Origin of the sequence: Saliphagus sp. GCM10025334 (assembly GCF_042663485.1) — an archaeon.
GTDB lineage: Archaea > Halobacteriota > Halobacteria > Halobacteriales > Natrialbaceae > Natronosalvus.
In genome coordinates, this window is record NZ_JBHTAF010000007.1 from 114,019 (window position 1) to 170,604 (window position 56,586).

At 56.5% G+C, this 56,586-nt stretch carries 52 protein-coding genes, 7 pseudogenes and 1 CRISPR repeat array (1 of these 60 only partly in view); of the genes and pseudogenes, 10 read left to right on the forward strand and 49 right to left on the reverse strand.

The window, feature by feature from the left end; all coding sequences use genetic code 11:
• The first annotated feature begins 894 nt into the window (after positions 1 to 894).
• Positions 895 to 2,265, forward strand: a pseudogene (locus ACFQO4_RS19625) (Cdc6/Cdc18 family protein).
• A 293-nt stretch (positions 2,266 to 2,558) separates the two neighbouring features.
• Here the strand turns inward: ACFQO4_RS19625 and ACFQO4_RS19630 are convergent.
• A complete protein-coding gene (locus tag ACFQO4_RS19630) occupies positions 2,559 to 2,882 on the reverse strand; it encodes a DUF6788 family protein (protein ID WP_312912728.1) in 324 nt (107 codons plus the stop codon).
• A 138-nt stretch (positions 2,883 to 3,020) separates the two neighbouring features.
• Here ACFQO4_RS19630 and ACFQO4_RS19635 point away from each other — a divergent pair, with 138 nt between their 5' ends.
• Both ACFQO4_RS19635 and ACFQO4_RS19640 read left to right on the forward strand, forming a co-directional pair.
• Entirely contained in the window at positions 3,021 to 3,947 is a 927-nt protein-coding gene (locus ACFQO4_RS19635; protein ID WP_312912727.1) for a helix-turn-helix transcriptional regulator, read from the forward strand.
• Positions 3,944 to 4,747, forward strand: coding sequence for a DUF6036 family nucleotidyltransferase (locus ACFQO4_RS19640; RefSeq protein ID WP_312912726.1), 804 nt, complete (start codon positions 3,944 to 3,946; stop codon positions 4,745 to 4,747). The genes ACFQO4_RS19635 and ACFQO4_RS19640 overlap by 4 nt, the downstream gene beginning before the upstream one ends.
• Positions 4,748 to 4,761: 14 nt before the next feature.
• Here the strand turns inward: ACFQO4_RS19640 and ACFQO4_RS19645 are convergent, their stop codons facing one another.
• The 3 genes from ACFQO4_RS19645 to ACFQO4_RS19655 form a co-directional block, all read right to left on the reverse strand.
• Positions 4,762 to 5,577: a hypothetical protein gene (locus ACFQO4_RS19645; RefSeq protein ID WP_312912725.1), complete on the reverse strand. Its 816-nt coding sequence runs from the start codon at positions 5,575 to 5,577 to the stop codon at positions 4,762 to 4,764.
• Between the two features lie 98 nt (positions 5,578 to 5,675).
• Positions 5,676 to 6,614 (reverse strand): ArdC-like ssDNA-binding domain-containing protein, encoded by a 939-nt coding sequence (locus ACFQO4_RS19650; RefSeq protein WP_312912724.1) that lies wholly within the window; start codon positions 6,612 to 6,614, stop codon positions 5,676 to 5,678.
• Positions 6,615 to 6,702: 88 nt separating this feature from the next.
• A complete protein-coding gene (locus ACFQO4_RS19655) occupies positions 6,703 to 7,050 on the reverse strand; it encodes a DUF8013 domain-containing protein (RefSeq protein WP_312912723.1) in 348 nt (115 codons plus the stop codon).
• Between the two features lie 453 nt (positions 7,051 to 7,503).
• On the opposite strand from ACFQO4_RS19655, the gene ACFQO4_RS19660 reads away from it, so the two are divergent.
• On the forward strand, positions 7,504 to 9,306 hold the full coding sequence (locus tag ACFQO4_RS19660) for a DEAD/DEAH box helicase (protein ID WP_312912722.1): 1,803 nt from the start codon (positions 7,504 to 7,506) through the stop codon (positions 9,304 to 9,306).
• A 165-nt stretch (positions 9,307 to 9,471) separates the two neighbouring features.
• Here the strand turns inward: ACFQO4_RS19660 and ACFQO4_RS19665 are convergent, their stop codons facing one another.
• The 8 genes and pseudogenes from ACFQO4_RS19665 to ACFQO4_RS19700 form a co-directional block, all read right to left on the reverse strand.
• On the reverse strand, positions 9,472 to 10,482 hold the full coding sequence (locus tag ACFQO4_RS19665; protein ID WP_312912721.1) for a DUF6610 family protein: 1,011 nt from the start codon (positions 10,480 to 10,482) through the stop codon (positions 9,472 to 9,474).
• A gap of 99 nt (positions 10,483 to 10,581) precedes the next feature.
• Positions 10,582 to 10,881, reverse strand: a complete 300-nt coding sequence (locus ACFQO4_RS19670) for a hypothetical protein (RefSeq protein ID WP_312912720.1) — start codon at positions 10,879 to 10,881, stop codon at positions 10,582 to 10,584.
• A 53-nt stretch (positions 10,882 to 10,934) separates the two neighbouring features.
• Complete coding sequence (locus ACFQO4_RS19675; protein WP_312912719.1) at positions 10,935 to 11,156, reverse strand: DUF8129 domain-containing protein; 222 nt, start codon at positions 11,154 to 11,156, stop codon at positions 10,935 to 10,937.
• A gap of 112 nt (positions 11,157 to 11,268) precedes the next feature.
• Complete coding sequence (locus ACFQO4_RS19680) at positions 11,269 to 11,517, reverse strand: HalOD1 output domain-containing protein (protein WP_312912718.1); 249 nt, start codon at positions 11,515 to 11,517, stop codon at positions 11,269 to 11,271.
• Between the two features lie 267 nt (positions 11,518 to 11,784).
• On the reverse strand, positions 11,785 to 12,057 hold the full coding sequence (locus tag ACFQO4_RS19685; protein WP_312912717.1) for a PadR family transcriptional regulator: 273 nt from the start codon (positions 12,055 to 12,057) through the stop codon (positions 11,785 to 11,787).
• 295 nt (positions 12,058 to 12,352) lie between these two features.
• Positions 12,353 to 12,610, reverse strand: a pseudogene (locus tag ACFQO4_RS19690) (SDR family NAD(P)-dependent oxidoreductase); the annotation flags it as partial.
• 302 nt (positions 12,611 to 12,912) lie between these two features.
• The gene (locus ACFQO4_RS19695) at positions 12,913 to 13,935 is read right to left on the reverse strand and encodes a DUF4352 domain-containing protein (protein WP_312912716.1); all 1,023 of its coding nucleotides are present in this window, start codon (positions 13,933 to 13,935) and stop codon (positions 12,913 to 12,915) included.
• A gap of 80 nt (positions 13,936 to 14,015) precedes the next feature.
• A complete protein-coding gene (locus ACFQO4_RS19700; RefSeq protein WP_312912715.1) occupies positions 14,016 to 15,647 on the reverse strand; it encodes a pectate lyase family protein in 1,632 nt (543 codons plus the stop codon).
• Positions 15,648 to 15,945: 298 nt separating this feature from the next.
• Here ACFQO4_RS19700 and ACFQO4_RS19705 point away from each other — a divergent pair, with 298 nt between their 5' ends.
• Positions 15,946 to 16,899, forward strand: a complete 954-nt coding sequence (locus ACFQO4_RS19705; RefSeq protein ID WP_312912714.1) for a mechanosensitive ion channel family protein — start codon at positions 15,946 to 15,948, stop codon at positions 16,897 to 16,899.
• Between the two features lie 355 nt (positions 16,900 to 17,254).
• On the opposite strand, the gene ACFQO4_RS19710 is transcribed toward ACFQO4_RS19705, so the two are convergent.
• The 12 genes and pseudogenes from ACFQO4_RS19710 to ACFQO4_RS19765 form a co-directional block, all read right to left on the reverse strand.
• Positions 17,255 to 18,670: an ATP-binding protein gene (locus ACFQO4_RS19710; RefSeq protein WP_312912713.1), complete on the reverse strand. Its 1,416-nt coding sequence runs from the start codon at positions 18,668 to 18,670 to the stop codon at positions 17,255 to 17,257.
• 150 nt (positions 18,671 to 18,820) lie between these two features.
• Positions 18,821 to 19,018 (reverse strand): DUF8129 domain-containing protein, encoded by a 198-nt coding sequence (locus ACFQO4_RS19715; protein WP_312912867.1) that lies wholly within the window; start codon positions 19,016 to 19,018, stop codon positions 18,821 to 18,823.
• 150 nt (positions 19,019 to 19,168) lie between these two features.
• Positions 19,169 to 19,638: pseudogene (locus tag ACFQO4_RS19720) on the reverse strand (PIN domain-containing protein).
• Entirely contained in the window at positions 19,635 to 19,886 is a 252-nt protein-coding gene (locus tag ACFQO4_RS19725) for a ribbon-helix-helix protein, CopG family (RefSeq protein WP_312912712.1), read from the reverse strand. The pseudogene ACFQO4_RS19720 and the gene ACFQO4_RS19725 overlap by 4 nt, the downstream one beginning before the upstream one ends.
• 60 nt (positions 19,887 to 19,946) lie before the next feature.
• Positions 19,947 to 20,606: a helix-turn-helix domain-containing protein gene (locus ACFQO4_RS19730; RefSeq protein WP_312912711.1), complete on the reverse strand. Its 660-nt coding sequence runs from the start codon at positions 20,604 to 20,606 to the stop codon at positions 19,947 to 19,949.
• Positions 20,607 to 20,646: 40 nt separating this feature from the next.
• Entirely contained in the window at positions 20,647 to 20,925 is a 279-nt protein-coding gene (locus ACFQO4_RS19735) for a DUF7389 domain-containing protein (RefSeq protein WP_312912710.1), read from the reverse strand.
• 17 nt (positions 20,926 to 20,942) lie between these two features.
• A pseudogene (locus ACFQO4_RS19740) lies at positions 20,943 to 21,348 on the reverse strand (DUF6166 domain-containing protein).
• Between the two features lie 503 nt (positions 21,349 to 21,851).
• Positions 21,852 to 22,115 carry a type II toxin-antitoxin system RelE family toxin gene (locus ACFQO4_RS19745; RefSeq protein ID WP_312912709.1) on the reverse strand — a complete coding sequence of 88 codons (264 nt, stop codon included), beginning with the start codon at positions 22,113 to 22,115 and terminating at the stop codon, positions 21,852 to 21,854.
• The gene (locus tag ACFQO4_RS19750) at positions 22,108 to 22,383 is read right to left on the reverse strand and encodes a ribbon-helix-helix domain-containing protein (protein ID WP_312912708.1); all 276 of its coding nucleotides are present in this window, start codon (positions 22,381 to 22,383) and stop codon (positions 22,108 to 22,110) included. The genes ACFQO4_RS19745 and ACFQO4_RS19750 overlap by 8 nt, the downstream gene beginning before the upstream one ends.
• A gap of 348 nt (positions 22,384 to 22,731) precedes the next feature.
• Positions 22,732 to 22,917: pseudogene (locus tag ACFQO4_RS19755) on the reverse strand (hypothetical protein); the annotation flags it as partial.
• Positions 22,914 to 23,864, reverse strand: a complete 951-nt coding sequence (locus ACFQO4_RS19760; RefSeq protein ID WP_500262486.1) for a MarR family transcriptional regulator — start codon at positions 23,862 to 23,864, stop codon at positions 22,914 to 22,916. The pseudogene ACFQO4_RS19755 and the gene ACFQO4_RS19760, both read right to left, overlap by 4 nt.
• Positions 23,865 to 24,105: 241 nt before the next feature.
• The gene (locus tag ACFQO4_RS19765) at positions 24,106 to 24,507 is read right to left on the reverse strand and encodes a hypothetical protein (RefSeq protein WP_312912706.1); all 402 of its coding nucleotides are present in this window, start codon (positions 24,505 to 24,507) and stop codon (positions 24,106 to 24,108) included.
• Positions 24,508 to 24,645: 138 nt separating this feature from the next.
• Between ACFQO4_RS19765 and sp36 the strand changes: the two genes are divergently transcribed.
• The 3 genes from sp36 (at position 24,646) to ACFQO4_RS19780 (ending at position 27,073) form a co-directional block, all read left to right on the forward strand.
• Positions 24,646 to 24,852 (forward strand): Sp36 family protein, encoded by a 207-nt coding sequence (gene sp36, locus ACFQO4_RS19770; RefSeq protein ID WP_312912705.1) that lies wholly within the window; start codon positions 24,646 to 24,648, stop codon positions 24,850 to 24,852.
• Positions 24,849 to 25,865, forward strand: coding sequence for a DUF7972 family membrane protein (locus ACFQO4_RS19775; protein ID WP_312912704.1), 1,017 nt, complete (start codon positions 24,849 to 24,851; stop codon positions 25,863 to 25,865). Before sp36 ends, ACFQO4_RS19775 begins: the two co-directional genes overlap by 4 nt.
• Before the next feature lie 692 nt (positions 25,866 to 26,557).
• Positions 26,558 to 27,073, forward strand: a complete 516-nt coding sequence (locus ACFQO4_RS19780; protein ID WP_312912703.1) for a hypothetical protein — start codon at positions 26,558 to 26,560, stop codon at positions 27,071 to 27,073.
• Positions 27,074 to 27,374: 301 nt separating this feature from the next.
• On the opposite strand, the gene ACFQO4_RS19785 is transcribed toward ACFQO4_RS19780, so the two are convergent.
• Positions 27,375 to 27,638, reverse strand: a complete 264-nt coding sequence (locus ACFQO4_RS19785) for a HalOD1 output domain-containing protein (protein WP_312912702.1) — start codon at positions 27,636 to 27,638, stop codon at positions 27,375 to 27,377.
• 506 nt (positions 27,639 to 28,144) lie between these two features.
• Between ACFQO4_RS19785 and ACFQO4_RS19790 the strand changes: the two genes are divergently transcribed.
• Together ACFQO4_RS19790 and ACFQO4_RS19795 are read left to right on the forward strand one after the other, a co-directional pair.
• Complete coding sequence (locus ACFQO4_RS19790) at positions 28,145 to 28,531, forward strand: hypothetical protein (protein ID WP_312912701.1); 387 nt, start codon at positions 28,145 to 28,147, stop codon at positions 28,529 to 28,531.
• Between the two features lie 113 nt (positions 28,532 to 28,644).
• Positions 28,645 to 29,853: a CBS domain-containing protein gene (locus tag ACFQO4_RS19795; protein WP_500262487.1), complete on the forward strand. Its 1,209-nt coding sequence runs from the start codon at positions 28,645 to 28,647 to the stop codon at positions 29,851 to 29,853.
• Positions 29,854 to 30,030: 177 nt separating this feature from the next.
• Here ACFQO4_RS19795 and ACFQO4_RS19800 read toward each other — a convergent pair whose 3' ends face one another.
• The 24 genes and pseudogenes from ACFQO4_RS19800 to ACFQO4_RS19915 all read right to left on the reverse strand — a co-directional run.
• Positions 30,031 to 30,255, reverse strand: coding sequence for a hypothetical protein (locus ACFQO4_RS19800; protein WP_312912699.1), 225 nt, complete (start codon positions 30,253 to 30,255; stop codon positions 30,031 to 30,033).
• A gap of 222 nt (positions 30,256 to 30,477) precedes the next feature.
• Complete coding sequence (locus ACFQO4_RS19805; protein ID WP_312912698.1) at positions 30,478 to 30,873, reverse strand: DUF7567 family protein; 396 nt, start codon at positions 30,871 to 30,873, stop codon at positions 30,478 to 30,480.
• Positions 30,854 to 31,024: pseudogene (locus tag ACFQO4_RS19810) on the reverse strand (DUF7568 family protein); the annotation flags it as partial. The gene ACFQO4_RS19805 and the pseudogene ACFQO4_RS19810, both read right to left, overlap by 20 nt.
• A gap of 41 nt (positions 31,025 to 31,065) precedes the next feature.
• Positions 31,066 to 37,022: a CRISPR direct-repeat array (repeat unit 30 nt; unit sequence GCTTCAACCCCACAAGGGTACGTCTGAATC).
• Positions 37,023 to 37,122: 100 nt separating this feature from the next.
• The gene (cas2, locus tag ACFQO4_RS19815; protein ID WP_312912697.1) at positions 37,123 to 37,383 is read right to left on the reverse strand and encodes a CRISPR-associated endonuclease Cas2; all 261 of its coding nucleotides are present in this window, start codon (positions 37,381 to 37,383) and stop codon (positions 37,123 to 37,125) included.
• Positions 37,384 to 38,376 (reverse strand): type I-B CRISPR-associated endonuclease Cas1b, encoded by a 993-nt coding sequence (gene cas1b / locus ACFQO4_RS19820; RefSeq protein ID WP_312912696.1) that lies wholly within the window; start codon positions 38,374 to 38,376, stop codon positions 37,384 to 37,386. It lies immediately after the preceding gene.
• Positions 38,377 to 38,378: 2 nt separating this feature from the next.
• On the reverse strand, positions 38,379 to 38,927 hold the full coding sequence (cas4, locus tag ACFQO4_RS19825) for a CRISPR-associated protein Cas4 (RefSeq protein WP_312912695.1): 549 nt from the start codon (positions 38,925 to 38,927) through the stop codon (positions 38,379 to 38,381).
• Positions 38,924 to 41,617, reverse strand: coding sequence for a CRISPR-associated endonuclease Cas3'' (locus tag ACFQO4_RS19830; protein ID WP_312912694.1), 2,694 nt, complete (start codon positions 41,615 to 41,617; stop codon positions 38,924 to 38,926). The genes cas4 and ACFQO4_RS19830 overlap by 4 nt, the downstream gene beginning before the upstream one ends.
• A 19-nt stretch (positions 41,618 to 41,636) precedes the next feature.
• Positions 41,637 to 42,428 (reverse strand): type I-B CRISPR-associated protein Cas5b, encoded by a 792-nt coding sequence (gene cas5b / locus ACFQO4_RS19835; protein WP_312912693.1) that lies wholly within the window; start codon positions 42,426 to 42,428, stop codon positions 41,637 to 41,639.
• Positions 42,428 to 43,549 carry a type I-B CRISPR-associated protein Cas7/Csh2 gene (gene cas7b / locus ACFQO4_RS19840; RefSeq protein ID WP_312912692.1) on the reverse strand — a complete coding sequence of 374 codons (1,122 nt, stop codon included), beginning with the start codon at positions 43,547 to 43,549 and terminating at the stop codon, positions 42,428 to 42,430. Before cas7b ends, cas5b begins: the two co-directional genes overlap by 1 nt.
• Positions 43,546 to 45,696, reverse strand: coding sequence for a type I-B CRISPR-associated protein Cas8b/Csh1 (gene cas8b / locus ACFQO4_RS19845; protein WP_312912691.1), 2,151 nt, complete (start codon positions 45,694 to 45,696; stop codon positions 43,546 to 43,548). Before cas8b ends, cas7b begins: the two co-directional genes overlap by 4 nt.
• Complete coding sequence (gene cas6 / locus ACFQO4_RS19850) at positions 45,693 to 46,499, reverse strand: CRISPR-associated endoribonuclease Cas6 (RefSeq protein WP_312912690.1); 807 nt, start codon at positions 46,497 to 46,499, stop codon at positions 45,693 to 45,695. Before cas6 ends, cas8b begins: the two co-directional genes overlap by 4 nt.
• Positions 46,500 to 46,930: 431 nt before the next feature.
• A complete protein-coding gene (locus ACFQO4_RS19855; RefSeq protein WP_500262488.1) occupies positions 46,931 to 47,815 on the reverse strand; it encodes a biosurfactant protein 1 in 885 nt (294 codons plus the stop codon).
• A 36-nt stretch (positions 47,816 to 47,851) separates the two neighbouring features.
• Positions 47,852 to 48,829 carry a transcription initiation factor IIB gene (locus tag ACFQO4_RS19860; RefSeq protein ID WP_312912688.1) on the reverse strand — a complete coding sequence of 326 codons (978 nt, stop codon included), beginning with the start codon at positions 48,827 to 48,829 and terminating at the stop codon, positions 47,852 to 47,854.
• 219 nt (positions 48,830 to 49,048) lie between these two features.
• Positions 49,049 to 49,156, reverse strand: a pseudogene (locus ACFQO4_RS19865) (DNA-binding protein); the annotation flags it as partial.
• A gap of 40 nt (positions 49,157 to 49,196) precedes the next feature.
• Entirely contained in the window at positions 49,197 to 49,868 is a 672-nt protein-coding gene (locus ACFQO4_RS19870; RefSeq protein ID WP_312912687.1) for a RidA family protein, read from the reverse strand.
• Positions 49,869 to 50,096: 228 nt separating this feature from the next.
• Positions 50,097 to 50,378: a helix-turn-helix transcriptional regulator gene (locus tag ACFQO4_RS19875; RefSeq protein ID WP_312912686.1), complete on the reverse strand. Its 282-nt coding sequence runs from the start codon at positions 50,376 to 50,378 to the stop codon at positions 50,097 to 50,099.
• Between the two features lie 184 nt (positions 50,379 to 50,562).
• Positions 50,563 to 51,459: a DNA-binding protein gene (locus tag ACFQO4_RS19880; RefSeq protein WP_312912685.1), complete on the reverse strand. Its 897-nt coding sequence runs from the start codon at positions 51,457 to 51,459 to the stop codon at positions 50,563 to 50,565.
• Between the two features lie 806 nt (positions 51,460 to 52,265).
• Positions 52,266 to 52,610, reverse strand: a complete 345-nt coding sequence (locus ACFQO4_RS19885) for a type II toxin-antitoxin system PemK/MazF family toxin (protein WP_312912684.1) — start codon at positions 52,608 to 52,610, stop codon at positions 52,266 to 52,268.
• Complete coding sequence (locus tag ACFQO4_RS19890) at positions 52,607 to 52,972, reverse strand: MarR family transcriptional regulator (protein ID WP_312912683.1); 366 nt, start codon at positions 52,970 to 52,972, stop codon at positions 52,607 to 52,609. The genes ACFQO4_RS19885 and ACFQO4_RS19890 overlap by 4 nt, the downstream gene beginning before the upstream one ends.
• Positions 52,973 to 53,064: 92 nt before the next feature.
• A complete protein-coding gene (locus ACFQO4_RS19895; RefSeq protein ID WP_312912682.1) occupies positions 53,065 to 53,391 on the reverse strand; it encodes a DUF7558 family protein in 327 nt (108 codons plus the stop codon).
• Positions 53,391 to 53,681, reverse strand: a complete 291-nt coding sequence (locus ACFQO4_RS19900) for a DUF8069 family protein (RefSeq protein ID WP_312912681.1) — start codon at positions 53,679 to 53,681, stop codon at positions 53,391 to 53,393. The genes ACFQO4_RS19895 and ACFQO4_RS19900 overlap by 1 nt, the downstream gene beginning before the upstream one ends.
• A 378-nt stretch (positions 53,682 to 54,059) precedes the next feature.
• Complete coding sequence (locus tag ACFQO4_RS19905; RefSeq protein WP_312912680.1) at positions 54,060 to 54,623, reverse strand: hypothetical protein; 564 nt, start codon at positions 54,621 to 54,623, stop codon at positions 54,060 to 54,062.
• A gap of 328 nt (positions 54,624 to 54,951) precedes the next feature.
• Complete coding sequence (locus ACFQO4_RS19910; protein WP_312912679.1) at positions 54,952 to 55,152, reverse strand: hypothetical protein; 201 nt, start codon at positions 55,150 to 55,152, stop codon at positions 54,952 to 54,954.
• Between the two features lie 1,044 nt (positions 55,153 to 56,196).
• Positions 56,197 to 56,586 carry the 3' portion of a DUF7342 family protein gene (locus ACFQO4_RS19915; RefSeq protein WP_312912678.1) on the reverse strand. It continues 138 nt past the right edge of the window, so 390 of the gene's 528 nt are visible here — the last part of the coding sequence; the start codon falls outside the window, past its right edge; its stop codon occupies positions 56,197 to 56,199.

The window sequence follows — 56,586 nt, forward strand, 5'->3', positions numbered from 1 at the left end:
CATTTACCAATACGAAAGTTTATGTAGTATATCTACTAACCATAACCCTACTAGATCATAGGAAAACGGATCATCTATCCAAGCTAAATGATTAAGCTCGTAGAGAGAACACGGACTCTTCAATCTCATTTGGGGTCTTTTCCTGTGTATCTTGATGTTTTAGAGCTTCTCCGCCCGTTTTCATTTTCGACTTTCATTCCTTTCCGTCTTGAGTGGTCTGTGCCCAAGCGACTTACAACTCGAAAAAGGGGGGAGGGGGTCGAACATTCGAGATCAACAAACTGATTCCATGATTATAGTGTTTGCAGATCAATATTACTGTCACTCGTGAACTGGTGCCGCAAGCGTTGTCCCTTCACAACAATCCTAGTTCTTACAACTCGAAAACGGGGGGTGTGAGACGAATCCTATCATCCAAAACATCCTTCACAAAATCCAAATCATGTAGATTTTGTCTTCATACTCGATTCGATTCACTTGCACTTACAACTCGAAAATGGGGAGGGTGGGAGAACTGTGCCAGATATGTTACCTCTTCTCAAATCGTTACAACTCGGAAACGGGGGAGGTAGTCACGATAGGATTCCGATGACGAAGATCCTCGAGGATCCGTTACAACTCGACAACGGAGGGTAATAGATTCCGAAGACGGTATCTGGTTCACTTCGAGAATGCACAACTGTAGTAGTTAGATCGTCTGATTTCGCCCAGTTACAACTCCACAAAGGTCCATATTTTTATACCCAGAGTTCGAGGGGATTCATAATGGGACGAGAGGGACGTAGAACAGAATCGGATCATCCGGAAGATGAAAAGGGTCATGAATCCTCCTCTGTTGATCCAGAAAATCTTGAATCGACGGGCCAGGATGCAGATTCCCCCGATACGTCACAAATGACGTTCGAGAAGAACTCGGATCCCACTGATTCGTCTCAAGAGGCTACGAACGGCGACAGTGGCGGCATCTCAATTCGAGATCGACTACAAACCGAGTCATCCGGTGGAGTCTTCGCGAATAAAGACCTCGTCCGGTCAGATACCATCATCGACGAGGATCGTATCGTCGGTCGTGATGACCAGCTAGGTCGCGTCGTCGACAATCTAAAACCGGTGCTCCAGAACGAAGGCATTCCAGATATGCTCCTGAGCGGCCCATCTGGGACTGGGAAGTCACTCATTATTCATGCGGTCTGCAAATAGATTGTTGAGCTGTGTGAATCACAAGGCAAGACCTTCGGGGTTCTCTCAATCAACTGTGAGGGGCCGAAGACTGCGGATCGGGCTGTTTATCGGCTAGTTAGAGCTGCTGCCGACGATCTCGGCGTTGATCCTGGTGTCCCCCAAACCGGCGTCTCAACGGATCAGAAGCTCGAGCGACTGTATGAACTGATGCGCGAGTACTACGACGGTGTCATCTTCATCCTCGATGAGATCGATATGCTTGAAGGACCGTATCAGGAGGCAGAGTACAATTCTCTTATCTACCAGCTTTCACGGGCTCGAAAACTCGCCGACTTTGATGGTCCGATCTCACTTACAACTATCACGAACTATGCCGATTTCATGAAGGATCTCAACAGCCGCGCACAGAGCTCATACAATCCAGATGATATTTTCTTCGACGATTACGATGCGATGCAGCTTCGTAGTATTCTCCAAAACCGGCGAGACGCCTTCAAGCCGGAATCTCTTGCAGAGGACGTCATTCCGCTTGTTGCCGCGTTCGGCTCCCAAACGCACGGAGATGCGCGGAAAGCGATTGATCTCCTCAGGTGGGCTGGCGAATTAGCCGAACGCCGTGGTGCTGGCACGGTTACCGAGACCGATGTCCGTGAAGCCCAGGAGAAATACACCGAAAATCGAAAACTCCGACACATTAGCGGGATCTCGACTCAAAAGAAACTCTCCATCTACGCTGTGGCGGCTACAGCCCATTACGCAAGAGAACATCCTGAGTGGATACCCGCTGGACCTACGTTCAAAACGTACCAATTCATCGCTGATACGATGGGTGCGGATCAGTACAGTCGAGAGACGTTCGTAAACCACGTCACAGAGCAGAGTACGTACGGTGTGTTGGACTACGAGCGCCGAGGCAAGGGTCGAGGCCGAGGAGTGCATATGTATTTCTCTCTCTCTGAAGATCCGGAAACGATCATGGAGACGATTCGTGAGGATTCGCGGTTCGAAGATCTAGCTCACGAAGATGCGACTATCAGTACGGTTGTCCGCGAGCGGCTGAAGCAGTTTCACAGCAAGAACTAATCTTGAACTTATTCTCCCCACACTTACAACTCGAAAACGGGGGGTGTTAGAGCTCTGGGGTGGGTTACAACTCGAAAATGGGGGGTGTCATTCACCGTAATCTCTCGTTACTACTCGAAAACGGGGGGTGGGGAACTCAGGATTCGACGTCCCTTTAGATATGATGTGCTATCCAACCGCATTATCCCATTTACAACTCGAAAACGGGGAGTGTGACCTCTGATTTTCTTGTTGTCAGTTCCATCGAGGAGAATGTTGTAGAGAAACGACGGGAAAGATCTCCCGAATCAAGTTCACTCATCTGGATTGACCGGCCCCTTGTACTTCGATTTTATTTTTTCGCCCTCCCGCCACTGCCAGTAGTAGTAGCGATTGTCGTTGATCTCTTTGATCGTGATCGTTGCCTTCGTTGGAACGTCATTTGGGAGGTCGTCTGGTCGATTTTCGATCTCGTCCTCTGTTGTCTCTTCCTCGAGACGAGCCTTGCGTTCCTTGTGTTCGGCTAGCTCTTCGGCGTACGTGGCAATGTCACGGAGGCGCTCCGGAGTGGACTCGTTGAGCGTATTGACCAAATCCGTCGGGAGGTTCGTCGATGGGGTCGGTGGTTCGTAGGACATCGGCTGTTGCCTCGTATTAACCAACAAGGGTCGACAACCCATAGTTTTGTTGGTTAAGTTAACAGCGTCGACCTGCACCCGCTTCTTGTAACATCACTCGCAACTTCTTTATATACATGTTTCGTACAATGTTACACCATGCTTCGGCGCATCGAACTCGAGGTTCTCGCTACCGTCGAACGCGGCGACACGATCTCCGAGATCGCGACGAAGCTCGACCATAGCGAGAGCTATCTCTCCCGGGCTGTCGCGGACCTCGTCGAGAAAGGCCTCGTCTACACGGAACGCGACGGTCGCCGAAAGCGAGTCGTTCCCTCTGATAGCCGGGCCGTCGAAGTCTACCAGGACCTCGTCCGCCAGCACTCGCACATCGACTTCCCTGAGCTGTTGACCGGCAAGGCCTTCGAGGTACTCTACTACCTCGATCAGCCGCGAACCGTCTCCGAAATCGCCGACCAAAGCAACAACTACCGCAACACGGTCAACCGAGTTTTGAAACGGCTGCGCGACCGTGGTCTCGTCGGCACGGACGACAGCCGATACGACTTCAACGCCGACTTCGACCGACTCAATGAATTCGCACGCGAATTGACGCACCATCTTCACCGACAGAGTCTCGAAGCGGTCGCCCCGAATGGCACGATTCTCTGGGAGGATCACGACGAATTTCTCGCGCAGACCGAGACGGAAGTCGACGCGGAGAACTTCCACGAAACCGGCCTCGCTCGATTCGCGGCGTTCGACCTCCAGTTTCTGTTGACCCGCCACCGCTACTACCTCTACTCCGAGGACGTAGCGGAAATCTCGCCGGCGGAACTCTGCTGTCACACGCTGCTGATTGACGATGACACCCGCCACCGCTCGTACTGTCTCCTGTTACTCACCCGCGTCGACATCGACGAGAATGATCCTCGAGAGCAAGCGGTGAAATACGGCCTGGAAGACGAAATGGACGCCCTGCTCCGGTACCTCGAGACGCAGGGAGCAGTCGACAGTGACCGCCTCCCCGAGTGGTCCAAGTTCCAGGAGCTGGCGGCTGACTACGAGGTGCCACTACCCAAATGAGACCAACATTCGGCCGCAAATACATCGAGAACGAGTTTCAGCGAATCTCAGATGGCCTGTCTGACCCGCTCACGGTTTACCTGATCGGTGGCGGCGCGATGTCGCTGCGCGACCTCAAGGGGGCGACAAAGGATATTGACCTCGTCGTCGCGGACGGCGACGCGTACAGCCAGCTGTGGGCCGTCCTAATGGACCTCGGATATTCGGAGGTGCAATCGCTGGAGGCCGATTACCGGGCGCTGGGTGCGACCAGCTGCGTCGAGAACGACGATGGCTGCCGCCTCGACATCTTCAACCAACAGGTCGCAAACAAACTCGTGCTGACCGACGGTATGCAAGAGCGCAGCGAGCCGTTCCTCGCGACGGATCGACTGACGGTTCGACTGGTCAGTAACGAAGATATCTTCCTGTTTAAGATGATCGCAGGTCGCGACGACGACATCGAGGACATGAATATGCTCGTGCAGGCTGGCCTCGAATACGACGTCGCCCGAGATGAACTCGAAGCGCAGATCGACCGGCTCGGTGACGATCAGTTTGCCACCTTCGCGAACGAGGCTCTGATCGAACTCGACGAGCGATACGGGGTGACTACACCGATCGAGGACCGCATCCAAGAGCTGACGAACCGATACTACCGCGGGCTCGAAGTCCTCCAGGCACTCGATGAACCGATGACCGTTGACGAACTGGCAGCCGATCTTGGAATAGACATCGATGAAGTCCGGGACAGGGTTGCGTATCTTGTAGAATTTGACCGAGTGCGCCAAGAAGGCGACACAGTCAGTCCGGTGGAGTAGTCGGGTCTCCACCTCTACTTAGAAGGAAGTCGACCATCTGGGCGGGGAACGCGTCCCCGTTTGATCTCGTGATCTACTCGACGCATATGCTTGCAGCCACCCTCGGGTGTTCGCTGCTGCCAGTCGGGACAGGTACATGACTCGCTGATGACGTCGACTTCGTACCAACGTCCAGACGCGGACTGCACCTCGTATCGACCACCTTTCGAAAGCAGTGAGACGTCCATCGCTTCATTGACGGCGCGCTGGGTCCGTGGCTCGAGGTCGTCCTGTGACTGTGGGTCATCGTCGACGACCAGGCGGTCGCGAACGTCGCCCGTTCGGCCACCGTCGGGAGCGACGGCTTCCGCAGGACCACGGAGCCGCTCGTAGAGCACTTCCTCCACTGGATGGCCTTCCGGCCACAGGTAGTGGACCTCGCGGCGCTCGCGATGGTCGTAGGAGCCGCACGCGGCTGCGCACCCAGTCCAGACGCGCCAGGCACCGAGCGTTGCCATCACGTCGACGATGTCGTGGGGAACCGTCTGGTGGTCGTCCGGGAAGAACACCCGGAAGCGGGTACACGCTTCTTGCGGCGGGACGGTCTCCCACCAGTCTTCGCTGGAGCCCCAGCTGTCGTACATCGCCTCATCGCTCCCGTAGCCGACAGTCACACCGTCGATCGGCGTCCAGTCCGTTGGCAGGTAGTCTGCCTCCCCTTCGAGCACTCGGAGGACGGCGTATCGAAGATACTCGTGGGCTTGGTTGTCCGCCGTTCGAGCGACCTGGTCGTGCTTTTCGGCAACGTGCTCGGCCTCCTCGAGGACCATCGTGAGATAGCGATCAGTCATGATTCGACGGAGGTCAGAATGCGCCTCCGCCCCTCCGCGGGCGCTGAAAAACTTAACAAACAGAGTGGTAGAGGCCTCTCCTACGTTGGTTAACTGAGTTAGGACGAGAGTTCGTTTTGGAGGACGTCGATGAGTTCTTCTGCCGTCCGACTGATCCGCCCGAGCCGCTCCCGAACGACCTCGGGATCGTCCGACTCCCACGCAGCCAGGTAGAACGCCGACCCACTGGTGTCGAGCCCACAGTAGCGCCCGACGACGTAGGCTACCGCCTCGGCCTCGACTTCACGTTTCGACCGTTCGGTGTCGTCGTCGATGTCGAAGTGGAGCAGGGCGTGCGCGTACTCGTGCATCAGCGTCCGGACGAGGTCGGCATCGTTCTCCCGGGCGCGAACCTCGACACGCGGCTGCATATCGACGAGACTGAGCTGTTTGCAGATGCCCTTCGCTTCACCGTGCGTCCACTCGTCTTCAGGAACGATCCGAACCGTCACACCGAGTTCATCCGCGATATCGGTCAGCCGGTTGACGAGGTCGCCGGCGTCACCGGTTGCTTCAGTCTCGAGTTCGGGGAGCGGTTCGCCCTCGGTCTGGGAGACGTCGAACACCGGGGCGGGCTTGAACCCGACCAGGCCCTTCGACCACTCCTCGGGGGGCGTCTCGTCGTACTCGCAGTCGATTTTCTCATGGTAGCTCGGTGAGTTTTCACACTTCGGGCACTGTTTCGTGATGATCGGTGCCCAGATCCAGATGGCCGACTCACCTTCCTTTACGTGACGCTCGAACTCCTCCTGCCAGGTTCGGTAGCCCGCCACGCGGGTCGCCTCGGGACACTGGTGCTTGATCAGGAGCGTGTTTCGATACGAGTAGTCATGGAAGCGACTCTGCACATCGAGCCACTCCTGGAACTCCGCGCTGGCTTGCGCGTCGTCGACGCCGTCGACGAGGTCGTCAATCCACTGTTCGATGGTACTGTTCATCTCGTCCGATCGCGTGTCGGTCTGATTGAAGGAGACCGACGAGTCACTGATTGTAGCCATTATGCTCACCAAATGGGGTTTTACTGCGACTGTGGCAGTTCAGAACGCGCCGCACGCCTTCGGCGCGTACAAAAAACCGTTCTCTCGGTTAACGGAGTTCGTGGATCTCGTCAGCGAAGCCGAGCGTGACCAGGTACTCGAGGAACTCGTCGAACCGTTTGACGTCACTAGGCGTCTCGGTCGCCAGATGACGCGTCCATTCGATGGCCCACCGGAAGGCGGGATCCGATCCGCCTTTGCCATGAATGTACCACCAGCGAGCCACCTTGAGAACGACCAGTGGGTTCGTTGGTGGCTGTTCGCTCGCTAGACCATGGGTAATCGACTCGATTTTCGCTGGCACTTCGGCTGGCTCGATTTCCCCGGATTGGGTGTGCGAGATATTGATTGGAATATCGTCGATCGACACATCGCCCGTTCGCTGTTGTTGACTCACGGAAATCACCTGACTGTGAGAGCTCTCAATGAAGCCCTCACCCTCTCAAGGGGGACAAAAAACACCACCGGTGGTCTGCCTGTCGGATCTCACCGGCCGATTGTACCTTGGCGCGTGATCAAGGCATCTGGGTTGATATTGAACGCGACGATCGTCGAGTCCTCAGTTGCAATGACGACCACGTCGATATCGTCAATCACAGGGGCACTCTCAGTGTGCCCCACGGATTCACCGCCGACGTCGACGGAACCCTCAAAGACATAGAGGTAAGTGTGCCAACCAGTCCGGGACGGGAGTGTGGTCGCACCCCCCGGCATTGAGCCGACAGTCGTAGAAGTCGACGTCGCTACGGACGAGCAGCGAGGCGTCGGTTTCCTTGGGACCGGAGAGCTGCCTGCTCTCACCAGAAAAAGCTGAAAGCTTTTACTCATTCAATAACTACCATAGTCTTGAATGGAAGGCCAGGTGCAACCTAAGGACACGACCAGCACCACAACCGAAGTTTTCGACCAACTCCGAGAAAAAGTCACACACGAAAGACAGATCGAACGCGAAAAGGCGATCCAGACGCTTACCGACCACTCTGCAAACGAACTAAAGTATTTGGAAGGAACCCCGTTCATTCCCGGAGTCGAGATTACCAGGTCAACACTCACACCTCCGGATGTCCTGTCAGTTGAAATCCCCGTACATCCACAGACAGGTGAAACAGCCAACGTACGAGATAAATACGGACTATACGAGGGTAATGAAGTACTTCTCCAGGGAGAATACGAGGGTGACGATGTGCAAGCCGCCGGTGTTATAAAAGAAATCAAACAGCACTCGATCGACGTCAAGGTTACTGGTGAGGCAGCCGGAGATCTGAGCCGACAAGGAGAAATCGCTAAATCCAGCAATTCATCGATCGGCGGAATACTCAATCCGGTAACATACAATAGGCAGCTGGACGCAGTAGAATACGCTCAGAACCATTCTATCGCATCCGTCCTTACAGGCAGTGAACCAGTTCAGTTCTCCCACCAGTTCGTTGCTAACACACGCGAACTCGACGAAGACCTTTATAAAAATAAACGTCAAAAAGAAGGAATTGAAAAAGCACTGAACGCTGAAATCCTTGCTTGTCTTCAGGGACCACCGGGTACTGGGAAAACACGTGTCATCGTCGAACTGGCTCGTCGTCTTGCCTTAGCCGATAAACGAGTGCTGATCGCAGCAGAGACAAATGCAGCTGTCGACAACATTTTGATCGGAAGTAGTGACGAATTTGAGGCTGACACGGATTCTTTGCTTCACCATCACCTGGAAAACGAAATCAATACTGCGCGAACAAATCTGGATGGGGAAGAGGTCCATCCACTTGCTAGGGAACACTTGGCCGATTATTCTCCAGAAGCTGCGGAGGTAGTAGCTTCTACGAACAGCAGCTCTGCTAAACTGGGTGTTGACTCCTTTGACTACGTGATTATCGATGAGGCTACTCAAGCTTCGATTCCATCCAGTTTGATCCCTATCGTCAGGGGAAGGACAACTATCCTTGTCGGTGACCATAAGCAGCTGCCACCGTTCTCCCAATTACAGAACAAGACCCAGGAATCACTCTTCGAACGCTTGTACGCGGAAAATGGTTTATACGGACCAGATATCGGCACCCGTTTCAACATCCAATATCGAATGAACGAGACAATAGCAGAGTTTCCATCACAGGAGTTCTACGGTGGAGATCTCAAGACAGCGGGAAGTGCAGGGAACATTCGAGGTCAACTCGATATGCTGCCTATGGGAATTTTCGAGGTGAACGGAGATTACGAAGAAGGAAGGATGTCGAAGTACAACCCGAAAGAGGCTGAACACGTGGAACGGGTGATCAAAATGCTTCGGAAGAAGGGACTGCAAGATAATGAGATCGGGGTTGCTGCTGCGCACCGGAAACAGGCAGAGCATATCAAAGACCGTTTGAATCAGGCAGGTATCGGTAATCTCCAAGAGTTGAAAGTCGATACGTTTGATTCTTTCCAGGGAAGCGAACGTGACGCGATGATTCTTTCCTTCACTCGATCGAATGAACGAGGTAACATCGGCTTCTTGGGTGATGAAATAGGAAGACGACGGCTCAACGTTGCCATGACCCGTGCTAAGGCCTTTTGTGCCTTGATCGGTGACTGGGATACGCTTAGAGAGGGTTCGGATCTGTACGAACGCCTCTATCAGTACGTTGACGCAGAAATCGCACCTGCGACGAAGGTCACTCTTTAGACGTACCGGGATTATTAAGTATGGATTCGGTTTGGATTTTCTAATAGTCAACGTGGGTACGGAATCCTTCGCTCGTTTTAGAAAGATAAACCAATTCTGATAGTTTAATTATGGGGTGGTGTTTTCGAGATTCCATGGTTGATATACCACTTAATCCGGCAGCGCTTATGCCGGTGGGAAGTAGACACTCTGCTCGCCGGCGATTTCCTCGAGGTTGTTTCGGTGGCGGTGAGTGAAGTAGCACTCGTAGCTACAGTATCCACAGACTGCCCCGGTATCGTATTCGGCGACATAGGGGCCACGACGGGTTCGCCAGACGTTCGTTCCGCACTCAGTGCAGGAGGCCTGCCCAAGATCAGCTGGTCTTGGCCCCTCGTATTCGACGTCCAATCCCTCATCTTCCGGTGTCGATTCAGGCCAGATACCGTGGGACTTCCAGAATTCACGGATTCGGGCGAGACTATGGCGTACCGTCTTCCGAACGGTGACGTGATCGGCGTCGCGACCGCTGTCGTTCCAGCCGTCGGCTGTCCAGAACTCGCCGAACTGCGCGCCACGATGCAGCCCGTTCCAGTCGAGGCCGACGATGTCGGCCGGCGGCTCCCCTGTCAGCGTTGGCTGAGTGAGCTGCTCCACGACCTCGAGTTGCTTGGGTGGGCTGCCACCGAGGATGTGGACGCGACGGCCCCGCCAGTCAACGGGATCAGAGAACTCGTGTGCAAGTGTGTCCGCATACCCTCGCGAGTAGCCGAGTACGATATCGTCGGGAATTGCCTCAATGGCGGCCCAGCATTTCGGGACAATGATGAACTCCGTCTCGGGTAGACTCTCCTGGAGCTCTCGAATTGTGTCGACGTACACCTGTGCTTCCGTAGCGTCGTAGGCGTCACCGATAACACCCACCTCGGGCTCGTACTCGAGCGTCCGATCGACGTACCGGTCGAGGTCGTGATTCCGAAAATCGTTATCGAGCATTCCGACTGGACACTCGAGAGTATCGAATTGCGACTGCTGATACGTACAATCCTCGCGAAACCCAGGGAGGAAGCCGAGGGTCAGCGCATCGATTGCAAACGGAACCCGATGGAGGAACGCCACGTACGCCGCCTGTCGGGCGTCAGTGTGTGTCTCAGTGGAGCTATTGCTAACTGGATTTGTGCTGTCGTGAATGGCCATGAGGAGTCTCCTGCGGGACTCCGTCGCCCCGCAGGGCTCCACGGGGCACGACAGACTCACTATTAACCAACAACAGTAGAGAAGGAGGGCGATTGTTGGTTAATCGTCAAACAGGCACTGCATCGCTGCTTCGTCACCTGTGAGCGTCTGCTGGTCGGCGTCCGTATCCGCAAAGAGCGTGGACTGATCTCCTGGTGAGGACTGCTCTACTTCCGGCCGATCATCGACGCCAAACTCACTGGCCTCGGGGCGATCGAGTCGTGAATCTCGGTCGCGATGATCGACGTCTGCGCCGAAGTCCTCGAGCGAAGTCTCGACGCTCGTCTCGGTTACTTCGAGTTGGCCATCGTCTCTGAACGCGGTCTGTCGCTGAATCTTGATCTCGGGCCGATTACTCATTCTATTGAGCCTCCACCCATGACGGCGCCGACAAACAGCCCGCGACCATCCATTCAGGTATCTTCTGAGCGAATCTCGTTAGCTCGATTTTCGAGCTGACGGAGAATCTGGACGCGCTGCTGGTTTGCGTTCTCGTAGGCGACGCACGCCCGCAGCGTCTTCATGTCGTGAATCGTCGCGATACTAGCGTTGATGAGTCGGGCGTTTGGCGGTTCGAGACGCTGCTCCGGCGTGAGACCACCTGATTCGATGGATGGATCTGACGAGTCGCTCACTTCTGTTCGCCTCCGCTCTCTGGAGGCGACGATAAACAGCGGCCAGGTTACTTCTTGTGCAGTTCGATTTCAGTGACGGCTACTATAGATGGCGTCGAAGCTTCACTTGCTCTCACTCAATTCTGACAACCGGCTCTTCCTCAAATTCCACAGTAATCGTATGCCCTGCGTATGGGAATTCTACTCGGCCAACTCGGGTAGTCCCACCAATGGTTGTAGAAAAGATCGACTCCAGTGCGTCAGGTTCGACGGCGTCATAGAGTGGAGGAAGCTCTAGCGGGTCCCTATCTTCAAGAGCTGCTACTTCGTCTATGATCTGTTCGTGTATCTCATTGCTCTCGTTCGTAAGAGACTGAGTCATTGATACTCTATGACACACTCCCCTGGTAATACTTTTCGATCATATTGTTACCAGCAGTCATTGGTCTTGGAGTGAATCCACTTTGGGTGGTATTGGAACGTGATCTTCGAAAGTGATCCGCTATCTTGATTTGTTCAGTTGTTGCTTTTTCCCACGATGGACGATAGTCTCATAATCTGCTGACGGTTCTGTCGATCATTCAGTCTCAGATGGACTCCAGGGATGTGATCTCGTGAAGTACACGAACTACTACGAGGTCTCCGTCAGCTAATCGACGTATTGTGATTCCCACTCTCGCCTTTCCTCAATTGCTTGCTCTCCGGATTCCGTGATCGCGTAGTAATTCGTCCTTCGGTCTAGCTGCCCCTTTTCGACTAACTCCTTGTTGACTATCGTATCGAGGTTGGGATACAGCCGTCCATGGTTGATGTCGATGCTGTAGTACTGCTCCACTTCTTCTTTGACATCCTGTCCAGACGGTTGATCGGCACCCGCAATGACGTATAGGAGGTCTCGTTGGAACCCTGTGAGGTCGTCCATCTCAAGGGACAGTCCAACACGTGGTATGTTTGTTATACCCGTCGTATGGGTTGTTAGGAAAACTAATCGCCTTTCTCAGTAAGTGTTTGGCGGGCTTAACCGTACATCTCTCTGAGAGACGTACCGAAACCCCCGAGTCACCGGCCTACACGCCATGACCTCCTCTAAGGGTTCGAGTATGGCTACTCTGGGAGCGAGAAAACAGCGTCAATCGATATTCAGAACGAATATGCGCTAACACATCTGTCGATAATAGCTCCAACTTTTGTTACATCACTCTGCTAATCCGAATGGGCGGGTGGCCTGTGTTGTTCACTACCGCGTCAATACGACCGTAGCGCTCGTCCGTCGTCTCAACGAGCGCTGCCAAGTCATCAGGGTTGGTCATCGAGCCTTTAAACCCGTCTCCTCCGAGCTCGTTCGCAACCTCAACAGCACCTCATAATCATGATAACAGAACTGGCGTGTATCCAGCTTCATTCACTCGCCGAGCACACGCCTCTCCGATACCGCTTCCCGCTGCTGTCACTACTGCGATTTTCTTATCGGCCATACGACTACTACCGTGGCCGCGTTCAGAAAAACTCTCAGCACGCACCGCTACGAGTTTCTCTCATCTTCGATCCAGCACGCTTCAGAAAAATTGCAAATTATTGATGGAACTGACAGTGTTACGTCCTCATCACACATAACGGATAGTTTGATCTTAGCAATGAAATTCGGAATTGGACCTGAGTAGTATCGTTTGCCAGGTTCTCTTTCAGGACCCATTAGCGATCATCCATCTGTAGGTTTCGTTCCATTGCGACCCCGACTCTAATCCGTCTCTTCTCACTACAATAATATTGCGTACTACTACCGTAGTTGCCAGAACGTTTTGTCGCCGTTAACCCACATATCGAACTCGAACACCCAGTACAGCGGACTCAAGTCCTCTTCAATCTGGTATGCGACCTTTCCACGACGGGTTTCACCATCTTCTATCGGACTCGATTCGTCGAATTCTTGGTCCAGTTCCGTAGCTGCAGTCCAATCCTCTTGATAGCTATAGCCCTTCTCGTCTTTTACCAACATCTGGAGTAGTGTCGAAACACGCTGCTCCTCCCCTGTTTCGTTTGTGATTGAAATATCGATTACAGCGTATTCGTTGCCCGGGTCAGGCTCAGCGAATCGACCAAGGCTGTCCTCGAATTCGACGCTGTTGACTGATACCTCCGTCCCTCCGTATTCGATCGTCTGGCCGATGTCGGAGATCTCGATCTGGAGATCTTGCTCAAGGGTGTGAACATTGGTCTCCGACTCGAGATCGACATGAACCTGGTTGCCACCACCGGAGACCGAGACATCAAAATCAAATTGGAGTTCAAGTCCGCTTGCGTCTACCGGAGCCTCGAAGACAATTACGCCACGTTCGACTTCTCCAGGGGCGAACGGACCATCGTTGAATGTCGGCTTTTCACCTCCAACAAAGGTCTTGTTGTACGAATAATCCTCACTGTCATGGAGACTGGTCTGTAGTAGGTTCGATATCTCGGGGAACTCATCAGAGACATTCTTCACTGCCAGTGAAACGACAACGAATTCGTTCCCTTCGTCAGCCTCGAAAAAACTGCCCAGTTCTGTTTGATGGGTTACGTCCTCAACGACTAGGTGTATCTGATCGCCATCGACCAGTGCACCAATCACCACCTCCACATCTTCCGCTTCGGTTTCCCCGGCTGTATCGCCGTTGTTATCGTCGTTCTCATTCTCATTACTATTTCCGGCATCATCGCCATCAACTGGGCTCGGTTCCTTCTCGTCTTCGTTTGAAGTACAACCTGCGAGGATCGTTCCATACGCTGTTACACCAATTGCCAGTAGTTTTCGTCGTTTCATAATATTGTCTAGAATAGTGTCGTATAAAGCAAATTAGAAAGAGCGAGAACCAGCTGCCCTATATGTGTCTCGATATGTGATTACGCGGTAGTGTTGTTCGACAGCGTGAGGCTCGAGGAGCCGAGGTCGCGCACGCCGTTGATCAGCCGACTGTTGCGCATGGAGATATTGCGACTCTGATCGTAGAGGCAGGCCGCTTCACGGCCGCTGTACGACTCGGCGTCGATGTCCAGGTAGGTCGACCCGGAACCGAGTTCGACGACGGGGAATTGGCTCGCGCGAAGGGTGCTCATCCAGACCGTCAGGTCGTTGGCGGACGACGTGATCGCGTTTCGCTTGGCACCGCTCCGTGCAGACTGGGTGACCTCGATCGCGTTGAACCGGCAGTTGTCCCGCTCGACGCGGATGCTGTCACGGAATCCGGAAGCGTCGCCTGCCTCGCCGGTGATCGTGAGGTATTCGGCGAGCACGCGGTCGGTCGCGTTCGTGTTGCGGATCCACAGCGGGTAGCCGCCGGCCGTCTCGTGGTTGATCTTCGTTTCGACGATGGTGATCTCGCCGGCGTTGGGTGAGACAACGATGCCGTGATTGACGTCGTTGCCCTGCATGTCAATGTGGATGCGCTCGATTCGAGCGCTCTCACAGCTGCCCATCGTCGAGATCGCGTGACTGGTCGGCATCGGTGAGGTGATGTTGACGGCCGCTCCTTTGATACGCAGGTTCTGGCCGTTCTCGATTCGAATCCCGCGCTGGGTCACGTCTTCCGGGCGGGTGTCGTCGACGGTGACCGTCGGCCAGTTGATCTCACTACCGTTGCCACCGACACGGATGTTCGCGCCGTTACTGTTCCGGTAGGTGCCGCCGCTGACGATGATCTTGCCCGTGCCGCCGGCGGCGTAGAGACCGTTGTCCGGGAAGGCGCCGAGCGTACAGTGTTTGAACTCGAGGGTGCCGGCGTTCTGGTTGGCCAGGATACCGGTCGGACCGCGCCAGCGCTCGCCGGCCGTCGGGGTGTTGTCGATCCACTCGCCGCCATCGGCTGCGCGGAAGCGCTCGACGATGCCGTAGCCGCTCGAACTGGTGACGTTGAACAGGCCTGGTCCCCACGTCCCGCTGTCGTGCTGGCCCTCGATGTTGATGTCGCGCACCTCGAGGCGATCGGAGACGTGCGCTTCGATGACGCGAATCCCGGTGTCGGGGGCCGTCTGGTCGACGTCGAATCCCTCGAAACGCAGGCGACGCCCTGGTCTGTAGCCGACGCCGAGACGGAAGAGCCGGTACTTCGGCCCCTCGAAGTTGTAGTGGTTCGCGGGGACGAGCGTCGCGTCGTTGCCGATGAAGGCGACGTTGTCGAAGCCGGTAAACCGGAGCTGGCTGTCCATCGCGTAGCGCCCAGGTGGGAAGTAAAACAGCGTATTGTCGTTCCGAATGTTCCTGAGAACGGGAGTGATCGATTTGTTTCCAGTGTTGTCGGCGCCGGCCTCGACGACGTTGACGACGTGGCGGTACTCGCCGTCGTACTTCGTGTACGAGCCCGAGGCCGCGGCGGTCGAAGAGAGACCGAGCGCAGAGATACCCGCAATGGCCGCGCCTTTCACGAACGTCCGCCTCGAGGACTGGCAGGAAGTACAGCTGCTCAGTTTCTCGTTGGCGTGTTCAGTGCTGGTAGAAGAGTTAGAATCGTTTTCAGTACCGTTCATTAGTTCATTCATGAATTATACAAATACCTACACACGGTATCGAAAAAGCCAGAATAGCTAGCCTTGGAGCAGTGCGATACGTTGCCAATGGCTAGAATAGCAAAACCGATCTGATGAGACTGATTCTGCTGTAAGACAAGTTCGCAAGAAGATTCGCTATCCAGCACGGGGTTAGTCTTTGTCAGGGGGTGAGATCATTCCATGGCAGTTGCAGTACTCCTCAGGCTCGAGTACGCGGAAAGACCGATATCATAGGAAATTGGTGATCTTGGACTCAGCCCTTTACTCCGACTATGTTGTATAGTGGCCTATGACCTTGATACTCGGTCAAACCAATCCAACCCAGCGGATGGATGAACTTGTGCAACTTCCGGGTGGCAACTGGCTCCTTGTAATAGGTGTACTTGTGGTCGCATGGTATGGTTCCAAACTCCTCACACGGTTTATCCGACCAAATGTCACTCGACACTTCCGACGACGAAGTGTCACAGATATCGTTCTTCGACTTCTTCGCGCGGGAGCGATGGTCGCTGCCGTTCTTTTCGCTTTGGGGATGCTCGGCGTCGAGGTTACTGGTCTCTTCCTCTCTGTCACTGTCCTCTCCGCCCTTCTGGCAGTCATTTTAGCGCCTATCGCCACTGATTTTGTCGCCGGATTTCTGATTTTGGTCAATCGACCTTACGAGATCAACGATATGATTGAGATTGTAGACGAGGAGAACCGAGGCTATGTCGAAGACATTACACTCCGATATACGAGAATCTTAACGTTAGATAATACGTTCCTAGTCATTCCAAATTCAACAATCTACGACCGTGATGTGAAAAATTACTCCGCAAGTGATGAGCGAACGCGGGTTTCGATTGAATTCACGGTGACATATGAAGGAGATCTCGAAGAAGCGCAGCGACTCCTGGAGCGAGCTACTGAACGCATAAACGGTGTGATTAGCGGAGGGCCTGCGATTCGACTCGGTGGAACGAGATATCCCGCTGAACCTAGGGCGTTCATTACCGAATTCGGTGATCATGGAGTGCATATTGATCTTCGATTCTGGGTTGAAAAGCCGTATCTCCCTATCGAGATGCGATCAAAGGTTCACGAGAGTGTCTGGGAAGAACTTGATGATGCTAATGTCGAGATGGCGTATCCACACACTCATCTGATGTTTGACGAAACGAGTGGACGTGCACGCATCGCTGTCGAGCGGTCACAGAATACCGAGGCTGGGTTGCCCTCATCAGAACAAGGCACAGCTGATTAAGTCGAAGAACTCTCTCGCAGGAGTTCATCGGCATTGTCTGCCCCTTCTCGAACGCTCTGCGATTCCTCTCGAATCGCATCATATACCTGTTCCAGAACGCGTCGAGCGGCGTACGAATCAGTCTCCGGCCAGCGTATCCGGCCCGATCACGGGTGAGTCTCGTACAGGTCGGTACCCGACACTCGGTACACCTAGTCATCTGGCGACCCCTCGCTTCAGGAGCCCTATCGTCTCAGCGTCTGACGACGCTGGTGCTACGTTGCTTGGTCGCATGGATTACTGCGTGAGCTTCAGTCGAACCCCCCGCACCCTTCCCGGGGGTCAAAAAACCATCCCCAGCTGTTACTCTCCGGCGTTAATGGTTGGCTCTACTCTCGAGAACGGCAACGATATCGGACAGATCGAAGAGACGGAGGTCATCACGCTCGTCTGCAGCTTCCTCGACGGAGCGTTTGAACCCAGAGCGGCTGAACAAGGCGAATTCATACGTCGGCTCACCACCTCCGGTGGGCGTCCAATCGATGTACTCCACGTCGTCTTCGAGGTCCGCGAGCACGCCATAGCCGAGGGGGGTGTTGGTGAATTTCGCTTCGCCAGCGATCAGCGTTGACTTGTCAGTTGGTGCGACAACATCTATCTCCCGGCCCTTGTACCACCACTGGCTTGGTACCTGTGTGAGCTGGTAGTCTGCATAGAGCGCCGACACCGCCTGGTGACAGAGCGATTCGAACGTTTCGCTGACGAAGTCGGGCAATTCTGGTTCGATGAGATCAGCGTAGGCGTTCTCGCCGTAGAGTTCGTACTGCCCCCCGCGGCCGTAGAGATACCGGAAGTAAAACCGGAATACGGGATCTCGAATCTGGTACCGAGTCCGCTTGCTGCGCGCCGGGTCGGCGAGTGCCGGATGGTGTTTCTCGATGATCTGGAGCGTTTCCAGCCGGTCGAAGTAGTATGACGTGTTGGTGCTCTCAATGCCGGCTCCCTGAGCGATCTCGTTTCGACTGCGGTTCCCGCTGGCCATCGACTCCAGAACCGAAAAATACGTGTTCACTTCGTTGAGTTCCATCTGGAGGACGGTTTCAGGCTCGTCATGGAGTGGGCCATCCGGATCGCACAGCAGCCGCGTGATGTTCTCTCCGAGGCTCTGTGATGGATCGAGAGGGCTGAGATATCGGGGTGTGCCGCCGAAGATGCCATAGACGAACACCCGTTCTTCGGGATCGTACGTCGGCACGAACTCTTGGATGGAGCGAAACGGCAGCTGGGTGAGTTCGAGGCGGCCATTCGGTGTCTGGGACACCCGACCGTAGAGTGGCGCACCGCCATTGAGGACGTGGGTATGAATCATGCCGATTGCAGAGCCTGTGAGTACGAGCGTTGCCTGGCTCTCGTCGACAGCTGTATCCCACAGGTGTTGAATGACCGACGGAAGCCCCTCGTTTGATTCGATAAGGTACGGGAATTCGTCGATGACGATGATGGCGTCTCTGTCGGTGAGGTACGTTAAGAGCGGTTCCCATTCCTCTTTGACGGCCGTGATGTCTGGATAGGTCGTCGCTGCTGCCTCGACGAATCGCCTGAGCTGTGTCGTCGCTGTTCCTTGGACTGCTTGATAGTACACGGCATCGTCTCGGTCGGCAATCGATTGGCGGACGAGTTCGCTCTTGCCAATCTGCCGGCGCCCATAGATGATTGCGAGTTCTGCAGCGTCACTCTCATAGAGGGTCTGCAACCGATCGAGTTCATCGATACGATTGACGAACTGGTCCATACCTCCAGTCGTTGTGGGAGGGACATATGTGCTCCGAAGTTAGGAACCAGACTATAATAGTCCAAACTATAATATCCTGGTCCCTAATACGGCGGGTCAACCATTCGATCCTTTACTACTAAGACTGTGATAGACATCCCGAATGTCCCGTCAGTCGTCCCGTGATCGGATTTTGCTGGCCCGCTGTTCAAGCCGGCGGAGGATCTGGACACGCTGCTGATTCGCGTTCTCGTAGGCGACGCACGCCCGCAGCGTCTCCATGTCGTGAATCGTCGCGATACCAGTGTTGATGAATCGAGTGTTTGGCGGTTCGAGACGCTGTTCCGGTGTGAGACTACCTGATTCGATGGATAGGTCTGACGAGTCACTCGCTTCTGTTCGCCTTCGCTCTCTGGAGGCGACGATAAACTGCTCTAATTACGAGCTCCTTCCTTGATTAGTTTCCACCGCTTCTACTCGTTGTAGATATTCAACTGAGAGGCGAGAATAGCCGCATAATTACTCGAATGGTTCATCGAGCAGTGCGATTCCCCGTTCAACCACGGCGTCAGTAATGAACAGGCTTGTCTCTGTCTGGAGTGCCCGCATCAGCTCAGCTGCTTTCGATTTGGTGAGTTCCCCACGAGTGTATGCGAGAACAATGACACCGATTGAGCCATGCACCTCGACATTGACATCCTCAGCGGCGTCTCTTGCAGCGAGGTCGTCAGTCAAAAGTACAGCCGAGTGCTTAGACGCGACTGCAAGAGCGGCAGTCTCGCCGGGGTCTAAATCATCGGTGCGTTCAGTTACCTCTGCCTCGACGAGTTCGTACTAATGGTACTGAGTGCCGCCGGAACTGTACCTACCTTGAGTTCGTCGTATACAGTTTGCGGGATGAGGAGCTTATCGACTACCGAGAGCAAGTCAAGGGCATCAATTTCGTCGAGATGGATGAGTGGGCCTGTATCAGCGACCGCAACAATCACGCACTTAGTCCCCACCGAACATCGTCTTCGACTGCCTGCAGTTCGCGTTCCGCACGCTTGACGCGGTCACGTCCAACGAGTTCGATCGCCGTTTCTCGATCGATCTCGTCGTTCACGTACTGTGAGAGGATGAGGTCTATCCAGAGGTCTTCGACGCCGCGTTCCAACGCCTGTTCGAGGATCTCCGACTTGGGGATGCCTCGCGCTTCGGCGATTTCTTGCACCCGTTCAGTGAGATCCACAGCCATGTCTACACAATTGCACTGCGATGACTTAAACATCTGTGGATGGTTTAAACGGAATCTTCGTCAATACGGGCGGTAGTTCGCGTCAGTATCGACCTCGTCGTACATACGGTCGAGCATGTCGAGTGCTGACTGGAAGTGCGCGTAGTGCTCGTTTGCGAACGCTACGGTTTCTTTGAGGGAGATGACGGACCGTCCGTCGACCATCTCGGCCTCGATCTGTGCTCGTGGCTTGAGGACCACCTGTATCGAACCATCGAGGTCGTCGGCTGGCTGGCGCTCTTTCGCAGCCGGGATTCCGAACCGATCGAAGAACGCCGTCCAGGCGTCAAGATCGGTCTCGTGGATTGCGATGAACAGCGGATAGTCCTCGGGGTCGCGAGCGACCTGGTAGCCACCGCGAGTCCAGACATAGACCGCGTCGATGGCGGTGAAGGCGTAGTCCATGCCGGCGAACTGTGGGAGGACGTACGCCTCCGAAATCGATGGTGGTGAGGTGTCGGCTGCTGCGATTAGGAACTCGAGACCGGCGTCTCGGATTGACTGATCGACAAGCTGGAGACCATCATTGTATACGACGTATCCCGCCTCCTCGAGACGATTCACGGCGCGCCGAAGCGTCTCCCGGTTCTCGTCGATCTTCCGCGCGACGTCGGATATGGAATCACTCGGTTCGAGCGCGAGGATGACCTTGAGTTCCTTCTCACCGCATACTTCGTACATCCTATGATTGCACAAATCTGTGTAACACTCAAATAAATTACTATTTATGCGGGTCTGCTGGCTGGATCTGGCGAGCGTCTTCGGCGAGGTCGTGGATGTACTCGCGGAGGATTTCCATGTCCTCACGGGTGTCTTCGAGCGTTTTCGCTTTCACCTTGGCCGTGATCTGGTCCTCATCCCTCGTTCCGGTTCCACGCTTGAGCTTCACGGTGAGGGAGACACCAACGTCGCTCCGTTCGATGTACTCCACTGGTGCCTGTCGATCACTGTTCTCCATCGATTCAGTTTTCGTGTGAGACTGCGGGTTGTGTTCTGACATGGATTGCTCTCTGGTTGTTAGTTGACGGACGGTGCGACTGGATTATCCGATGTTTCGCGAAGGACAGTGTCGATCTCACGTTCGGTGACTCGCCAGCAGCCGTCGGACCCTGTGCACTCCAGCTGGCTCACGACTTCGGTCTTGAAGGACATGTACTCCGGCCAGTGCCACCTCCTCATCGTCGGTGTAATCGAGCAGAAGGGCGAGTACGAGTTGGGCTGGACCACTGCCGGCGTATCCCCAGCTGAATCCGGAGGGGCTGTGGTTCATCACCCCGAGACTCCGCTCTGGCGTGAGCTGTTCTTGGCTGGGGCGTTTCTCGACGATGGCGCGGCCTCGACGACGGTAGCCAAGATAGACGACGTCGACGTCATCTGAGGCGTCTCTCTGTACGTGCGGATGTGAGTCGGTCATTCCACTCATCGGTCTGTTCGTGAGATGCGCGTTCGAGCACCCCCGCCCCCTCTCGGGGGCAATGAACACTACCGACTCGGAACCGTACTTGGATTTTAGCTGTGATTGAGGGCGCTAAGCCCCCTTCCTCAGCGAGCGAAGCGAGCAGGGAGGGGATACAGCGCCCGCACGTTTTATTTTCACTCCCAGCAGCATCCTTACTACCCATACGGTTGAAGGGGGTAGTAAGATGCTCACTACGCTTCCGGCGTTGTTCAAACGCGACAAGAAGCGTGCAACGGCGGTTGTGGCTGAGTGTCGAACCGGTAGGAGTGGGACACTCCGAACCGCCCGTAAAGGGAAGTCGCCTGCGGAGTCTGGAACCGCTGTGGGGCCTGTTCCTGCAAGTTCCGACACAGAAACAGGAAGTTCCGTCCTCAACAAGCGAGGACCGGGTAGGCCCGAGCGCAGTAGGGCGGAGTAGTTCACAGCGAGTCCATCATCGACCGAAGCATCCCCGTAGGCAGAATGGGTTACGGTGGGAGGTGACGGTCGTATATATTCCGCCGATGCCCGACTGCCTCGACGATGAGGACATCCTCTTCTCGGCCCCATGTGATGATCGCTCGGTAGTCGCCAGCGCGAAGGTTGTAGTATGGATACCCACTGAGCTTTTCGAGGCGGTGGGAGGTCCAGTCTTTTGCCTCGTCGAGTTTCTTCACTAGCCGCTCTTGGGCTTCGGTGTCGAGTCCTTCCAACAAATCGAGTGCTTTCGGTGTCCACTCAACCTCAGTCATCGATACCCAGCCGGTCCTTCACTTCGGCCTGCGACACCACCTCGCCCTGTTCGCGCTGCTTGCGGCTCTCAGCCAGATGCTCTAGCGCTTCCTCGGATAGCTGCGTTGGCGGGTTGACGGCATCCCGAAGTGCGTCGCGGATGAACTCGGATTTGTTTGCATACCCCCGCTCCTCCCAAACTTCGTCGACCTTTGCCAGCAGCGACTGTGGTACCCGGACGTTGATCTTTTCCATTTCACCGCCACCGGCGTCGCTGTCAGTGCTCATATGCTGTGATACGTCTGTATCACGTAAGTACCTTCGGTTGGATACGCGGACTGTGGTTGACGAGTTGGAGGCTGCGCTCGAGGGAGACCCGCCGATGATCCGAGAGGTTTAGGACGACGGTGTTGTCGTCAACACGAAAGCCGACGTATGCGACCGGCTCTCGGTAGTTTTGAGCGGGCTGTGCTGACTGTACTCCTTCCGAGGGTGTTGGTGGTGCGATCGTGTTCATCGATGGTTTGCGGGAGGGCTGATGACCCGTACCCCTTTCGGGGGTTCAAAAAACAGGACGGAGGATCCAGTCCGATGAAGTACCTCGGTGACAAGCCCCGAGGCACTCGCCCTGCTTTATCTGTAGACGTGCTCGAATTCGGCCACCACACCCAGCGCGAGATCGATATCCTCAGTCTGGTCTTTCAACCCCTGAACCGTCATCGCAGATCCACCGAGGAGATACACTGTCACGGACTCTGACAGCCAGCTATCGAACTCCTCGAGGAACTCTTTGATCGCCTCACCACCCTTGAATACCGTCATACTACACCGTACTGGTCTTTGAGCGCCAAAAATTCTGATTCACTTGGAAGGACGACAGGGATCTCGTCCGAGTCCTTGACCTCTCCCTGCAGCCCCTGGTACATCGCAGCGACCGTGAATTCCAGATCGTACCACATTGCAGTGTCTGTGAGCGTCTCTTGGTCGATGTCCAACGCCTCGATCAACAGCATCGCATAGCTAACCCGGCGGGAGCCGCTATCGAGGACGAGCGTGTGACACATCACTTCGCCCGGCGTGAGTTCCTCGTTGGGTGCATACCAGAACGCAGGCTCACCTGCAAGGAAGAACTGCAGCCCGTACTCCTCGAATCGACCGAGCCCGGTCACCTGCCAATCAGGTGCGTCTATGAGCGCGTCTGTATCCTCGGTGGTCTGCACGCGGACGAGTGTTCGTTTCGGGTCGCACCACTCGACCGTCGCACTCGGCGCGATCTCCCGGGCTCGCGACCGGTGCTCGTGGGTCGCGACGGCCTGAGCGAACGCCAGCAGCGGCGCGAGGTCCTCACTCACCGCGTACTCGGGGCCGGACGGGGACAGCATTGCTCGATGTTTGAGTGGCGACAACGCGTTATGGACGCCTTGCCGGCTCATTCCGAGCCGTTCTGCTATATTCGTGACGCGACGCGGTTCGTCGAGATACCAGCACACCCGAAGGGTGGCTGGCGAGAGAAGGTCAACCCAGTCCACATGGCCGAGTTCCGATCGCAGCGCTCGATACGCTTCAGTGACCGGATGGTCAGCGAGATGGACTCGCCGCTGGTTTTTCCGACCACGAGTCTCGACGAGGAGCCCTGCTGCGAGCAACTCATCGAGTACGTCGTAGAGATGGGTCTGTGAATATCCGGTTTCCATCGCGAGCACTTCCGGAGTTGCTTCTCGGCCGGTGCTGAGTGCGTCAATGACAGCAAGTCCGGCCTTCGTAATCATCTATGTAATTATAGAACCGGACTACATAAATATGTTTCTGGATTTTACTTGACTATCCGGTTTCGACAGCGACCTCTCCGAGTGCGTTCTTCAGAGACCCGTGGAATGCCACGTGGCTCGTTTGAAGGCTTCCTCAGTCGGTCCGTCCCATCGAGGGAGCCGTTGTGAGCGCTTACTTTGACGGCCCACTGGCTGGTCTAGCCGTCGTCATATCGTCAGAGCGCACTCCCGACGTCCGAGTCTAGAAGAATTTGTTCCCATCGGTAGCGACCGTCCGTCTTTCCACGACTGTCCCGTTAACCGCATTCACTGCGACGATCGTTGCGTTCTGATTCGTAGGGAGATACATTGTTACACTCGTCTGCCCACTATCTATCGTCGTCGAGTCGAACGTACTCCCGCTTTCGGCGATCACGACGAGTTGCGTGACGCCATTCGTCGTGGTTGCTGCCGGCGTCAACGTCACCGTCGTCTCGACACTCTTGCTGGCCCAGGGCTCGGTCACCGAGAGTTGCTCGAACACTGTCGACTCGGTCGTCTCTATCGTGACTGTGGGGCTGAGCGTCAGACAGCCGCTCCCAACAACCAGCCCAAGCAGGGCTATCGTCGCAACGACGCGGTGGCGTGAGGGAGTGTCAGTCATTACTTGTCCTCTTCGGTGCCCGAGTGCTTGAGCGTTGCATTGCTAAGCGTCCAAGCAGCCCGTCTTCTCGATCAGGAAATGTTCCCTCCATCCGGGGGTGGAGCGGGGTATAGAGGGCTGCAGTACCTACTAGTAGTGATGTCCGAATCAGAAGCGACCCACTGGGAGTACGAGACGCTTCGCCCGCCGCGCGGTGAGACCAAAAAAGAATCAGAGGATCCGAAAGCAGAGTTGAATCAACTCGGTGCAGAGGGCTGGGAGTTTATGGAGACGATCGACTATGAGGGAGGCGGCACCAAGTACCTCGTTTTCAAGCGACCTGCCCAATCGAGTGAGTCAGTATGACTGATGAGACCGACATCAGCACGGCCAACACGATGCGTGAGCGCTCGGGCGAGAGTCGGATAAAACTCTGGGTGCTGCTGCGCGCGAACCGCCTTCTCGTTTCCCTCGTCCTGACCAGTGCCGTATTTGTCGTATTCGTGATCGCCGTCGCTGTCCTCTATCCACCGTTTTCACGGCAAATCGAGTCCGGCGACATGATCGACACGATGTTCTCGACGATGATCACGGTCATCGTGACTGGGACGACACTCGTCGTCACGATCGGTCAGCTCGTCCTCTCCCAGGAGAACGGCCCGCTTGGCGATCAACGCGAGCGGATGGCCAGTTCAATGGATTTCCGGGATTTCACTGAAGAATTAATTGGGTCTCCGAGTCCTGCCGATCCATCCGAGTTCCTCCGACAGATCATCGGAGTCACGGCACAACGGACTACGGCTCTTCGAGATTCTATTGGCAAGAATGATGACGAGAACCTCCGAGAAGAGGTCGATGAATTTGCTGAAAGCGTCACTGGGAACGCTGACACGGTACGTGACCAACTTGAGGGTGCGCAGTTCGGCTCGTTCGACGTGTTATTTGCCGCACTGAATTTCAATTACAGCTGGAAAATCTTCCAAGTTGAACGTCTCGCGAACGAATACGAAGAGAGCCTCGGTGAGGAAGAACACAGCTTGCTTGACGATCTCAAAACAGCGCTGTCACTGTTTGGACCAGCACGCGAGCACATCAAGACGCTGTACTTCCAGTGGGCACTCATCAACTTGTCTCAGCTAATTCTCTATGCTGCAGTCCCGGCATTGGCTATTGCGGGTATCATGATCGCAATCGTTGATGCGGGGACGTTCCCGGGAAACACGCTCGGTTTCGATCACATCGTCCTTGTCGTCGGCGGTGCGTTTGCAGTGACGCTCGTTCCATTCATGCTGTTCGTCTCGTATGTCCTTCGTATCGTCACCATAGCGAAACGGACACTTGCTATCGAGCCGTTGATCCTCCGTGATTCACAACGCTAAGGCGGTACAGCTCCGCTTGGCGCCCGTCTGGGGTTTTTGATCTATTGTTACGTCCTAATTTCGAATACCAGAACCGACTCAACTGAGGATGAGCGGCCCCATTGGAGGGTCTGATTGGCGAGCGTCGCGAACCGCAAGATGGACGAATAAACCAGAGAATTGGTAGGTTTGAGGTGGCAAAGGCGGTACTGGCGACCCGAGGATAATCCCACCCTCGAGGAAGGTCGTCGCATCGACTGCCCTCTGCTGGGTCAATCCCTTCGACGGCTCGAGCGTTTCGTACTCCCACTGAGTGGAAATGGACTTCCGGATCAGTCGCTCCAGTTTAACCCTCACGCCCGGGAGTTGTGCGAACACGGTGCCGAGGAGGAGCTGATCGAATGGAACGGTAAAGGTAGCCCGCAGTCGCCATTACTCGAACGATGTTATACTGGCTGGGAAACCCTTCCATGGAGCTATGTGAAAGGGGGACGAACAATTCGGTTAACCCGTTTTTGAGAGATCTCGATCTGTTGACTACGCGCTTTGAGTGCAGCAGAGTAGTATGAACAACTCGAATTCTGTCAGGAATAGCGTGCGAGATCCAGCGGATGAGTTCAGCACGACGACTCTGGGTATTTCGCAGTCTCTAATCAGAACAGCTGTCAGAATCGGTGGAATCTTTATGTGTTTGCACTCCCTCTTGAGTCGGAGTGAATGACCTGATTACCGAATACGCCGACTACGACTCATTTGCTCGTGCGTGGCATTCAGATACCCTCACTGACTACGATATCTCTCTCGGAGAAGCCCGGGAACGGGGGCTTCTCAACGAACAGAAAACCCGGCAACTATGGCAATTGTTGGGGCTTCTTGGCACCGACGAGCTTTTTATTCAACTTCCAGATTGGTTGGCCGACGAGAAGGTTGGAGTCGCGGACAGAACCACACCCACGATGTTCGTTGGACGCATCTCCAGAGAGACCGAGGACGCAATTCTCTTCAAAGAGTCCGCAGCGGCTCGACCACTGATGGGACTCGCACACAGAATCCATTCACTCGAGAAGGGTATTGAAAATACAGAGGTCGATACTGACCGACATGAGCGGTCAGAGAATCGTCTTCGAGACCATTACCAACAGTTTGGCAACCGAGATGACCTTCCCACCCTCTCTGACGAGTGGCTTCCAAAAAGCCAACTCATAACGGCTGTTCAGCGGTGTGAGTGAACAAAACACCAGCCTTTATCAGCAGAATTGACGGTTGTAATCGCGACTTTTCAGAAATGACCGTACGTCACCAGACCGGTGTTGATCAGGCCGATATATCGCATTCCTCTGGGACTGTTGTGCGAGATATGCGCCCTGTATCTCGCAGAGTCACAACGAACTGCCGAAATGCTATCAGAAGTTGTGTGTGAGGTATAGAGGATAAGTTTAGCACAACGACTTTGTTTGTTTCACATCGAAGCCAACGATCCAGCCGTTCAGTAGATCTGCGAACTGGCTGCTGAGATCTCCAGTAGATCTCTTACTCGTAATAGACTTGCAACTTATCTTCGTCGATGTGCACCTCATACTCAGTGATCGTGAACGAAATCGATATGGCGTTCTCGTCGGTAACGAGTGCATCAAGCGCTTCCGGATCAACAAAATCACATAGAGTACCGCCTATTTCGTCTGAGAGGTTAACTGGCCGTACGTCTTCCAGGGATGCAAGCGCATCGATGACGGCTATGCTCGGCTCCATATTCGACCAATCATATCGCCGCTGAACCGACTCAGTCGATGTCATAGTATCCACGTCTCAGCGTAGGGTTGGACTCGGTTATACTTGGCGTGGGAGTCATCATGATGAATTTGCTCGTAGCCGCTATTAGCGACTTCTACACCGTTCCGGTATGCGCTTTGTAGGGCGTGTTGAGCGCTAGTGCTACCTCTGCCTTGGAGGTAGGCGGATCAATAGCCATTCTCTGGCCAGAATATGGACCACAACGAGGAAAGTAGCATGGCATGGTACACAACGGTTAGCGGAATAACGATCATCCAATCACCCGTACTGAGCGATCACCGGCTTCCGTAAATTAGTTCTCACCACACGTCACAGTCACGCCCGAGTTCAGCACACACTAGATGAACTACTCGACTCTTGTCAGAAACGAGATGACTGACTCCGAGGATGTGTCTCTCATGGAGAACTCGTTGATTCCGTCACGCTAGCGCTGAACTGACCGATAAGTAGGCGTGCGAATCTTTCAGGTAATGAAAAGTCACTTATCCATCACAATAGGAGTTTTGCGCATGAAACGACGTTCCCTCCTATCCACCGCTCTTGGGAGCAGTATTGTCATATCTGGTTGTCTCGGTGTCGGCGGGGAACAGAGTGGAGAAGGGACGATTGTCGAAATCATCCCGAGTAACAATACTGATCAACAAATTTCCCTCGAAATAGCCGTCTATGCGACGGATGACTCCCTGTTACTCGACCACTCGTACTCGTTGCCGGCAGGACATTCTGACGAATCACGGGGTGTCGAAGATCGCGTTGACCACCTTGTCGTCTCGCTAAATGGCGAAGACGAGATAAGACACGAGTATGACCCCGACGTAGACATTTGCTCACGCGATGGGGAAGACGTTCAAATAATAATCGAATCAGAAGGCATCACATTCCCTTACTCATGTTAACTCCAACTCTGTATCGAATATCAGGAAATTGTTACTTAGGCTGGCTCGGACAGAATGATTAGGGGGTGGAACAACCATAACCGTCCAGCAACCCTTCTACTAGGACATCACACATGGATATATCTGAGATCCTCTCCCCAAAATTCACGGAGTTCGACATCGGCACACCGCTCTCGAAGGTCGCCGGGGCGTTCGAGAATCAGGAACTTGATGCCGTCATCGTAACAGACGGCGACGAGTATCGCGGTGTCGTTAGCCGCCGACAGCTGGCATCGTCGTCCAACCAGCCGTCTGCGAAGGTTAGCTCACAGGCACAGCACGTCCCAACTGTCGAGCGCACCGAGGATGTCCGCGAGGTCGCGCGGCTCATGATCGGTAGCGGCGCCAAAACACTCCCCGTACTCGATGACGATCGTGTTGTCGGTGTGGTGACCGGCGATGCGGTCCTCGAGGCTGTCCGTCCGTTTCTCGCCGCAGTGACCGTCGACGATGCCTACACAACGGAGTTGATCAGTGCGGCCCCTGAAACCTCGATCGGAAAAGCGCTCAATATGCTTCGGGACGCTGGGATCGCCCATCTCCCAGTCGTCGACGGGGACGACCTCGTGGGACTGCTGAGCCTGTACGACGTCATCGAGTTCACGACGCGAGGCGGCAACAAGAGCCAAGGTGGTTCGTCGAGCGGCTTCGGTGGCCGCGGCGGTGGCGGGCAGAACCGTGGTGGATTCGGCGCACGCGAGGGCGACGCCGACCGGATGCTCGATCTCCCGGTACGGAACCTGATGTCCGACGCAGTCGTGACAGTAGAGCGGAACGCACCGCTCGACGGGGTGGTCGAGACGATGTTCGAGCGAGGAATCTCCTCACTCGTCGTCACGGCCGACGACACCGACGAGCCGATCGGTATCATCACGAAAACGGACGTCATCAAGGCGCTCACCTGGGAGCGCGATGACCGGAACGCCGTGCAGGTGTTCGGGCTCGACCTGCTGGAGGAGATGGACTACGACGACGTCTCCGCGCTGATCGAGCGCATGACCTCGAAGTACGGTGAGATGAGCGTGATCAAGGCCAGCATCGAACTGCAGGAGCACAAGGAACAGAGCCGGGGTGTGCCGCTAGTGCTGGCACGGATTCGACTGGTCACCGACCGCGGCTACTTCACTGCCGATGGGGAGGGGTACGGTGCTTCCCACGCCCTCCGTCTCGCAGCGAACGCTGTCGAACGTCAACTCCTCAAGGGGAAAACCTACGGCCAGTCGAAGAAGCATCCCGACACTGACGAGCAGGCACAGCTCTATGGCTGGTGGCTTGGCGGGTAATCGGATCGATGTCTCCAATGATGGTAGTCGGTTCCGAGTGGCGCTACCCACTCGTCTCTCGTCTCTTGTCCCTTGTGCAGACGGACGAACATTGGTCGAGTTCGTCCAGTTAGGACGACACGGCTAAACGCGTGCATCCAGCAGTCGTCAGGTCGCTCGTGACGGTGGTTTGCGACATCAGGCCTCGAATGTGTCGTCGTATCGTTCGTAGGTGATGGTCAGTCGTCCTGGCGTTTGAGGCTTCGCTGCGTCTCGAAGCGCCTGGAACTCTCGCAGGAGTTCATCGGCATTGTCTGCCCCTTCTCGAACGCTCTGCGATTCCTCTCGAATCGCATCATATACCCGTTCCAGAACGCGTCGAACGGCGTACGAATCAGTCTCCGGCCAGCGTATCCGGCCCACTCGGCGGGTTCGTCGAATGGATTCTGTGTTGGCAGTTCCACGACGTAGACTTGCATGATCCGATCACGGACGTTCGACTTGTCTGTTCTGGGATTCGGTTCGACTCGTTGGACGAATCGAGTTGACTCCGTGTTGACATCGATACTCCCCGGCGCGTGTGCGCCGGTGCCCCTTACTGGCGCAACAACAACGATCTCACAATCGCTGAGGAATCGAATTCCGCTACGCCAGATGCGACACCTCTTCTGGCTCATTGGCATCGTCGAACTCACCACGTTCGACCGCCTCCCATTCGTCACCCGGCTCCGGACTCCACCAATCGACCTCGTAGGCGTACGGCGAGCCGAGAATTTTCATCCGGGCGGATCCATCGGGAAGGTCGCGACGCAATTTCTCGACGATGTGGAGATTCCAGGCCGTGTCTGTATCGAAACAGGCGAGGACGGCATCTTCGTAGCCACGATCTTCCATGGGTTCCTGGAACTCGACCCGCGTGTTGCAATTCTTGCAGAACACTCCCTCGAAGGGAATGTGGCTGAATACCTCGTGCCCGCAGACTGGACACCAGAGGAATTCAAACAGTGCTTCGCTGTGGCGGTCAATGACTTCGATACTCATCTGTGAACCTGGCCCATATGACTCGGGCCACCCCTTCCTGCCTGAGAAAAAATACTATTCTGAACGTTCTGAGACCTCTCCGTTCAGCGCCGTAGACGATCCTCGAGCGGGCTTCATAGCCACAGTCGGGGTAATCGAACCCTCGCTGTACTTCGTCCCCAGTTAGAGGGGTCGTGGTAGGAGTCGTTCGTAGCTTCAACTCTACAAGGGTACGTCTGAACCACCTGGTGATCAGTTCCGCGAAGTCCGTAGACGGCGCTTCAACCCCACAAGGGTACGTCTGAATCTTCTCGGGGCAGAGTTCGCCGGCGGTGAGCTTGTGGCTTCAACCCCACAAGGGTACGTCTGAATCTCAGTCACTCGAGCGAGGGAAAACCTCCTACACGGCTTCAACCCCACAAGGGTACGTCTGAATCATGGCGAGGTCGACGCTGCAACCGTTAACGGGGGAGGCTTCAACCCCACAAGGGTACGTCTGAATCACGGCCTTGTACGTGTGGTTATCATGATCGGAGGCTCCAACCCCACAAAGGTACGTCTGAATCGCGTCCATCCGCCGGGTGCCCTCGAGCAAGAGTTCGCTTCAACCCCACAAGGGTACGTCTGAATCCACCGCTGGAGCTAACCCATTCGACTGTAGAACCGCTTCAACCCCACAAGGGTACGTCTGAATCCACGCGTTTTGTGCACTGTCGAGTAAACCCATTCAGCTTCAACCCCACAAGGGTACGTCTGAATCACGTCCTTAGTTGCAGCAACGGACGGCGGCGATTCGCTTCAACCCCACAAGGGTACGTCTGAATCACGGGATCGTCTCCGCCCTGGATCAGCGCGATCGCGCTTCAACCCCACAAGGGTACGTCTGAATCGTCGCCTTCTCGCCGTGGACCAGGCGATCCGACGGCTTCAACCCCACAAGGGTACGTCTGAATCTCAAATGTTCCTCTATCTCGACGACGATCTCTTCGCTTCAACCCCACAAGGGTACGTCTGAATCCCCCGAACGGGACCAACGAGGACCTGTACACGGGGCTTCAACCCCACAAGGGTACGTCTGAATCTCAGGCGGTCCATGGCATGATCTGTTACCTCGTCGTGCTTCAACCCCACAAGGGTACGTCTGAATCGATCGGCGCCGGCGTAGTCGCTCAACTCCGCGAGCCGCTTCAACCCCACAAGGGTACGTCTGAATCGTCGATCTAGAGCTGTGGAGACGGGTTTCTGCACGCGCTTCAACCCCACAAGGGTACGTCTGAATCGACTCAGGGGCGGTCTCACGGAGTCGGAATGACGCTTCAACCCCACAAGGGTACGTCTGAATCTAGGAGGCCCGGACGGCGTTCGCCGCGTCGATGACGCTTCAACCCCACAAGGGTACGTCTGAATCTCGGATTGGTGTGTTTCAGTTCGTGGGGTGGGACGCTTCAACCCCACAAGGGTACGTCTGAGTCTGGCCTTATCTCACCGCCCTAATGGGTTTCTCTGCGCTTCAACCCCACAAGGGTACGTCTGAATCTGGCCCTACATTGCCCTGAGCAAATCCGATATGGTAAGCTTCAACCCCACAAGGGTACGTCTGAATCCCGATTGACTACAGGTTATACTTAAACCTTTAAGATGCTTCAACCCCACAAGGGTACGTCTGAATCCACGATCTACGTCAGCCTTCAACAGACCCACCTGGCTTCAACCCCACAAGGGTACGTCTGAATCGACGCATGAGCGGAAGTTACAGCTCATCTATTCACGGCTTCAACCCCACAAGGGTACGTCTGAATCCTCATCCGGATCACCGTCTGGGGCCTCATTAAGGCTTCAACCCCACAAGGGTACGTCTGAATCCCGTTTCAACAATTTACAAGATTCTGGTGTGTGACGCTTCAACCCCACAAGGGTACGTCTGAATCCACGCTCCCGGAGGAGACGGGCTCGCTTCGAGAGCTTCAACCCCACAAGGGTACGTCTGAATCCCCGTGCGGGCACCCAGCGCAGTCCTTTCCGCAGGGCTTCAACCCCACAAGGGTACGTCTGAATCAGTACGCTCACGTTCACGCGCACCGGTTCGAGGAGCTTCAACCCCACAAGGGTACGTCTGAATCCCGTACTACCTGTCCAGTTCAATCAGCGAGGAATGCGCTTCAACCCCACAAGGGTACGTCTGAATCTGTCGGTGCTGGTGCGCCTCGATCTCGCTCGAGCCAGCTTCAACCCCACAAGGGTACGTCTGAATCACCCGTCCGACCTCGAGGTGACGATCACGGGTAACGAGCTTCAACCCCACAAGGGTACGTCTGAATCGAGTTTTCCGAGTTCCCCCGAGGGGAGACCGAGGAGCTTCAACCCCACAAGGGTACGTCTGAATCTCGCATGGCTGCGGGGGAAACTCTCTCGAGGGTGCTTCAACCCCACAAGGGTACGTCTGAATCGGTCCCGTTCCTTAGCGCGATGGATCGACTCGCAGCTTCAACCCCACAAGGGTACGTCTGAATCGCGCAAGACGTCGCTGAGCGGTTCGCTCCGTTCGTGCTTCAACCCCACAAGGGTACGTCTGAATCGCGGCGCCAATCGCGCTGTCAATCGTGATGCTGGGCTTCAACCCCACAAGGGTACGTCTGAATCTACGTCGGCGTGGTGGCGCTGGTGGCGTATCTGCGGCTTCAACCCCACAAGGGTACGTCTGAATCTCTACGTGGCCCGGCTCGCAAACCGGGCCTGGAGTAGCTTCAACCCCACAAGGGTACGTCTGAATCCCAGGCGGCTCGGCTGCTGGCCGCGTTCAATCACGCTTCAACCCCACAAGGGTACGTCTGAATCCGGACCGCTCGGGGGAGCGATGGCGACGGTCGACGCGCTTCAACCCCACAAGGGTACGTCTGAATCGCGGACATCCGCCTCGAGTCCGCCGGCTCCGAGCCGCTTCAACCCCACAAGGGTACGTCTGAATCTTGGTGATCAAGTTGCCCTCGTCGTCTCGTTCGAGGCTTCAACCCCACAAGGGTACGTCTGAATCCAGCATGAGCGACGATTGGGGCGGCATTGCAGACGCTTCAACCCCACAAGGGTACGTCTGAATCATTTCTGGAGTGTGGTGGACTTGCCGAACGCATAGCTTCAACCCCACAAGGGTACGTCTGAATCGATTGAGTTAGCAACTACCCTGTCGGACGAAGAGCTTCAACCCCACAAGGGTACGTCTGAATCTATCCGATTAGACCGGATTGGAGCGGCCCCGTACATGCTTCAACCCCACAAGGGTACGTCTGAATCAATCCTGCTATTCATGGATAACTGTCGGGATATACAGCTTCAACCCCACAAGGGTACGTCTGAATCTCGCATAGGAACACCTACGCAAGCAACACGTCCGAAGCTTCAACCCCACAAGGGTACGTCTGAATCTGCCAGAATTGCAGTCACCGATGGAATTACACGGGCTTCAACCCCACAAGGGTACGTCTGAATCACGAGTGAGACAAGCGGCAATTGGTCCGATGCAAGCGCTTCAACCCCACAAGGGTACGTCTGAATCGATCGTATGCCGCTCGGAACTGTCGACCTGTTCTCTCGGCTTCAACCCCACAAGGGTACGTCTGAATCAGCCGGATTCGATACGGGGACGACAAGAAGCCCGAAGCTTCAACCCCACAAGGGTACGTCTGAATCTGCGGGGACAAGTTCAAGACAACCGACGAGACGCGGCTTCAACCCCACAAGGGTACGTCTGAATCCCGAACGGACGTTACTGTCCTATCCCCGGATTATCGAACCGGACGCTTCAACCCCACAAGGGTACGTCTGAATCGATGCCCGCCAAGGGCGCCGCCAGCGACACGAGGAGCTTCAACCCCACAAGGGTACGTCTGAATCCAGATCGGCGCCCGAGACGCCCCGCTCTCGGGCGAGGCTTCAACCCCACAAGGGTACGTCTGAATCTGATCGTAGTCGGCCCCCTCGAGGGCGGGGTGATGCTTCAACCCCACAAGGGTACGTCTGAATCCTCGTCGCCTATCTCAAACGCGAACACGAGAAGTAGCTTCAACCCCACAAGGGTACGTCTGAATCCGGCCCCCTCGTACTCGGCGATGGTGTGCCATCCGCTTCAACCCCACAAGGGTACGTCTGAATCGACTATTGCAACTGCGAAAGCCAGTGCCAGTAATTGCTTCAACCCCACAAGGGTACGTCTGAATCCCGGTTGCCGCCATCGTACCCAGGCATCATCATGCTTCAACCCCACAAGGGTACGTCTGAATCCGATGCCCGCCAAGGGCGCCGCCAGCGACACGAGGAGCTTCAACCCCACAAGGGTACGTCTGAATCGCTTCGATCGCCTCGGCGTGGTGGACGTCATCGGGCTTCAACCCCACAAGGGTACGTCTGAATCGACGGTAAAAGGCGGTACACAGAGGGTCATTGAAGCGCTTCAACCCCACAAGGGTACGTCTGAATCGATCACGTGGCTCTCTTTGCCGCGCCGGTTGAGCGCGCTTCAACCCCACAAGGGTACGTCTGAATCAACGATGTTCGTTCCCGCGTCACCGACGGCCTGCGCTTCAACCCCACAAGGGTACGTCTGAATCCCAGATGTTCGCAAGCCAGCCTTTCATCTGGCAGCTTCAACCCCACAAGGGTACGTCTGAATCGGCCGGTGAACTCCTCGTCGCGATCGTTCATCCACAGCTTCAACCCCACAAGGGTACGTCTGAATCGGCCGTTTTGACTTACCGAACCCGACGCGCTCGTCGCTTCAACCCCACAAGGGTACGTCTGAATCCCGGCAGCGTTGCCCGACCCAGTTGGCCGAGTACGGCTTCAACCCCACAAGGGTACGTCTGAATCCCTTTTCGCCGAGGTCGACCATGTCCTGACGCTCGTCGCTTCAACCCCACAAGGGTACGTCTGAATCTCCCGGAGAGTTCCCAGTATTCGATTTTGTCGTTTGCTTCAACCCCACAAGGGTACGTCTGAATCTCGTGGTCGACGAGGCTCGCAACGAGTTTAACGCGCTTCAACCCCACAAGGGTACGTCTGAATCTCGCGCTGTTTGTCGTCTCGGAGCACCTTCGGTAGCTTCAACCCCACAAGGGTACGTCTGAATCATCGAGTCCAGCTTATTTGGGAGCGAGGTAACAGGCTTCAACCCCACAAGGGTACGTCTGAATCTTCATTAGACTCGCCCCAGTCGCGGTAGTCCAACCGCTTCAACCCCACAAGGGTACGTCTGAATCTTCGGGTTTCAGGTGGCAGCGCCACAATGTCAGGGGCTTCAACCCCACAAGGGTACGTCTGAATCCTGGTGTGGCCGGTGTGAGTAGCTATCTCTACGCCGCTTCAACCCCACAAGGGTACGTCTGAATCTCGACTCCGGCCCGAACTCTCCGATAAGCACAAGGCGCTTCAACCCCACAAGGGTACGTCTGAATCTCCCATCGTGGTGGCGATCCATCGGAACGCCAGGACGCTTCAACCCCACAAGGGTACGTCTGAATCGCCAGGACTTCTCGGATACGCGTCTCGTCGGTCGTGCTTCAACCCCACAAGGGTACGTCTGAATCTCGAACACGGGCTCGATGACAGCCCGACGTTCATCGTGCTTCAACCCCACAAGGGTACGTCTGAATCTGATAGATGAGCGGTGTTGAGCAGACCCGACTGGCGGCTTCAACCCCACAAGGGTACGTCTGAATCTCCTTGTGCTCGGCGTTCGAGGGTTTGAGGCCGGCGCTTCAACCCCACAAGGGTACGTCTGAATCCCGGGAGCTGGCCTCGAGGCTCAGGGTGGTGTGTGGGTGCTTCAACCCCACAAGGGTACGTCTGAATCTACCGTCGGTTCACGACCGACGAGACGCGTATCCGAGCTTCAACCCCACAAGGGTACGTCTGAATCTCGGCGATCTCGCCCTCGTGGGCTTCGTTCTGCTCGCTTCAACCCCACAAGGGTACGTCTGAATCACGGTAAAAGGCGGTACACAGAGGGTCATTGAAGCGCTTCAACCCCACAAGGGTACGTCTGAATCGCTGGTGAAGAAGTCGGTTACTATAGCTACGCCCTCGCTTCAACCCCACAAGGGTACGTCTGAATCGCAGGGGACGGCGATCGTTGACACAGACCTATAGGCGCTTCAACCCCACAAGGGTACGTCTGAATCCATGGTGAATTTGACCACCATATCCTCTCTATCCACGGAATTCACTTCACTATTTCTGTCGACCCGCAATCCTCCTGGATCCCCCGGGGGTCGACATCAGCTAGAGAAACCGACTGTCTTCGGTCGGGTCATCGCCGTACACCGAACGGTTCAATAGCTTATCTGAGGAGAGTTCGTAGATCACTACCGATTCTCCTTCTTGCAGTAGATCGTCTATCTTCCCTTTCATCGTCGTCAAATCGCCCTCCGAAATCTCACCTTCAAGCACTGAATTCTGGACGTGGATCAGGTACCGACGACATAGTTTCAGCATTAGGTGGGTGCGGTCGGCCTCCATATCGTAGACGACGATAACGTACATCTACCACCACCGCTTGAACGGCTCGTATGGCTCGCCAGTCAATAGGTGTTTTTTCAGCTTGTACGCCTCGAGCCGGAGCAGATACTGATAGCTTACCTTCCGGTTCAGTTCTGGGTGTTCAACTGTTCGCTCGAGCGTTTGTTCAAACTCCTTCAGGAACGTTGTCCGTCCAGCTTCGTTGAGGAGGCAGGAACCGACTTCATTCCGGAAATCATCACGGCTGATCTGTCTCCGGTTGACTAACCGGAATAGTAGCCGATCCGTCAACACCGGTTTGAACAGGTCAGCGATATCAAGTGAGAGGGAGTAGCGTCGCTCTCCGGGTTCGTGGAGATAGCTGATTGCGGGATCGAGCGCAGTAGCCCGGATCGCCGACACACAGTTAGCATATACCAGACTGTTCCCGAACGAGATGAGCGCATTCACGGGGTTCGGCGGTGGGTTGTACTCCCGGCTGTCAAATGAGAACGAGTCGGGGAGCACCGTATCGAACGTTCGGTAGTACGCCCGGCGGGCTGTCGCTTCGACGCCCATGAGTTCTGAGATATCCTTCGTGCTGTCAATGCGTGAAACCGCGTCATCCAGGTCCTCGAGGACTCTTCCGAGGTCGTAGTCCCGACTGTTGTAGTATGTGACGTTCGTCCGCATATTGTGGATACTGCCGCGGACGAACGAGGCGGCGATCGTCTGCCGTCGCTCGGGGTCGTCGTATGCCCGGACCTGTTCGACAACGGTTCGCCCGCTCGTTTGGCCGCGTTCAGGCATCAGCGACCCCGCGTAGCGATCGTTCCAGCCGAAGACGTGTACGGCGACACCATGGTCGTTGAGAAACGACATCAGCCGCGTATTGTAGTCGATCTGTCCGTGGAGGTAGATTGCTTCGGCATGCTCGACGGGAATGTGTTTTTTCTCACCGTCGATAGTCTCCAGTCGGACCGTGTCTTCGCTTCGTTCGATGCGTCCGTCTGAAAAAATGTGGTAGTTCCTGTCCATGATCAGACCCAACAGAAGTCGTAGTAGGCGCACGACTCACAGTATGGCTTCTCGGTGGCTTCCGGTGGACGCTCCGCGGTCACGATTGCGTGAATACTACGGATCGCCGACTCGACTTTCTCGCGTCGATCCTCGTCTAACGATACTTCCTCACGTCGGCGTTCGGTTGGATGCGCCAATACGCCTTCGCGCTGTACGTCCATCACTCGATCAAGGTACCAAAGGTAGTACGAGAGCTGCATGCGGGCCGGCTCAGTCAGTGCCGAGGAAGGCTTCACCTCGACCACCCGTCCGTCCTCGAGTAAGTCGGGGGAGATCATCCCCAACCGCAGATTCTCCTGTGTACGCTCGCCGTAGGAGGATTCGTCGACACGAGTTCCCCGGGCGACGCTCGCGTTTTCTCGGTCGATCTCGATGTTCCGACTCTCGAACCAGAGCTCGCGTTCACAGACGTAGTAGTACTGCATCATCACTCCGGTGACGCGGAACGGATCGTCGACGGCGTCGCCTCGAGCTGTCGCCAACAGCCGAGTGACGGGGCCGTCACTCACAACAATCGAGCCTCCACGCTGGTATCGGGGATGACGACGCCGTCGGTGGCGTCAAAGTAGCCGTTGTGCCGTCCCGGACGACCGTCCAGCACCAGCCGATCGGCACCCGAGAACAACGGCTCACACGCACTGAGTTTCTCTATCGTCTCGTTGTCGCCGGGGTAGACGGGAATGGAGACCTGCCAGTCGGCGGTCGACTCGACGAGGTCGTTGAGCTTGTCCCAGCGATACTCGGCGAACATCCGTCGGATCTCCTCTACCGTCTTCCGTTCTTCAGCGGTTCTCGTCACGATCACGTCGACGGCAGGACGCTGGTCGATCAGCGAGAGCTTGCTGAGCTGTTCGGCTTCTGCCCGCTCCAAGTAATCGACGTACTCGTCGGCGCCGACATCGCGCTGCTCGAGTAACTCGAAGTAGTGATCGACGGCGTCCCGAGTCACATCCGGTTCAGGTATCGGCTCGCCATCGTATACCGTCGCCAACGCTTGCCCCGTCAGCTTTGTCAGACTCTCTCCGCGACCATATACTGCGCTGGCCGGCGTCATCTCACGGTTCGGCGGTGGCGAAAGCTGCCAGACCGTCACGCGTCCGCGAGCACGATCGTACGATCGATTACACCGGCCCGCAGCCTGCACCAGGCTGTCCATCGGTGCGAAATCGCGGATCACCTCGTCGAAGCTCACGTCGACGCCGGCCTCGACGAGCTGAGTGGAGATGAACAGTACCGGCTCGCCTGCCTCGGCGAGATCGGTCGCGACGTCGATGAGGTGGCGTCGATCACATGGCCGGTGTCGTGTTGTGAGATGTATTAATAATGGTTCCCTCTCATGACGTTGACGAACCGCGTCGGCAAGCGTCTTCTCGGGGCGGACTGAATCGGTCCGGTGCTCCGTAGCGTCGAGTTGCTCAGCGTACATCTCATTGACGTTCAGTATCGCCGTTTGGTTGGCGACTGCCTCAGTAAGTTCCCTCGAGCTATCAATCGTGTTGCATATCGTCAGTACGGAGTCGCCGTCCTCGGCTCGTCTTGCTACGAGTTCGCCAGCTCGATCATACGAGAGGGATCCCTGCTCGGCACCCCCATCGGTGTCCGATTGTTCTCCATCCCAGCCGGGAAGCATTGCGACCGCGGACGGGTGGAGTGCGAAATCGAGTCTGTCGAGTTCCGCATAGTACGGATCGGGATCCGAAACGAGCGAGAATGGCTCCTGATCTCCAGCAGAAAGTAGTTTGGGCTGTGTAGCTGTCATGGTGATCACTGACGCGCCGTACTCCTCGGTCAACAGTTCCACTAATCGATCCACGAGCGGCCACCACTCCAGGGGCAGCGCCTGCGGCTCGTCAAGAACGACTACGCTCCCGTACAACGATGGGAGTTTCATCGAACGGGCGTTTGTCGGGCCGGTGAGGCTCTCGAATAGCTGGACGAACGTCGTTACGACCATCCCCGTGCGCCAGCTCTCTCCCAGCAAGGCGGCGACGTTCTCGACGGCATCGTCGGCGACTTCCTCGGCGGTTTCCGGCGGTGAAACCAGCGTTTCCGCGAGGTGGTGGTCAACTGTGATCCGCTCGTCCCCGTCGCTCTCCTCGAACAGCTCACGGCTCTCGTCTGCCACCTGATCGATGATCGATGTGTACGGCAGCGCATAGATGAGACGCCCCTCCTTTATGCCCGTGGTCGACGCAGTACCGGTCTCTTCGAGGACGGTCAGAGCGGCATCCAACCCAGTGAGCGTCTTCCCCATTCCTGTGGGGAGCGTTAGGGTCGCGACGCGTCGATCATCGGCAACGAACTCGGCTGCGCGGTCTCGGACCTTTTGCCGAGCCTCTTCGCGTCGCCCGTTCAGTCGTTCCGTGCGTGAACCGAGGTCCGAAGTGGCGTTCTCGGCTCGGATATCGGCGATGTGGTCGTCGATCGCCTGTCGTTCGGGTGACGTTGATCGGTAGGCATCCTTCCCTACCTCGACTCCTGTCGTCAGGCTCGCTGCGCTCGCCTTGTCGGCAAAAACGAGCGCGCTCCAGACTTGAAGCACCGACTCGTAGAAGCCAGATGGAAGTTTCTCCGGAGCGGGGCGGAGACGCCGGCCACTACAGGCTCCCTCTGCGAGCCATCCGAGTTCGGTGGCCGATTCGGGACGGGAGAGCCGTTCCAGGAACTCGTTCCAATTGCCGTTGCTGTTTGTCGCCCGTTCGACGAGCACACTCGCTAGCTTGGGGACGGTTTCGTCGATGTGCGCCGCCTGGCTGCGCACGTCCGACCGGTAGAGCGTCTGGATTCGGCCGGACTGTTCGATGCCCGCCCGATGAACGTAGTCGACCGCGTCGGGGAGGCGGCCGTGATGTCTCGCAACGGCGAGAAAGCCGAGGAGACAATCGGTTTCATCGAACTCTCGAGATTCCAGTACGTAGTATGCGAGCAGCGCTGAAATCGGTGCGTGGTGCTTCGGTCCGTCCGGTTTACCGTCACTGTCCGAGAGAAGATGGTCGCGAAACCACGCAGTCAGTTTCCCGAAGTCATGTATCAGTGCCACCGCCTCTACCAATTCGACGAGCGAATCCCCTGCAGGTGTCCTGGCGTCATCGGGGATGAGCCAGCCTACCCGCTCGCAAACATCGTAGAGATGTCTGTCGAGCGGGATTGGTTTTCCGTCAGGGTCTTCGTGCGACGGTCGTTCCGTGAACTCGACCATGGCTACGGCCTCCGACGGTTCACGAGAACATCACTCGGCGGCCGTCGACTTCGTGGGTCTCGACGTTCTGTACCAGAATCGGCTCCGTCCTGGTCGCGTATGCGATCGACTGGAACGCTGTCGTCGTCCGGCCATCTTCGTCGGCCGCCATGAACGCGGGCGACCGTTCGACTTTGATCTCGGTCTCTGGCGCCAGTTCGACGTTGTCGACCGCCTCGAGCACCGCGGAATCCACTTCGGTGGTTTCGCGCTCACGTGGAGTCACGTCGAACTCGCCCAGATACGTGATCTCTGCAAGATGCTCGGAGAGCCCGAGACTCGGTGGGTAGTAGGCAGTACCGTTACGGAGGTGGTCTCGAAAACGGGTACGAAGTTCGTCGTTTGCGAGTCGAAGATCAACCCGATAGGCGGGTTCGACTAACACTTCGTAGTTGTGCTGTTGTCGGAGTTTCGTCGGGTCGGGCATCGAGATGCGTGCGTGCCCGCGGCTGGGCATCGTCGTCATGTGTTCCTTAGCCGTCGAGAGCGTATTCTGTGGCAGGTTAATCGTCCGAAGCTCCTCGATTGCCTCCACTGCGATCGACGAGACTTCAGGGCCGAACGCTTCGTAGTAGCTATCCCGCTCTAGCCCGAGTACCGCGGCAACGAGGCCGGCGACGGTCGTCCGCGGGATAATCCGGTAGGTCTGTTTGACGATGTTCCCCTCGACGCGTCGGAAGTGGCCCCACTCTCCGCGGAGTTCGAAGGAGAGACACGTCTCCGGGAGGGTGTCATCCTCGTCGGCCCAGCCTTCGAGTGTTTCTTGGGACATCACTCTGGCATCGTGGCGGCGGCCTCGTCGTAGACGTTGACGACCTCGACTATATCGTCGCCCACCGCCCCACGTAGGACGTCGTAGAAGCCGTGTTCGCCGACCTCGTCGCCGGCCGTGTAGGTCTCATCGTCGACGGTCACGTCGAGTACGTCGCTCGCAACGACGCGAACGCGAGCGATGCGGTCGTCGTGGCGGTCCAGTCGGGAGACTAGCTCGGTCCCGTCGAGCGTGAACTCCCGAACATTCCGGAGTTCGTCGGTGGGTACCGAGCGATCTTCGTCGATGTCGAGATCCCGCGTTAGCCCACCGAGGTGGAAGCTCTCGTCCTTGTACTCCACGCGGAGATAGAGCCGGGGCTCTTGGCCGACTTTGCTCCGACTGATAGTCTGGTTCTTGATCGCGCGCCACGTCAGCGTGTCGAGACGCTCAACGTCTGCTGTGGAAAGCTTCGTATCGGCCGCTCCGTGTTCGTCGACCAGCCCGTGGAACGCGATGAAACCGTATTGAATACGATGGTCGTCGAGGTCGAACCCACCCTGTTCTTTGCCCTCTCCGGTCGCGATGACGCTGGTGAGGCTGTTGTACTCCTCGTTTTCGGTGACGGGGTGGAGCGTCTTCGCAGGTGAGAACTGGACGGGGCCGGTGAAGTGGTCCGGGAGGTGTTCAGCGAACGGTTCGTAGCTCCCTTTCATGTCGACGCTCATCGTCGCGCCAAAATACCGAACGTCGGCGCTGTTGTCGAGGAATGCTCCGAACACCTCCTCCCGGAGCTTGGCCTCGTCCTCGTCGTCGAGATCGTCGAAGTCCCAGTCCTCGGGCTCGAGACCCCGGAGGCGAGATTCGAGCAGGTCTTCACGTGACGACTGCTCACCAGCTTCGTTTTTCACATTCTGGACGTACACGCCGTGACCGTCGTCGTCGAGCTGGTCACGCAGATAGCGCTTCAGCCTGACGTCGGTCACGATCGCCTGCTGAGTCTCGGGGTCGATACGTGGGCGATTCGCCCCGCTCAGTGGGTTGCCGTTGGGGTTTGCGTCGACGGCATCGTAGCAGAAGACAATCTCGGAACGGTTCGTCACGGGCTCGTAGCTGTCGTCGGCGTATGCGTTGTCGCTCATGCTTCCTCCTGGGTGGCTGTGGGCTGGTCGTCGGCCTGTTCGTCGTCGCTGCTCGCCCAGTTGTTCATCCCGTAGGCGACCCCGAGCGAGTAGTAGAATCGGAGGTCGGTCGTGTCGAGTTCCCAGTCGCCGTCGATGTCGATCCGGGGTAGGGTCGTCACCAGACGGTCGACGACCTCACGGTACATCGTTCCGGCCATATTGTTCTCCCTGGAGTAGACGACGTTCTTGTTCAACACGTCGCTGGCGAGTCGCTTCAGCTTTGACTCGGTGACGGCTTTGATCGGATACTGATCGATCAGTGTGGTCGAGCGCCCCTCGCTCACCTGCTGGTAGCCAGTCACCTGGCCGACCAGCGCGCCGAGGAGGAAGCTGCCACGTCGTTCGGGCTGCTCCTCGTCGAGAGCCGGTGTCTGATCGAGGAACTGTTCGAGCTTTGTCTCCCGCGCCCCGGCGACGTTCCCGCCGTCGGCTCGGGCTGGTGTGTCTGAGTACATGTCGTTTGTTGGATGATCGTCTGTCAACTGCAGTGGTTCCGCGACTGGTTCGTACGCTTCACGCCCGGTCAGCAGGCCAGCGTCGGCGAGTGCACAGAGCTGCGTGTACTGTGCGGCCACACGAAAACTCGGGAACTCCTCACCTTCGTCCTCCAGGAGCCGGTCGACGTACTCGGTAAGTACAGCTTTGACGTCGAGTGGCTCACCTGAGAGCACGGCAACGAGTGCTCGGATTCGGTAATCATCGGCACTGGCGTCGTCATCGCCCGTAGCGAACGTCTGTTCGAAGTACCACCCCGTGGCGAGGGTACTGAGCAGTGTTGACTCCTCCGAGACGAAGATGTCCCAGTTGTCCGGTGTCGGGAACGCGGCCCGAAGCCGAGGATCGGGATGGTCGGCGTCGCCCTCCGCATCGTACAGCCACGACTGGAGCACCTGCTCGTGTTTTCGCGTGAGTTCGACAGGCGAGAACAGCGTCCCGTCCATGCTGTCGCCGAAGACGTCGAAGCGTTTGGTCTGGTGTTCCATCACCGCGGCGACGTAGAAGCGGAACCGCTTGCCCACTTCCTGGAGGCGCGGGGTATCTTGGTAGCTCCGGTAGGCGCTTTCGATCGGCGTCATATCCTCAGCGTGAACGAGCTCGTAGAGTACCTGATAGAGGTCCCGCGCGTCTTCCGGACCGAGCCGTCCGAAGAAGTACGGGAGGTAGTAGACGTTCGCACCCATCGTGTAGTAGTCGCAGGCGTCGACGAACGTGCTTGCGTTCATCAGCGTCACCGCGACGTCCTCCGATACTGGGTGGGTTCGCCACGCCTGGTCTGGGTCGAACCCTGGAAACTTCTCGAGTTGCTTGCCGAGGAAGTAGTTCAGCGGGTCTTCGGCAGTCCCGACAGCTGGCCCGGAGTGACCGGTTACGAGGTCGGTCGCGTCGCCTACAGAGTCGGTGGCCTCTCCCTTTGAAACGAGTTTCGCCTGCTTTCGCGCCCGCATCGCCTCATTGAACACCGGGCTCGCCTTGCCCGGGAGGAGAAACTTGCCGTCCGGCTCGACTTTGACCGCCACGGTCGTGAGCGCCGTCGTCTTGCCGTCGAGCTGTTCATCGATGGCAGTCTCAATCCGTTCCCGGATATTCTCCGTCTCGCCAAGAGTAGCGAGTTCGTTGATGATCCAGCCGTCCTCGTGGTCGGCTGCGGCGTCCTGAATCACGTCGTCGACCGCCCACGCGGTGAGTCGCTCGTGGAGGTACTCTGCGACCTTCTCGGGCTCCTTGTTCTTGCCTGTACGATGTGTGACGCTGTGGTCGAACCCCCGCGCGGAGTCATACCACGAATGGGCGACCGCTTCGACCTTCCCCTCTCCGTATCGTTCAACGCCGACTGGCCTATCGGGATCGAGGCCCGGTTCGTCCCCACTTAGGTCGACCCGGAGATAGAGCAGGCTCTCGGGCTCGTCGAACAGGTCGGTCGACTTCTCCGGCGTGAGATAGGCCGCGTACTCGCCTCCACCGGCGGTCGCAAGCGTGTACAATCGCCCGTATACATATTGGAGATCGCGGAGCGAGGAGATCGGTCGATTGGGGAGTTTCCTCGCCAGTTTTGCATCATCTCCATAGCGTTCATTGAACATCGAAGGCTCCGGAAGAAGACTCATCCATGCACCTCTGGCGCTGGCTTTCCGTACGGATCGCGTTTCTCGGTAAGATTGCAGAATCCCAGCCCCAGCGCGTTCCGCTCGCCGAGTCCACAGTCCAGTGCGAGGTTGAGATGACGTCGATGATCATCATTGCGGACCGTATAATCGAACTGCCATTTCGAGAGTACGTACGTTAGCCTCTGGTCCGTTGTTACCTGCAATGGCACGGCGAAGGTTTTCAGCAGTTCGTAGCCATCAAAGAGGTCACCGTTGGTTTCGCTTGGACCCGGGAGGTATTCCGGGCCGAACAGGCTGTATTTCTTATCCAGATTCGCCTCAAGCTGTTCGCGGAGTGGTTCGATTGTGTGCTCCGGGCGCCAATATACTGCCTCTTCGCCTGGGTTATCGATCCCGTAGTCCTCACAGCGCCACGGTGGGATCCGGACGAGTAGTCCGGTCCCTGTCCCGATCGTCCCGCTGCTTCCCGGTTCACCGACATCTGGCGTGATGGCCGAGAGACCCTGGACGGTAAACGGCATTTCCCCAACGTTCAGTTCGGGGTTTTCTTGGAGATCCGTTGCGATCACCGAGAGAAGCTCTTCCTGTGGCGCTGAGACAATAAGGGTCCGTTGGTCACCTTCAGACATGTCCTGCGGTGGGAATGGGTTGCTGAACGAGAACCCAGGCGGCTCATTCGTGTCGTGAACCGCTTCATGCTCTGTTCCTTCGAGTGCGTTCCAGATCCGACCACGAAGCTTGTGGTGGTAGTCGTTCTGGTAGGTCGTGTCTGCTCGTGCACGGAGATGTACGAGCACTCGCATCACGGCCTCCCTCTGTTAGTCGGTATCACAAGACGAGTCGATAATTATTTGCAGGATATATAAGTATTACTGACACTATTAATGTTCTAGGGGAACAGGATTATTCTTGAAGAGAGGAGTTACTTCACTGTTCATGGTCTTCTATAATTTGGAGTAAGAGGTAGTCTACCTAATCGTCCGCACTCACGAAATAGATTAGTTGAGTGCGGACTGGTCCAAAGGTTGAATTGTTCGGTCGAGAACCCCACTATCTCAGATTTGTCTATAGCTCGGTCAATAGCCCAGGGTTCATTCATCGTCTCTCGATACCTCCATTCAAATGCACCTTGGCCGGGTGCGCTGATGTCTCCGCCAGATCCTGCACCAGTCTTAACCAACAACTTCGGATGCCTACGTTTGTTGTTGGTTAAGGTACTCTTCTGCTGAGTATTTCAGGGAGGATTTGGTCCGTGACGAGATGACTGACACATCTGGCACCCCCACACCGGCTGGGCAGACCACGTCTCATCTGGGACATCCTCGAACTCCTGAAACTGATGCATAGTCTTTTGACCGCACGTGCGGCAGTCAAGTCGCGTTTTCGAGGGCACGCTGGGTTGCCGATCTTCGGAATGCTCGTCGTCAACGGCGCGCTGGAGCGCAATTGCTGGTGTCAACCAAACGTCGTTCTCGGTGCTCTCAAGCAGGCTTGTAAGCCGAGCTTCGCCACGAACGCCGTGTCCTTCCTCGTCGTACAGAAACGTCGTGTGAACCCCTCCATTTGGCGACGTCGTCGTCGCTTTCCAGACTGTCCGCTCACGAGCTACCGAAAGCAGCTGTTCACCACGTTCGGAGGTAGCCCGTACGGCGTCGGGTAGGGAGGGCCACTGGTCGGTCAACTGCGCTGCAGGCGCGTCGTCGAAATCGTAGATCAGCTGGCAATCATCGACGGCTGGATCCCTGTCGGGCTTCGCGAGGAGAGTCGCTGCCGCAGCGCCCTTCGCGAGGGCGTGATAGTCGGTTGAGGCCTCGACGAGCAGATGGACGACGTGAAGCAGTGTCCACTCGAGGTCTGCGGGCTGCTGTTCGTCGGTGGATTCACCGAGATGATTCATGAGGCAGAACCGGCACCTGGTCTGGCTGGCAGGAATCGACGCGCCACAGGAAGCACACTCGTTCATTGTAGCGGTTGAGTCGTCTGGATATTCCGCGAGTGTCTCCTCAGTTCGGTCTCGAAAGGGCTCGCAACGACGGTCTCTGGCGAGTTCATGGTCGGGAATCTGCGTCGCCTCGCCAAGCGGTCGGAGTTCCTCGAAATCAGCGTAACGGTCGGTCATGGGGACGTCTACCAGCACGTTCTTTCGTCTTCACTTTTAAACATCAGCCCCACATCCAGTACAGACTGAACGTTCCGAGTCAGACGCTTCGGGGACCAGTTCAGCCAGTGTGTCTTGATGTGACCGGATGGTCGGGGTCGTGACGTTCGCAGCTTCCGCGACCTCCGTCTGCGTCAGCCACCGACCTTCGTCGCGCCCGGCTTTGTAGAGACAGGCCGCTGCAAATCCTGATGGCCGAACGCCCGTTGTGGCATCTGTTGATTCAGCTTCTTCCGCTAACCTCCGAGCTCGCTGTCGAATAGAGTCAGAGACGTCGAGTTCCGACGCAAGTCGGGGAATGAATTCGCCCGGGCGAACGGGCTGGGCCGGGAGTCCGAGTTCTCTGTTTAGCGTCTTGTAGGCACTCCTGACTCTCGACTGCTCGACCCGTGCCGCATCGGCGATGTCCTCGAGCGTTCGTGAGAGACCGTTACAGCGACAGATCCCGTAGACGCTCGCTGCCGCCATCGCCTCGATCGATCGGCCTCGAAGCAGGTCTTCGTTCTGTGCACTCCGGAACAAGTGACACGCCTGGTCGCGAACCGATTCTGTGAACTCGAGTGTGCTCACGATTCTTCGAACTTCACCCAGGCCGTGTGCGAGATTCCGCTCAGCTTTCGAGTGGAACCGCCCACGAGACTGCTCACGCCGCATTCGGGCTAGCCGCTGGCGCTTTTGCCCAGAGAGTTCGTTCCCGTTCGCATCTTTCCGGCGACCGATTTCCGTCGATAGCCCTCGGTCGTGACGTGCCGCTGTAAGTGGAGCCCCCATCCGCTTTCGCTGGTCCTGATCGTGGGGTCTCCATTCCGGACCGTGATCGATCCGCTGCTCGTCGATGACGAGCCCACAGTCCTCACAGATGGTTTCGATAGCATTGGTGGTGACCTGACCGTCGCACTCAGGGCATTGGTTCGATTCAGTCTCAGTCTGGACGTCTTCGTCGAACGCCGTTTTGTAAATCTCTCTAGTTGCCATGATGCTCACGAGGGGGCGATGCGTTTCTCAGGATGCCCCTCAGCCACTCTGGGGCAAACAAACACCACACGGACAGCGGTGGCACGGACTTATGGGGTAGCGAAAGCCCGGCAGTACAACGGCCATTGGCCGTGAGCAGCCCGGAACGTGGAGGTGGTGGGAGGTGGCGGTGACTGCGTACACATCAGCAAAAAAGGGGGCGTCACCCCGGCTATTCCCACCACCGACTGCACTCATCATGTCGTTCCCACCGACTACGGTCTCACCCAGACGCCGGCCAATCGCCGTTCGCGACCAGCCATCCGGCTTCTCCGCCAGCCGCATCGACATTAGCTCTCGATTCCAAACGCGAGTAACTATCTCTAATTTAGTCCTCAACCGGAACTTCGACCTCGAGTTCGACGAGTAACCCGTCCTGAGCGAGCTGCTGTGGTCCGAGGAGCGTGAGACAGGGATACGGTGGATCGGCGAATACCTCGTTCCACACCTCGAAGAACGCGTCCCGGTTCGTTTGTAGCTCGACGATGTGCGCGGTCACCTTCGTCACGTCAGCCAGTGATCGATCGATGTCTTCGAGGAGTATTTCGACGTTCTCGAACGCTTTGAACGTCTGGCTTGTAACATCTTCCCCAGCGAGTTCGAATTTCTCATTCCAACCGACTTGCCCTGACATAAAGAGGGTGCCGTCTACGACGATGCCATGACTGTAGCCGATGCTCGAGGCGTCGATGAGCCCGTCTGGAGCGATCTGTTTCCGTGCCATGACATGGCAGTCAGTGTGGAACTCGAAGTATATGCCGGTCGATGTGTCGTCGATTGTTCCGGAAACGTAGGGAACGTCGGCGTTAGCGCTCGCGGGCGTGACGTATTTCGTTTTCGTGCCGCGGTCGATCACCACGGCCTCGTCGGTCTTGAGGCGTGAGTCCGGATGGATGAGAGATGGGTCCGAGGTGGTGGTTGGTTCCTCTGGCTTGTCTGGGAAGGTTGGACCCGTTTCAGTCTTTTCCTGTCGGGATAATGAATCGACCGATTCCCTCAATATTTCGCGTTCGCGAGCGTCCTCGTGACCCTCATTGGGCGATTCGAGACGGTCGTGAAGCGACTCCTCTAGTTTGTGAACGTCGGATCTATGCCATCGGTGTCGTCGAAGAACAGAGAAGACCGCTGGCCATCAGTGGGTCTCACAATACAACTGCACGGTCAGCGTTGAGATGGCGGATAGGTAATGAGATGACGCGGTAGCTTTATCGAACGGACTCCACTAAGGTTACAGAATGTCTCCAACGTACTGGTCTTCCCAGTGTCGTCGATCTTCGATCTCACGACGTCCGCGGCGCGTCACGGAATAGACGTTCGTCCGACGATCGGCCTCACCTTTCTCGATCAACCCCTTGTCGACGAGAGTGTCAAGGTTCGGATAGAGACGGCCATGGTGGATCTCTTTTTCGTAGTAGTTCTCGAGTTCGTCCTTGATCGCGAGTCCATGCGGTTCGTCTAGTCCGGCGGCCACATATAAGAGGTCACGCTGGAATCCAGTCAGGTCGTACATTGTCGATACTTTGTAAGAAGCCCAATTAAAGGCATGGGATGCTGAAAGTATTTGTCAATGACAGGTTTAGCGAAAGCCCGGCAGCGAAGCGGCGCCTTGAGCGCCGTGAGCAGCCCGGAACGTGGAGGTGGTGGGAGGTGGCGGTGACCGCTACCCATCAGCAAAAAAGGGGCCGTTGCTCTGGCTACTCCCACCACCGACCGCGTTCTGGGAACATAACGGTGCTCCACCCGGTCAGGGCCACGGAGACGCGCCCGTTGTACCAGTTCTTCGCCGCCCCGTGAATCCGCACACGTTCGCCTTCTTCGATCCAGGGTTGGTTCGATTTCTCCCAGACAGTCAGCTTCGTTCGCCCGCTCTCGTCCTCGATGAGCCCGACTTGCTGAATCGCCGACGAGTCGCTCTCCCACAGGACCGTCACACGACCCTCAATGCTCACCTCTTTGCGACCAATCTCCTCGAGCTTCCCGATTGGAACCACCTGTCCTGGTGCCGTCTCCAGTTCCTCGAACACCCCGACGACCGCACCCATCAGGTCCTTCCCACCGACCACGGCTTCGGCCAGTCGCCGGCCGATCGCCGCTCGCGACCAGCCGTCCAGCTTCTCCGCCAGCCGCATCGACTGTCTGTTCACCGCCGCCAGCTGCTCCTGCGTGAGTTCTGCACGAGGATCGTCTCGTTCCGGGTCCGCCATCGGATCCACGCTCGCTGCCCGTTTCTGGAACGCTGTACGCCGCTCAGCGCTGCGCTTCGCCGCGACGTCTCGCGTCCGTTGTTCCCGACCGTTCTGCGTCCCCAGTTCGGCCTGGGCACTGATGCGCTCGAGCTCGGCCTCCCGCGCTCGAATGCGCTCTTCCTGTTCGAGGGTCACACCTCGAATCCGCTCGTCACTGGTGTCGATCATCCCATCCGGGTGGTTCGCATCGACTTTCGCCTGGATCTCCATCTGCACCGTCGCCTGGAACTCAGGTGTCTCGTCAACGACCTCGAACCCATCTTCATCGACTTCTGCTTCGTCTGCTTTTTCGAATGCCTGTTCATCGACCGAAACCTCATTACCAAAGACGTTCTTACTCGACATTGGAGTTCAGCTCCTGAAGGCGCTCAGCGTCCGACACCGCGATGCCATTACATCGCGGTTTTCCGACGACACCGCCCGACAGAACCATCTGCGCGCTCTCGCTTGCGCCTTCGCGAGCGCCCCCTGGGCGCGAGCGAGAGCGCGCCTGAGGCGGACAATCATCCAGCACCGCGTGCCGACCCGCCCGGAGCGAGCGGCCAGCTTTAAGCCGTTTCTCGTGTCCGGCCCGGACTGCGGGTCCGTGTCCAGGGCGACGGTCGTGAGCACGGCGAGTCGCAGTGTGGCTCGCCGCGCGGAACGGCCCAAAGCGCTGGAACGCGAAAGCCCGCGAGGGGCGCAACCGAAAACGCGCTTAATGCTGGCGTCGAGACCAGATTCACTTTAGCCCGGAACGGGCGCGGACGGTGCGGAGAGCGCCCGCATGCCCGGAATGGTCGGTCGCGAGCGACGCGGAGGGCGGAACGCGGCGAGCGGGACGGGCCGGTACGTACCACTGGTCAATCGGCTTCATCGCTCGGCGAACCAACCACCGCCCTGGTGGACTCAGAAAGGGCGAGGCCGTCTCGATCGTCCCCCGACCCCGTAAGCACCGCAAGAATGAGGCGCGCAGCGTGGGTCGCGGAATGCCGAGCGGCCGAGGGCTTTCGGAGATGATGCTATCGGTCACCACTCACAGTCAAGATCTTCAGAACCTAGTCAGCGGTCATCCCGTAACGAACACCGTTGACCAACACGCAATCGGGGCCTTCTCAGTCACTTCTCTGTAGTCGGCGGAGCGTCGGGCCCAGTCGTGATCCAGTCAGTTGCTATCGAGCGTCGGCTGGCGGGTCGAGATACGTCTCCAGTTCGTCGATGACGGTCTGGACGAATGATTCATCGAGACGACCCTGTCGACGGATGAGTGCAGCGTGCTTCGGTGACGCAACCGACCAGGGCGAGGCGTAGCTCTGGCGTGGCATCCCGCCCTCTACCCAGTCGGAATCCTCGATTGGGACCGTTTCGTCATGGGGCGTTGTCGTCAGCGTGACCGTCATATACTGTTCGTCGCCGAACGGGTGTGTGTCATTGTTCAGGATCAGCCACGGACGCGGGTTCTCACCCGACTTGAACGGATCCGGTCCCCAGACGACGTCCCCGCGTTGATAGCTCATTCAGTCGCCTCGTCCTCGTCGTCGACCGCGTGCTCCAACCACTCGTCCATGTCTTCCTCGCCGAAGCGGTCATTAGCCGCCCGCGTACTCTCGAGCATGTTGGTGTGCGCCGCGACGTCGTCATCTTCACCGAGCGCCCAGTAGTTGCCCTTATGCCGGACGAGTCCCCGATCCTCGAGTCGAGAGAGGACGACGCTGATGCTCCCCGCTTTGACGTCGGTCGCATCTCGAATCTCGCTCTGGGTGAACGCCTGATCGGGATGGGCAGCGAGAAACCGCATGACGCGATCGGCGTTCGTCTCCCCGGAGTGCTGGAGGCGATCCTCGGGGGAAGATTCGAACGTCTCGATGTCGATGGGCATGTGTATTGCTTTGTCGCTGTATGTATTAGATGTACCGACGTATTCCTGAGCCGGTTCGGGCTCGCTGATTTACTGGGAGTGGGCTGGTCGGGCTATTCATCGACGACATGTGTCTCGAAGTCCCGTGTCCAATACGTCGCGGGGCCACCGGGGCTACAGCGAGCACACAGCTGCAAGGGCCCTTCGAGATGCCCGAGTTCGACACGAAATCGCGTGAGTGCAGTGAGCGTTTCGACGACGAGTCCACAGCTATCACAGGCGTGATGATCACGCTCGCCGGGATCAGGATGCTTCTGGACGGCACAGTCAACACAGATCGGATGCGAAACTCGCTCGTCTTTACCCCAGGTGAAGGCGGCGCCACGCTCCGACCCGGGAAGCGCATCGCAGAACGCACATCCCGAAAGCGTCTGCTGCATTACGACGTCTCCTCGTCGGCATCACGGCCAGTTGTCCACCCACGATGGAAGACAGCCAACTGCCGAATCGAGTCGAAGGCTTCGCCGCTAGGCTCGTGGACCAGCACTCGCTGTTCGGCGACTGCTGTCACGACACCGTCGTCGACGAGGTCACTGACGAGGTGTCGCGCCGCCGTCTCGTCGACGCCCACTGTCGATATCCGGGCCGCATCCCGATCCTGTGCGAGAAGTTCGCTTTCGAATCGCTCGTGATCGGCTGATCTATCGTCAAGGATGTCTGGATCAGTCATGGAACTCACATCTCGGCACGCTCTCGAGCGCGCCTCGCGCCTCGCGGCGCCGACAGACTCATCGTCGGGAACAGGTGAGGAGAATGAAGCAGGACTCTGAACTCAAGAACTTAACTAACGGTTTGGGATCATCTCGCGAGGTTTGTTGGTTAAAACAGTCGCCCCGTCTGCAGAACTGCAGAAGAGAACACAAACCCCGAAAGAAAGGCTCTGTTGAAACTCTCAGTGAGTGATAAGTTTGAATCGTTGTGCTGAATATAGAGGATGAGTGCAGCATGACGCCACCGCTTATTTCACACCGGAAGCCGTGAACCATCCGATCACTATACGTGCGTACTGAACGTATGCCAGATAAGGCAGTGGCAACCTGTTCGTTACTTATTGTCCGTGCTCTGCGTGTCGCTCACTCCATTCAAATTCGCTAATATCCGTGTCCCAGTCTTCAACGTCGCCCCTCTTGACGTCCTGAACATCAATGTGATTATGATTATCGGCTACCTCGACCTCTGATTGATCTCCAAACTGGACACTATTGAAATCCTCTCTGGACGTTGGTGCGTTTAGGCAACCGTGATTGTCGGCGTCGGAGCTGAATCCGTCGCCACAGACTCCAATCGCATAGCGAACGGTCTCAAATTCACCTTCTAACGTTTCATGGAACTCGTCAGAAACGGTGACCTCTACGGGTGAAGAGACGACGTTACCGTACTCCGTCGCTACGAGCCCAGTGATCTCGCTTTCTCCATCGGAGAATAGTCGGAGAATGTGATCCGAATACGAATGGTTCTCGTGACGCCACCTGACAGTGATTGCTTTGATTTGCAGCAAGTCAGCCGAAACCGTGTCCGAATCCGAAAGACAGCCTGCCAGTGTACTACTCACCAGCGCGCTCCCGGAGATACCAATTAACTCCCGTCTGCTGATCATTATTGCATATGCCATTTAAGCCATATTATATATTTCGGATAAATAACTAATAGCGTAGAACTGGCGTGGGTAGCTGATTCGCTTGCTCCTTAGATGGAACAGTAGTTGAGTCACCTGTATTGAGCGTTTGACTTTCCGCGTTGATCCCTCCTCAGTCCGTGAAACATTCGCGCTCTGTATTCAGCACGCAGTTCTTATCAGGGTTGATGGATTTCAACAGAACCGAAAAGACAGGGATCTGCTTCCATCGAGCGACTGCACTGAGTACGATGGTTAGCCGTCGCATCTCGACACTCAGATCGGTCGAACGCAGGGACGTACTGTGGCTCAGGATTCGCTGGCGTCATCGGTCGAGCACTTCGACGTCGGGCTTCGCCCCGTCTGGACCTGCGACCGCTTTCGCCCGCTCGAGTTCGCGGCGTTCTCGCTGGGCCTGTCGTTCGAGGGCAGCTGCCCGTCGACGACGTACGGAGAATCGATCGTCGTCGACGTCGTCGTCTTCGATCGTGAAGCGCTTGCCTCGGTGGTCGATCTGCTCGAGCATCAGTACGCGTCCTCCTGCGCTGCGTCTCGAGTGTCTGCCTGCAGGTGCTCGTAGCGGACTTCACAGCTGGCCGAACAGAACCGGCCAACGTATCCAGCCCGGTCGCGGGTACGTCTCGTACAGGTCGGTACTTGACACTCGGTACACCTGGTCATCTGGCGATCCCTCGCTTCAGGAACCGAGTCGTCTTAGCATCTGGCGACGCTGGTGCTACGTTGCTTGATCGCATGGATGTCTGCGAGCGGCTTCAGTCGAGCCCCCGCACCCCTCTCGGGGGTGATAAACTGTCTCGAGCGGACGACCAGCTCACCTCTCAGTCATCGGTTGAACGTCCCATCCGGGGCGGGAGTGATCCCGGTCCGGATCTCGAGGTCGACGCGTCTGAGATGCTTGTAACCACCACTGGGCTGGCGTTGTTCGAAATTAGCTGAAAGAGAGGGCGCTAAGCCCCTTCCTTAGCGAGCGCCGCACGAACAGAGAGGGGCTTAGCGCCCTCTCTTTCAGATATCTAAGTTGATATTATAGGTAAGAAGATCGCCAATAGGATGTTGGAACAAACGCGTAGAGAGTCCTGAAAGATATTTTGGTAACTACTCGAAAGACAGTTCAGCAAGCTTCTCTGGCAGACTTTGCAGACGAGTTTCGAAGACTGATAGCGGGTGGGTATCCAGAAACACAGCCTTTTCTCGATCCACCGAACCATTCGGATAATCGATCTGAAAGTGGCAGTGGCCTAAGTCCGTGTGAGTATTATCCTGATGCCATCCGCAGGAAAAGCCACGTTCTGGTTCGACCCACTGAATCCAGTAGTGGTTCCAGTCCTGACGGAATATGAATTCAATTTCGACTCGAGCAGTTGGTGACCGATACGAGTGATCAAGAAACCGTTCAACGTCGACAACGGTGTGAATCTCGCGAGGGCGGTTTCGAGACGGAAGATACTGGACGTCGGAAAATTCCGATTGCGTACTCAGTCGCTGGTGAATTCGTTGATAGACACGTCGCTTGTCGTACGGGTTTCCACCGCTAGTGAACCGCCCCATCTCAATCGGCGTGCTGAGGGTTGCTTGAATTTGAACCGTAATCCTGCGCCGAAAGATCGTCGTATAGCCCAAGTGCGTTGGTGAGTAGCTGGCGATGGTGCTTATTTTCCTCCCAGTAGGTGATCACCTTTCGTCGGTCCCGGACCTCTTCTGGAGGGAACTCTTCCCCAAGCGATGCCTCGAGTCCTTGCAGTGAATCAACATCGTATTCGCGCTTCCACTCCGAAATTTCTGAGGCGATTGCCTCCAGTTCGTCTCGAAGCTCGTCTTTCGTATTCTCGACGACAAGCTCTTGGATATGATCAAGGTACGCTCGCATTGGATCGATCTTGTAGCGCGTATCGCCGTCTATCTCGACGGTCGTAAGCTGGCCTGCATCAGTAAGGTATTC

Excerpts from the sequence above, each read along its gene's own strand:
- ACFQO4_RS19630 (WP_312912728.1), bottom strand. The coding sequence starts at position 2,882 with ATGTCCTACGAACCACCGACCCCATCGACGAACCTCCCGACGGATTTG.
- ACFQO4_RS19635 (WP_312912727.1), top strand. The coding sequence starts at position 3,021 with ATGCTTCGGCGCATCGAACTCGAGGTTCTCGCTACCGTCGAACGCGGC.
- ACFQO4_RS19640 (WP_312912726.1), top strand. The coding sequence starts at position 3,944 with ATGAGACCAACATTCGGCCGCAAATACATCGAGAACGAGTTTCAGCGA.
- ACFQO4_RS19645 (WP_312912725.1), bottom strand. The coding sequence starts at position 5,577 with ATGACTGATCGCTATCTCACGATGGTCCTCGAGGAGGCCGAGCACGTT.
- ACFQO4_RS19650 (WP_312912724.1), bottom strand. The coding sequence starts at position 6,614 with ATGGCTACAATCAGTGACTCGTCGGTCTCCTTCAATCAGACCGACACG.
- ACFQO4_RS19660 (WP_312912722.1), top strand. The coding sequence starts at position 7,504 with ATGGAAGGCCAGGTGCAACCTAAGGACACGACCAGCACCACAACCGAA.
- ACFQO4_RS19665 (WP_312912721.1), bottom strand. The coding sequence starts at position 10,482 with ATGGCCATTCACGACAGCACAAATCCAGTTAGCAATAGCTCCACTGAG.
- ACFQO4_RS19670 (WP_312912720.1), bottom strand. The coding sequence starts at position 10,881 with ATGAGTAATCGGCCCGAGATCAAGATTCAGCGACAGACCGCGTTCAGA.
- ACFQO4_RS19680 (WP_312912718.1), bottom strand. The coding sequence starts at position 11,517 with ATGACTCAGTCTCTTACGAACGAGAGCAATGAGATACACGAACAGATC.
- ACFQO4_RS19685 (WP_312912717.1), bottom strand. The coding sequence starts at position 12,057 with ATGGACGACCTCACAGGGTTCCAACGAGACCTCCTATACGTCATTGCG.
- ACFQO4_RS19695 (WP_312912716.1), bottom strand. The coding sequence starts at position 13,935 with ATGAAACGACGAAAACTACTGGCAATTGGTGTAACAGCGTATGGAACG.
- ACFQO4_RS19700 (WP_312912715.1), bottom strand. The coding sequence starts at position 15,647 with ATGAATGAACTAATGAACGGTACTGAAAACGATTCTAACTCTTCTACC.
- ACFQO4_RS19705 (WP_312912714.1), top strand. The coding sequence starts at position 15,946 with ATGACCTTGATACTCGGTCAAACCAATCCAACCCAGCGGATGGATGAA.
- ACFQO4_RS19710 (WP_312912713.1), bottom strand. The coding sequence starts at position 18,670 with ATGGACCAGTTCGTCAATCGTATCGATGAACTCGATCGGTTGCAGACC.
- ACFQO4_RS19725 (WP_312912712.1), bottom strand. The coding sequence starts at position 19,886 with ATGGCTGTGGATCTCACTGAACGGGTGCAAGAAATCGCCGAAGCGCGA.
- ACFQO4_RS19730 (WP_312912711.1), bottom strand. The coding sequence starts at position 20,606 with ATGTACGAAGTATGCGGTGAGAAGGAACTCAAGGTCATCCTCGCGCTC.
- ACFQO4_RS19735 (WP_312912710.1), bottom strand. The coding sequence starts at position 20,925 with ATGTCAGAACACAACCCGCAGTCTCACACGAAAACTGAATCGATGGAG.
- ACFQO4_RS19745 (WP_312912709.1), bottom strand. The coding sequence starts at position 22,115 with ATGACTGAGGTTGAGTGGACACCGAAAGCACTCGATTTGTTGGAAGGA.
- ACFQO4_RS19750 (WP_312912708.1), bottom strand. The coding sequence starts at position 22,383 with ATGAGCACTGACAGCGACGCCGGTGGCGGTGAAATGGAAAAGATCAAC.
- ACFQO4_RS19760 (WP_500262486.1), bottom strand. The coding sequence starts at position 23,864 with ATGATTACGAAGGCCGGACTTGCTGTCATTGACGCACTCAGCACCGGC.
- ACFQO4_RS19765 (WP_312912706.1), bottom strand. The coding sequence starts at position 24,507 with ATGACTGACACTCCCTCACGCCACCGCGTCGTTGCGACGATAGCCCTG.
- sp36 (WP_312912705.1), top strand. The coding sequence starts at position 24,646 with ATGTCCGAATCAGAAGCGACCCACTGGGAGTACGAGACGCTTCGCCCG.
- ACFQO4_RS19775 (WP_312912704.1), top strand. The coding sequence starts at position 24,849 with ATGACTGATGAGACCGACATCAGCACGGCCAACACGATGCGTGAGCGC.
- ACFQO4_RS19785 (WP_312912702.1), bottom strand. The coding sequence starts at position 27,638 with ATGACATCGACTGAGTCGGTTCAGCGGCGATATGATTGGTCGAATATG.
- ACFQO4_RS19790 (WP_312912701.1), top strand. The coding sequence starts at position 28,145 with ATGAAACGACGTTCCCTCCTATCCACCGCTCTTGGGAGCAGTATTGTC.
- ACFQO4_RS19795 (WP_500262487.1), top strand. The coding sequence starts at position 28,645 with ATGGATATATCTGAGATCCTCTCCCCAAAATTCACGGAGTTCGACATC.
- ACFQO4_RS19805 (WP_312912698.1), bottom strand. The coding sequence starts at position 30,873 with ATGAGTATCGAAGTCATTGACCGCCACAGCGAAGCACTGTTTGAATTC.
- cas2 (WP_312912697.1), bottom strand. The coding sequence starts at position 37,383 with ATGTACGTTATCGTCGTCTACGATATGGAGGCCGACCGCACCCACCTA.
- cas1b (WP_312912696.1), bottom strand. The coding sequence starts at position 38,376 with ATGGACAGGAACTACCACATTTTTTCAGACGGACGCATCGAACGAAGC.
- ACFQO4_RS19830 (WP_312912694.1), bottom strand. The coding sequence starts at position 41,617 with ATGGTCGAGTTCACGGAACGACCGTCGCACGAAGACCCTGACGGAAAA.
- cas5b (WP_312912693.1), bottom strand. The coding sequence starts at position 42,428 with ATGTCCCAAGAAACACTCGAAGGCTGGGCCGACGAGGATGACACCCTC.
- cas7b (WP_312912692.1), bottom strand. The coding sequence starts at position 43,549 with ATGAGCGACAACGCATACGCCGACGACAGCTACGAGCCCGTGACGAAC.
- cas8b (WP_312912691.1), bottom strand. The coding sequence starts at position 45,696 with ATGAGTCTTCTTCCGGAGCCTTCGATGTTCAATGAACGCTATGGAGAT.
- cas6 (WP_312912690.1), bottom strand. The coding sequence starts at position 46,499 with ATGCGAGTGCTCGTACATCTCCGTGCACGAGCAGACACGACCTACCAG.
- ACFQO4_RS19855 (WP_500262488.1), bottom strand. The coding sequence starts at position 47,815 with ATGACCGACCGTTACGCTGATTTCGAGGAACTCCGACCGCTTGGCGAG.
- ACFQO4_RS19860 (WP_312912688.1), bottom strand. The coding sequence starts at position 48,829 with ATGGCAACTAGAGAGATTTACAAAACGGCGTTCGACGAAGACGTCCAG.
- ACFQO4_RS19875 (WP_312912686.1), bottom strand. The coding sequence starts at position 50,378 with ATGTACGACCTGACTGGATTCCAGCGTGACCTCTTATATGTGGCCGCC.
- ACFQO4_RS19880 (WP_312912685.1), bottom strand. The coding sequence starts at position 51,459 with ATGTCGAGTAAGAACGTCTTTGGTAATGAGGTTTCGGTCGATGAACAG.
- ACFQO4_RS19885 (WP_312912684.1), bottom strand. The coding sequence starts at position 52,610 with ATGAGCTATCAACGCGGGGACGTCGTCTGGGGACCGGATCCGTTCAAG.
- ACFQO4_RS19890 (WP_312912683.1), bottom strand. The coding sequence starts at position 52,972 with ATGCCCATCGACATCGAGACGTTCGAATCTTCCCCCGAGGATCGCCTC.
- ACFQO4_RS19895 (WP_312912682.1), bottom strand. The coding sequence starts at position 53,391 with ATGCAGCAGACGCTTTCGGGATGTGCGTTCTGCGATGCGCTTCCCGGG.
- ACFQO4_RS19900 (WP_312912681.1), bottom strand. The coding sequence starts at position 53,681 with ATGACTGATCCAGACATCCTTGACGATAGATCAGCCGATCACGAGCGA.
- ACFQO4_RS19905 (WP_312912680.1), bottom strand. The coding sequence starts at position 54,623 with ATGGCATATGCAATAATGATCAGCAGACGGGAGTTAATTGGTATCTCC.
- ACFQO4_RS19910 (WP_312912679.1), bottom strand. The coding sequence starts at position 55,152 with ATGCTCGAGCAGATCGACCACCGAGGCAAGCGCTTCACGATCGAAGAC.